This is a genomic window from Sporomusa termitida (assembly GCF_007641255.1).
GTDB classification, from domain to species: Bacteria; Bacillota; Negativicutes; order Sporomusales; family Sporomusaceae; genus Sporomusa; species Sporomusa termitida.
Window position 1 is genome coordinate 2,823,404 of the sequence record NZ_CP036259.1, and the last position, 56,606, is coordinate 2,880,009.

General features: G+C 50.1%; 63 protein-coding genes and 2 riboswitches (2 of these 65 running past the window's edge). Of the genes, 6 read left to right on the forward strand and 57 right to left on the reverse strand.

The genetic code is table 11. The annotated features are described in order from the left end of the window. The 12 genes from SPTER_RS13365 to SPTER_RS13420 all read right to left on the reverse strand — a co-directional run. On the reverse strand, window positions 1-571 hold the beginning of the coding sequence (locus tag SPTER_RS13365) for a host specificity factor TipJ family phage tail protein (RefSeq protein WP_144350837.1). 3,401 nt of this gene lie to the left of the window's left edge; only the first 571 of its 3,972 coding nucleotides appear in the window; the start codon lies at window positions 569-571; the stop codon falls past the left edge of the window. Next, entirely contained in the window at window positions 568-948 is a 381-nt protein-coding gene (locus tag SPTER_RS13370) for a C40 family peptidase (protein WP_144350838.1), read from the reverse strand. The genes SPTER_RS13365 and SPTER_RS13370 overlap by 4 nt, the downstream gene beginning before the upstream one ends. Beyond that, complete coding sequence (locus SPTER_RS13375) at window positions 932-1,555, reverse strand: phage minor tail protein L (RefSeq protein WP_144350839.1); 624 nt, start codon at window positions 1,553-1,555, stop codon at window positions 932-934. The genes SPTER_RS13370 and SPTER_RS13375 overlap by 17 nt, the downstream gene beginning before the upstream one ends. Before the next feature lie 4 nt (window positions 1,556-1,559). Then, entirely contained in the window at window positions 1,560-1,898 is a 339-nt protein-coding gene (locus tag SPTER_RS13380; protein WP_144350840.1) for a hypothetical protein, read from the reverse strand. After that, window positions 1,899-4,634 carry a hypothetical protein gene (locus tag SPTER_RS13385; RefSeq protein WP_144350841.1) on the reverse strand — a complete coding sequence of 912 codons (2,736 nt, stop codon included), beginning with the start codon at window positions 4,632-4,634 and terminating at the stop codon, window positions 1,899-1,901. A 1-nt stretch (window position 4,635) separates the two neighbouring features. Then, window positions 4,636-4,791 carry a hypothetical protein gene (locus tag SPTER_RS13390; RefSeq protein WP_342787090.1) on the reverse strand — a complete coding sequence of 52 codons (156 nt, stop codon included), beginning with the start codon at window positions 4,789-4,791 and terminating at the stop codon, window positions 4,636-4,638. A gap of 170 nt (window positions 4,792-4,961) precedes the next feature. Next, window positions 4,962-5,228: a hypothetical protein gene (locus SPTER_RS13395; protein WP_144350843.1), complete on the reverse strand. Its 267-nt coding sequence runs from the start codon at window positions 5,226-5,228 to the stop codon at window positions 4,962-4,964. An 11-nt stretch (window positions 5,229-5,239) separates the two neighbouring features. Beyond that, on the reverse strand, window positions 5,240-6,196 hold the full coding sequence (locus SPTER_RS13400) for a phage tail tube protein (protein WP_144350844.1): 957 nt from the start codon (window positions 6,194-6,196) through the stop codon (window positions 5,240-5,242). Between the two features lie 16 nt (window positions 6,197-6,212). Then, window positions 6,213-6,605, reverse strand: a complete 393-nt coding sequence (locus SPTER_RS13405; protein ID WP_144350845.1) for a hypothetical protein — start codon at window positions 6,603-6,605, stop codon at window positions 6,213-6,215. Between the two features lie 86 nt (window positions 6,606-6,691). Next, on the reverse strand, window positions 6,692-7,282 hold the full coding sequence (locus SPTER_RS13410; protein ID WP_144350846.1) for a hypothetical protein: 591 nt from the start codon (window positions 7,280-7,282) through the stop codon (window positions 6,692-6,694). Further along, complete coding sequence (locus tag SPTER_RS13415) at window positions 7,279-7,599, reverse strand: head-tail joining protein (protein WP_144350847.1); 321 nt, start codon at window positions 7,597-7,599, stop codon at window positions 7,279-7,281. The genes SPTER_RS13410 and SPTER_RS13415 overlap by 4 nt, the downstream gene beginning before the upstream one ends. Then, a complete protein-coding gene (locus SPTER_RS13420; protein WP_144350848.1) occupies window positions 7,599-7,886 on the reverse strand; it encodes a hypothetical protein in 288 nt (95 codons plus the stop codon). The genes SPTER_RS13415 and SPTER_RS13420 overlap by 1 nt, the downstream gene beginning before the upstream one ends. 147 nt (window positions 7,887-8,033) lie before the next feature. On the opposite strand from SPTER_RS13420, the gene SPTER_RS13425 reads away from it, so the two are divergent. Continuing rightward, window positions 8,034-8,780: a class I SAM-dependent methyltransferase gene (locus SPTER_RS13425; protein ID WP_144350849.1), complete on the forward strand. Its 747-nt coding sequence runs from the start codon at window positions 8,034-8,036 to the stop codon at window positions 8,778-8,780. Window positions 8,781-8,996: 216 nt separating this feature from the next. Here SPTER_RS13425 and SPTER_RS13430 read toward each other — a convergent pair whose 3' ends face one another. The 7 genes from SPTER_RS13430 to SPTER_RS13460 all read right to left on the reverse strand — a co-directional run bounded on the left by SPTER_RS13430 (window position 8,997) and on the right by SPTER_RS13460 (window position 16,017). After that, entirely contained in the window at window positions 8,997-9,338 is a 342-nt protein-coding gene (locus SPTER_RS13430; protein WP_144350850.1) for a DUF2190 family protein, read from the reverse strand. A 25-nt stretch (window positions 9,339-9,363) separates the two neighbouring features. Beyond that, window positions 9,364-11,661, reverse strand: coding sequence for a phage major capsid protein (locus tag SPTER_RS25080; RefSeq protein WP_144350851.1), 2,298 nt, complete (start codon window positions 11,659-11,661; stop codon window positions 9,364-9,366). After that, window positions 11,639-13,171 carry a phage portal protein gene (locus tag SPTER_RS13440; RefSeq protein ID WP_144350852.1) on the reverse strand — a complete coding sequence of 511 codons (1,533 nt, stop codon included), beginning with the start codon at window positions 13,169-13,171 and terminating at the stop codon, window positions 11,639-11,641. The genes SPTER_RS25080 and SPTER_RS13440 overlap by 23 nt, the downstream gene beginning before the upstream one ends. Then, entirely contained in the window at window positions 13,162-13,401 is a 240-nt protein-coding gene (locus SPTER_RS13445; protein ID WP_144350853.1) for a hypothetical protein, read from the reverse strand. Before SPTER_RS13445 ends, SPTER_RS13440 begins: the two co-directional genes overlap by 10 nt. A gap of 50 nt (window positions 13,402-13,451) precedes the next feature. Further along, entirely contained in the window at window positions 13,452-15,290 is a 1,839-nt protein-coding gene (locus SPTER_RS13450; protein ID WP_211367281.1) for a phage terminase large subunit family protein, read from the reverse strand. Then, the gene (locus SPTER_RS13455; RefSeq protein WP_144350854.1) at window positions 15,217-15,762 is read right to left on the reverse strand and encodes a MerR family transcriptional regulator; all 546 of its coding nucleotides are present in this window, start codon (window positions 15,760-15,762) and stop codon (window positions 15,217-15,219) included. The genes SPTER_RS13450 and SPTER_RS13455 overlap by 74 nt, the downstream gene beginning before the upstream one ends. A gap of 72 nt (window positions 15,763-15,834) precedes the next feature. Then, window positions 15,835-16,017 (reverse strand): hypothetical protein, encoded by a 183-nt coding sequence (locus SPTER_RS13460; protein WP_144350855.1) that lies wholly within the window; start codon window positions 16,015-16,017, stop codon window positions 15,835-15,837. 138 nt (window positions 16,018-16,155) lie between these two features. Here SPTER_RS13460 and SPTER_RS13465 point away from each other — a divergent pair, with 138 nt between their 5' ends. Beyond that, complete coding sequence (locus SPTER_RS13465) at window positions 16,156-16,401, forward strand: hypothetical protein (RefSeq protein WP_144350856.1); 246 nt, start codon at window positions 16,156-16,158, stop codon at window positions 16,399-16,401. A 53-nt stretch (window positions 16,402-16,454) separates the two neighbouring features. On the opposite strand, the gene SPTER_RS13470 is transcribed toward SPTER_RS13465, so the two are convergent. From SPTER_RS13470 to SPTER_RS13555, 20 genes are all read right to left on the reverse strand, one after another. Next, window positions 16,455-16,640, reverse strand: coding sequence for a hypothetical protein (locus SPTER_RS13470; protein ID WP_144350857.1), 186 nt, complete (start codon window positions 16,638-16,640; stop codon window positions 16,455-16,457). A 256-nt stretch (window positions 16,641-16,896) separates the two neighbouring features. Beyond that, window positions 16,897-17,145, reverse strand: a complete 249-nt coding sequence (locus tag SPTER_RS13475; RefSeq protein ID WP_144350858.1) for a hypothetical protein — start codon at window positions 17,143-17,145, stop codon at window positions 16,897-16,899. Between the two features lie 5 nt (window positions 17,146-17,150). After that, entirely contained in the window at window positions 17,151-17,627 is a 477-nt protein-coding gene (locus SPTER_RS13480; protein ID WP_246105302.1) for a gamma-glutamylcyclotransferase family protein, read from the reverse strand. Between the two features lie 58 nt (window positions 17,628-17,685). After that, a complete protein-coding gene (locus SPTER_RS13485; RefSeq protein ID WP_144350859.1) occupies window positions 17,686-18,576 on the reverse strand; it encodes an amidoligase family protein in 891 nt (296 codons plus the stop codon). A 186-nt stretch (window positions 18,577-18,762) separates the two neighbouring features. Next, window positions 18,763-19,596, reverse strand: a complete 834-nt coding sequence (locus SPTER_RS13490) for a hypothetical protein (RefSeq protein WP_144350860.1) — start codon at window positions 19,594-19,596, stop codon at window positions 18,763-18,765. 62 nt (window positions 19,597-19,658) lie between these two features. Further along, window positions 19,659-20,645: a DNA cytosine methyltransferase gene (locus SPTER_RS13495; RefSeq protein ID WP_144350861.1), complete on the reverse strand. Its 987-nt coding sequence runs from the start codon at window positions 20,643-20,645 to the stop codon at window positions 19,659-19,661. Continuing rightward, window positions 20,642-21,919, reverse strand: a complete 1,278-nt coding sequence (locus tag SPTER_RS13500) for a site-specific DNA-methyltransferase (protein WP_144350862.1) — start codon at window positions 21,917-21,919, stop codon at window positions 20,642-20,644. Before SPTER_RS13500 ends, SPTER_RS13495 begins: the two co-directional genes overlap by 4 nt. Before the next feature lie 567 nt (window positions 21,920-22,486). After that, on the reverse strand, window positions 22,487-22,900 hold the full coding sequence (locus SPTER_RS13505; RefSeq protein ID WP_144350863.1) for a hypothetical protein: 414 nt from the start codon (window positions 22,898-22,900) through the stop codon (window positions 22,487-22,489). Then, on the reverse strand, window positions 22,901-23,152 hold the full coding sequence (locus tag SPTER_RS13510) for a DUF3310 domain-containing protein (RefSeq protein WP_170233267.1): 252 nt from the start codon (window positions 23,150-23,152) through the stop codon (window positions 22,901-22,903). It abuts the gene before it with no gap. 155 nt (window positions 23,153-23,307) lie between these two features. Next, a complete protein-coding gene (locus SPTER_RS25675; protein ID WP_281289443.1) occupies window positions 23,308-23,433 on the reverse strand; it encodes a hypothetical protein in 126 nt (41 codons plus the stop codon). Between the two features lie 285 nt (window positions 23,434-23,718). Beyond that, on the reverse strand, window positions 23,719-25,584 hold the full coding sequence (locus tag SPTER_RS13515) for a phage/plasmid primase, P4 family (protein ID WP_246105626.1): 1,866 nt from the start codon (window positions 25,582-25,584) through the stop codon (window positions 23,719-23,721). 2 nt (window positions 25,585-25,586) lie between these two features. After that, window positions 25,587-27,275 carry a hypothetical protein gene (locus SPTER_RS13520; RefSeq protein ID WP_144350866.1) on the reverse strand — a complete coding sequence of 563 codons (1,689 nt, stop codon included), beginning with the start codon at window positions 27,273-27,275 and terminating at the stop codon, window positions 25,587-25,589. Beyond that, complete coding sequence (locus tag SPTER_RS13525; protein WP_144350867.1) at window positions 27,272-27,730, reverse strand: DUF669 domain-containing protein; 459 nt, start codon at window positions 27,728-27,730, stop codon at window positions 27,272-27,274. Before SPTER_RS13525 ends, SPTER_RS13520 begins: the two co-directional genes overlap by 4 nt. A 25-nt stretch (window positions 27,731-27,755) precedes the next feature. Beyond that, a complete protein-coding gene (locus SPTER_RS13530; RefSeq protein ID WP_170233268.1) occupies window positions 27,756-29,363 on the reverse strand; it encodes an AAA family ATPase in 1,608 nt (535 codons plus the stop codon). After that, complete coding sequence (locus tag SPTER_RS13535; protein ID WP_144350869.1) at window positions 29,353-29,640, reverse strand: VRR-NUC domain-containing protein; 288 nt, start codon at window positions 29,638-29,640, stop codon at window positions 29,353-29,355. Before SPTER_RS13535 ends, SPTER_RS13530 begins: the two co-directional genes overlap by 11 nt. Next, window positions 29,637-30,782 (reverse strand): SNF2-related protein, encoded by a 1,146-nt coding sequence (locus SPTER_RS13540; RefSeq protein WP_211367282.1) that lies wholly within the window; start codon window positions 30,780-30,782, stop codon window positions 29,637-29,639. Before SPTER_RS13540 ends, SPTER_RS13535 begins: the two co-directional genes overlap by 4 nt. Window positions 30,783-30,817: 35 nt before the next feature. After that, a complete protein-coding gene (locus SPTER_RS13545; RefSeq protein ID WP_211367283.1) occupies window positions 30,818-31,147 on the reverse strand; it encodes a DUF7768 domain-containing protein in 330 nt (109 codons plus the stop codon). Between the two features lie 5 nt (window positions 31,148-31,152). Further along, window positions 31,153-31,371, reverse strand: a complete 219-nt coding sequence (locus SPTER_RS13550) for an XRE family transcriptional regulator (protein ID WP_144350872.1) — start codon at window positions 31,369-31,371, stop codon at window positions 31,153-31,155. Then, window positions 31,362-31,529 (reverse strand): hypothetical protein, encoded by a 168-nt coding sequence (locus SPTER_RS24775; protein WP_170233269.1) that lies wholly within the window; start codon window positions 31,527-31,529, stop codon window positions 31,362-31,364. Before SPTER_RS24775 ends, SPTER_RS13550 begins: the two co-directional genes overlap by 10 nt. Window positions 31,530-31,642: 113 nt before the next feature. Continuing rightward, window positions 31,643-32,050 carry an RNA polymerase sigma factor gene (locus tag SPTER_RS13555; protein ID WP_144350873.1) on the reverse strand — a complete coding sequence of 136 codons (408 nt, stop codon included), beginning with the start codon at window positions 32,048-32,050 and terminating at the stop codon, window positions 31,643-31,645. Between the two features lie 681 nt (window positions 32,051-32,731). On the opposite strand from SPTER_RS13555, the gene SPTER_RS13560 reads away from it, so the two are divergent. Then, complete coding sequence (locus SPTER_RS13560) at window positions 32,732-33,103, forward strand: helix-turn-helix domain-containing protein (RefSeq protein ID WP_144350874.1); 372 nt, start codon at window positions 32,732-32,734, stop codon at window positions 33,101-33,103. Here the strand turns inward: SPTER_RS13560 and SPTER_RS13565 are convergent. The 6 genes from SPTER_RS13565 to SPTER_RS13585 all read right to left on the reverse strand — a co-directional run bounded on the left by SPTER_RS13565 (window position 33,100) and on the right by SPTER_RS13585 (window position 37,608). Next, window positions 33,100-33,627 carry a hypothetical protein gene (locus tag SPTER_RS13565; protein WP_144350875.1) on the reverse strand — a complete coding sequence of 176 codons (528 nt, stop codon included), beginning with the start codon at window positions 33,625-33,627 and terminating at the stop codon, window positions 33,100-33,102. The two genes, SPTER_RS13560 and SPTER_RS13565, sit on opposite strands and share 4 nt — an antisense overlap. A 319-nt stretch (window positions 33,628-33,946) precedes the next feature. Continuing rightward, complete coding sequence (locus SPTER_RS24780; RefSeq protein WP_170233270.1) at window positions 33,947-34,114, reverse strand: hypothetical protein; 168 nt, start codon at window positions 34,112-34,114, stop codon at window positions 33,947-33,949. 161 nt (window positions 34,115-34,275) lie between these two features. Next, complete coding sequence (locus SPTER_RS13570) at window positions 34,276-35,919, reverse strand: hypothetical protein (RefSeq protein ID WP_144350876.1); 1,644 nt, start codon at window positions 35,917-35,919, stop codon at window positions 34,276-34,278. Between the two features lie 145 nt (window positions 35,920-36,064). Next, window positions 36,065-36,964 (reverse strand): C1 family peptidase, encoded by a 900-nt coding sequence (locus SPTER_RS13575; RefSeq protein ID WP_144350877.1) that lies wholly within the window; start codon window positions 36,962-36,964, stop codon window positions 36,065-36,067. Between the two features lie 18 nt (window positions 36,965-36,982). Then, window positions 36,983-37,264: a hypothetical protein gene (locus tag SPTER_RS13580; RefSeq protein WP_144350878.1), complete on the reverse strand. Its 282-nt coding sequence runs from the start codon at window positions 37,262-37,264 to the stop codon at window positions 36,983-36,985. 137 nt (window positions 37,265-37,401) lie between these two features. Continuing rightward, a complete protein-coding gene (locus tag SPTER_RS13585; protein ID WP_144350879.1) occupies window positions 37,402-37,608 on the reverse strand; it encodes a hypothetical protein in 207 nt (68 codons plus the stop codon). 25 nt (window positions 37,609-37,633) lie between these two features. On the opposite strand from SPTER_RS13585, the gene SPTER_RS24785 reads away from it, so the two are divergent. Then, entirely contained in the window at window positions 37,634-37,792 is a 159-nt protein-coding gene (locus SPTER_RS24785; RefSeq protein WP_170233271.1) for a hypothetical protein, read from the forward strand. 19 nt (window positions 37,793-37,811) lie between these two features. On the opposite strand, the gene SPTER_RS13590 is transcribed toward SPTER_RS24785, so the two are convergent. The 4 genes from SPTER_RS13590 to SPTER_RS13605 form a co-directional block, all read right to left on the reverse strand. Continuing rightward, window positions 37,812-38,429, reverse strand: coding sequence for a hypothetical protein (locus SPTER_RS13590; RefSeq protein WP_144350880.1), 618 nt, complete (start codon window positions 38,427-38,429; stop codon window positions 37,812-37,814). A gap of 245 nt (window positions 38,430-38,674) precedes the next feature. Continuing rightward, window positions 38,675-40,003, reverse strand: a complete 1,329-nt coding sequence (locus SPTER_RS13595) for a hypothetical protein (RefSeq protein ID WP_144350881.1) — start codon at window positions 40,001-40,003, stop codon at window positions 38,675-38,677. 135 nt (window positions 40,004-40,138) lie between these two features. Continuing rightward, complete coding sequence (locus tag SPTER_RS13600; protein WP_144350882.1) at window positions 40,139-45,433, reverse strand: TonB-dependent receptor domain-containing protein; 5,295 nt, start codon at window positions 45,431-45,433, stop codon at window positions 40,139-40,141. A 452-nt stretch (window positions 45,434-45,885) separates the two neighbouring features. Then, window positions 45,886-46,066, reverse strand: a riboswitch (cobalamin riboswitch). Between the two features lie 101 nt (window positions 46,067-46,167). Then, window positions 46,168-46,365: a hypothetical protein gene (locus SPTER_RS13605; protein WP_144350883.1), complete on the reverse strand. Its 198-nt coding sequence runs from the start codon at window positions 46,363-46,365 to the stop codon at window positions 46,168-46,170. A gap of 369 nt (window positions 46,366-46,734) precedes the next feature. On the opposite strand from SPTER_RS13605, the gene SPTER_RS13610 reads away from it, so the two are divergent. Then, window positions 46,735-47,001, forward strand: a complete 267-nt coding sequence (locus SPTER_RS13610; RefSeq protein WP_144350884.1) for a helix-turn-helix domain-containing protein — start codon at window positions 46,735-46,737, stop codon at window positions 46,999-47,001. 146 nt (window positions 47,002-47,147) lie between these two features. Beyond that, window positions 47,148-47,330: riboswitch (cobalamin riboswitch) on the reverse strand. A 291-nt stretch (window positions 47,331-47,621) separates the two neighbouring features. Here SPTER_RS13610 and SPTER_RS13615 read toward each other — a convergent pair. Then, entirely contained in the window at window positions 47,622-48,251 is a 630-nt protein-coding gene (locus SPTER_RS13615; protein WP_144350885.1) for an SWIM zinc finger family protein, read from the reverse strand. A 707-nt stretch (window positions 48,252-48,958) separates the two neighbouring features. Here SPTER_RS13615 and SPTER_RS13620 point away from each other — a divergent pair. Beyond that, complete coding sequence (locus tag SPTER_RS13620; RefSeq protein WP_246105303.1) at window positions 48,959-49,366, forward strand: helix-turn-helix domain-containing protein; 408 nt, start codon at window positions 48,959-48,961, stop codon at window positions 49,364-49,366. A 98-nt stretch (window positions 49,367-49,464) separates the two neighbouring features. Here SPTER_RS13620 and SPTER_RS13625 read toward each other — a convergent pair whose 3' ends face one another. The 7 genes from SPTER_RS13625 to SPTER_RS13650 all read right to left on the reverse strand — a co-directional run. Then, a complete protein-coding gene (locus SPTER_RS13625; protein WP_144350886.1) occupies window positions 49,465-50,742 on the reverse strand; it encodes a Y-family DNA polymerase in 1,278 nt (425 codons plus the stop codon). Window positions 50,743-50,780: 38 nt separating this feature from the next. After that, entirely contained in the window at window positions 50,781-51,002 is a 222-nt protein-coding gene (locus tag SPTER_RS24790; protein WP_170233072.1) for a hypothetical protein, read from the reverse strand. A 116-nt stretch (window positions 51,003-51,118) separates the two neighbouring features. Then, complete coding sequence (locus SPTER_RS13630) at window positions 51,119-52,027, reverse strand: restriction endonuclease (RefSeq protein ID WP_246105627.1); 909 nt, start codon at window positions 52,025-52,027, stop codon at window positions 51,119-51,121. A 230-nt stretch (window positions 52,028-52,257) separates the two neighbouring features. Further along, window positions 52,258-52,446, reverse strand: coding sequence for a hypothetical protein (locus SPTER_RS13635; RefSeq protein ID WP_144350888.1), 189 nt, complete (start codon window positions 52,444-52,446; stop codon window positions 52,258-52,260). Next, window positions 52,419-53,807: a 23S rRNA (uracil(1939)-C(5))-methyltransferase RlmD gene (gene rlmD / locus SPTER_RS13640; protein WP_144350889.1), complete on the reverse strand. Its 1,389-nt coding sequence runs from the start codon at window positions 53,805-53,807 to the stop codon at window positions 52,419-52,421. The genes SPTER_RS13635 and rlmD overlap by 28 nt, the downstream gene beginning before the upstream one ends. A gap of 125 nt (window positions 53,808-53,932) precedes the next feature. After that, the gene (locus SPTER_RS13645) at window positions 53,933-56,362 is read right to left on the reverse strand and encodes a Lon protease family protein (RefSeq protein ID WP_144350890.1); all 2,430 of its coding nucleotides are present in this window, start codon (window positions 56,360-56,362) and stop codon (window positions 53,933-53,935) included. 205 nt (window positions 56,363-56,567) lie between these two features. Then, window positions 56,568-56,606, reverse strand: partial view of a CPBP family intramembrane glutamic endopeptidase gene (locus tag SPTER_RS13650; protein WP_246105304.1) — the final stretch only. Its footprint extends 678 nt past the window's final position; only the last 39 of its 717 coding nucleotides appear in the window; its start codon lies beyond the right edge, outside the window — the gene reads right to left on this strand; its stop codon occupies window positions 56,568-56,570.

A 56,606-nucleotide genomic window follows, 5' to 3' on the forward strand; every position in this document is an offset into this window, starting at 1 on the left:
CCTCGCCGCCCGAGTATAAGAGGTTCAAATATTGGTTGCTTCCATCCGACGTGACATACCGGGCCAGGAGCACCGGCGCAATTCGCACCGTGCCATAGGTTTTCGCCACTGGCGTTCCCGGTTTGGCGGTCGGGCGCGGCCCGCTCCAGCCATAGGTGCTCGACTGCTGCTGCTCTTCCTGTTTCGGCGGCGGCAGGATGGCGCTCGCGATACGGCCGCCGACGTATTGGCCGACGGCGGTAAAGACCGATTTCCAAAAAGGATTGCCACCGAGTTTTCCAAACACGCCGCCAACATAACTCATGAGGGCCACGCTGACAATCGCCCGGAAGAAGTTTGAAATCCCCTTGGCCAGCACCGGGTGGACCACAACGCTGTCGTCGTCGCCAGGAACCAGGGTGTCCCATTCCTCTATTTCCAGTAAGTGTCCATTGACGCTGACGGAAAAGACCGTGTCCGGCCACTCCCGCAGGATAGGGGCAATATGCTCGGCGACAGTCGCCTTCGCCTCTAGCTGCCGTATGTCCCGCTTGTCCGGCGCAATCGGGTTGCGGACAAAAATCAGCTTCATGGCAACCACCCCGGCCGGTAATAGCCTTCAATCCGCTTCTTCCAGAAGATGTGATTGGTCGGAACAACGGTCACTCCGCCCATTTCGTGGGCGTGAATGAATTTCTCGCTGCCAAGGTAAACGCCAACATGATCACAGATCCCGGCAGTGGTAAAAAGCATGAGTGCGGGCACCGGCATCTCGCCACCGCACCGCACCCACTCCCCGCCCTTTTCCGCAATCCCGCTGGCGACTGAAGCGCAAGCGGCGCGATAGTCCGGCAGGCAAACGCCAAACCGGCGAAAGACCTCCACGGCCAGTCCCCAGCAGCAGTAGGAATCCGGCCCCATGGCATCGTCAAGGAAGGGCTTACCCACTAGATCAGATATTGCTGGCATAGAATCCCCCCATTCCCGGACAGCCGCCAAACCGCAGGGAGTTGCCGCGCAGCTTGCAGTCGGCCAGGGTGTGGCGGCAGGCCGGATACTTGGCCAGCGTCGCCGCTGTCACGCCGCATTTGATGCTGCCATACTTCCAGCAGCAAAAATCCGGCAGGTAGCGGTCGGCGAGCGCCCGGAAGTACATCCAAAAGTCCGAGCCGAGGGTAAAGGTGACCCACTCTTCGTCATAGGCCGTTTTTTGGACGGAAAACTGTTCTTCAATTTCCGGTGCCGGAGCAGACAGATGTGCCGCATGAACCAGGCGAATGATGACGGTGCAATCGGTCAGGCCGTTGTATTCCTCCAGGTAGGCTTGCACGGCTCCGGAAACATTGGAGACCTGAATGGTAAAAGTCGACATGGCCTTCATGTCCTGGGTAGTGTCCGAGAACAGCATGGGAATGGGTTCCCAGGCAATGCCGTTCCAGGTCACAACCTCGTTGTTTTTCGCCATGCAAGCCTTCTCACCGTTTGGTAACTGAAGCTCTACCAGCACAATCCACGGCAGGTCAGTGGACAGCTTGTTTTTTTCAATAAGTCCAGCACTCGAAAATGCTAACGGCATATTCTCACGCCTCCATAATCGCTATTTCCACATGCCAATAGCCCGGCGACACCATACTGGCCTTGGGCACAGCGGTAAACTGCATGTTCGTTTGCCGGCCGGTTATCGGGTCGGTCCAGACAAAAATATGGGCGTAATTGGCCTGGACGAACGCCTTAAATTGCAGATAGTTCGCATGCGGCATGGCCGGCCAGGTATAGGCGCCGCCCATTTGCGTCCGGGTATAACGAGGACGGGAGATGGTGTATCCCCCGTCCGTTGGCGAAGCGATTTTATTGTCCGGGTAAATATCATCAGCGGGGTAAGCCGGTGGACAGATAGTGGGAAACGTTGGATAGCTCATCTAACCCCTCCCGAAAAAGAAGTCCCGCGAACCGGCCACGTTGTTCTGGACGCCGTCAATCACCATCTGCACCAGCGTTGACTGGGTCGCCGGGTCATATGACGCCTGCTGGGAAACCTGTACTTGCTGGCCGGTCTTGTTGATGACCGTGACGTTGACTTTGGGAATAACCGGGGCAGCCGCGCTCTGGTTCAAGAGGGCCTGGGTTTGATTAGCGGTGTAAATATGGGCCGGGTTGCCGAAATAGGCAAGCTCCGGGCCTTCCTCCCCGACAAGGGACCAGCCGCCGGGATTATAACCCCCTGCGGCGAATGTCTGGATCGGGCTGACTTCTGCACTGCTTGGGATAGAACTTAACTGTTTTGTTGAACCTGCTGCAGAAGCCGAAGGCGTACCTGCCGTTGGCACTCCCAATATCTGTCCAAATAACTGCTGCAGCGGCCCCATGATATATTTATCCGCCCACATTTTCAGGAACATATTTTCAATGCTCTCAACCATATCTTTAAAGAAATTTTCCAGCGCTTTAGTTGCGCTTTGCCCTTCCAAGGCCATTTTGCTCAGATTGTCCTGGGCGCTGGCATAGACTTGGTCCCAGCTCTGTTCGACGGTCTGGGCGTAATTGATCTGCCGGTTTTGGATATTGCGAAAGGCAGCGGAAAACGCCGTGTCGTAGTTCATGGCGTCTAATTCATACTGCTGATTCATGGCATCGTTCAGGCTTTTTTGCAGGGCCAGCCGCTGTTCGGCATTCAGGCTTGTTTCCTTCAGTTTTTGCTGCAGATAGGCGATTTCAGCAGCCAAATCCTTCTGCCGGAGGGCATCGACCTCTTGCCGGGTTTTTCCTTCCAGATTAATCAGCAAGGTATTATAGGTAAGTGCGTCTCGATATTCCTTTAGCTTCGCGTCAATTTGGTTGGTATCGCGTTTCTGAGCCGCGAAGTTCTGCTGCCCCTTGGCCCACTCATCCACCGCCGTCTTGGCTCCCTGGTCGTTGTTATCAACCGCGATAGCCTTCAGACGTGTCTCTTTTTCCTTGGCGATTTTGTCCAGTTCGATTTGATACTCAATATCGGCCTGAGCCGCTCTATCATCTATGAGTTGGGCACCAATCAGGGCAGTCTGATTCTTAATGTCGGTCCATGCCTGCTGCCACGTCTCACGGACCTTGTCGGCAGCCACCTGCTGGTACTGGGCGATTTTATCCGCCAAACCCGAGGTGTCGCCGCCGGCATTGCCGATCTGGGTGACCTGATTTTGCATTTTGGTGACTTCAGCCGTAATCTTGGCCATGCCGCTCTCATAGACGCTGCCGCTGGTGTCCGTGATCCGGCGTTCAAGGTCGGCGATAAGAAGCCTGGCCTGGGCATTCGCGCGTTCGAGCTTTTCGGCTTCTCGTTCGGCGGTTCTGGCTGCGGCGCTGGTGTCAATATAGGGGGGAGCCAAGATTGTCGAAGGCTCTTTTAACTTTTCCAGGTCATCCAGGAGTTTCTGCGTACTGTATTTAGCCGGATCAAGCTCGAATTTTTTCTGTTCTTCGAGTTCGGCGTCCGAGAGCGGTTGCAAGCGCGTCCCCTTAAAGGTCATGCCTAAAAGGTTGGGAGGCGTTTCCGATTCGACTTCCTTGTAATAGTGTCCTTTAATCTTTCGCACAACCGCTTTGGGGTCATAGCTCGCCACTTTGTTCTGCAGGCTAAAATAATCCATGGCTGCTTTAATTGCAAGGCCAATGGCCGCAATCGCAACGCCCCACGGCCCCAATAAGGACGCGCCGAACGCGGGAGCAAACGCGGCGATGGCTTTGGCCCCGATTAGATACGCGCCAAATTCGCCGGTGGCAATCAGCGTGAGGCCAATCGCTCTTTGTATTTCTGGCGACAAGGTACGATAGCCATCGCCAATGGCCTTTAAGGTACTTACCTTGTCCCGCAAAACCGGCAACATGGAATTGCCGATTTGAACGGCAAGACCTGTGCCAATACTCATGGCGTGTTTCATTTCCAGGGTAAGCTTGTGCCATCCTTCCGCTGTCTCGTCATTTAGGATAAAGCCGCTCTCCCTGGCCGCTTCCGTAACGGCCTCCAATTGTTCTTTGGACAAGTTAAGCATTTCGGCAAGCCGGGAACTCGACCCGCCAAATAGTTGCATAGCGACGCGGTTCTTATCGGCTCCGTCAGCCATATTCCGCATTTTATCGGCGACCAGTGTGAAGACGTCACCCACATTTTTGTTGTTTATCTGGTCAAATGATAGCCCGATACGCGAAAACATGTCATTGGATCGCTTGCCTTCAGCAGCGGCTTTTTGCATTTCGTCCCTGGAGGCCGATATCGCTTTGCCGAATTTAGCAAAATACCCGGCTGCCTCTTCCGTCCCCACACCGGCGTATTTACCAATAGCCAACAGTTTACTGGCATCTTCCGCCGTGCCGCCGATGGCTCTGCGGAGGTTGTACACTGCTTCTGACCAGCTTTGGGCGGCTGCCACAATAGACGATCCAATACCGATCATGCCTAAATTGGCAATTAAGCCTTTGATGCTGCCGATGGAACTGATCAGGTTGTCCTTAAGACCAATCACCGCCGTCTGGGCTTTGGCAATGTCTTTGGTCGACTTATCCATGGCGGCGCTGACGCTGTCGCCCATCCGCCCTGAGTTGTCGCCGATGGTTTTAAACACATTGGAGGCGGAATCCATTGCCTGGATTATGATTTGTACAATGTTGCTTGCTGCCATGTTACCGCCCCTTTCCGCCGGAAGTTTCCAAAGCCTTTTTTATGACCAAGATTTCCAGCGCCCGGAGCTTGGTCATCACTCCCGGCGTCAAGTTGATTTCATATAACCGAGCCAGTTGCTGAACCGCCCCATAGTCCAGTCCCACGGGACCGCTCATTCCCATCCGCCACTGGGTAGACACCAGACTCCAGAGGGTCCAGGACGGCCGGTTGACTTCGCATACCGCCGGCTGCCGTCCCTCGCAGGTATCGCAATCGGTGTTTTTCTTTAATAATGCGCAGTCCTTGCAGTAATCAGCGCGTCCGTCAGCATGCCACTGCCAGACGCTTACGAGTTTTTTACATCGTCAGTCAGGGCATAGGTCAACCGGTAGGTTTTATCTGCCAGGGCAATGAAGTCGGCATAGGGTACATCGTCATATTCCGGGCCGTCAATGCGGTATACTTCCTTGCTGATAAACTCGACGATCCGGTCATTCAGTTCGGCAATGGTCGCGCCATCCGGGCGAAACTGCGGGTCGGCCCCGGCGGCTTTCAGTGCTTTTCTTTCCCGGCGGTTTAAGCTGCGCGCCGCAGGCAAAGTAATTTTAGACATAAACATCCTCCTTAATAGGTTGGTTCTGCATTTACCAACGTGGCAACAATAGACACGCCGTTTGCGTTGGTGTTGTAGAACGCCCGGAACGGCAGGGAAATGGACACACCCTTGGGGCCGTCGATGCCGGGCGAAGTCCGTTCGTAGATGATCTCCGGCAGCAAAATGTTCAGGCTGCTCCCGCTCAGGGGATTGCTGAGATTGAGTTCAATGGACGAGGTCGCCCCGGCAATCGCTTTGTTCAGGAGCGCCATCGAATCAAAAATGGCCGATACCGTGCCGGTGACGGCCAGCATGCCCTCAGGCAGCGAGCCGCGAAAACCGCCGCCGCCCAGTGTATAGATACTGCCGTCAAGGCCGGTATCAACGGTTAGTTCCACTTTGGTCACATTGGCTAGTAGTTGTCCGTCGTCTAAGATTGTCGCCATGAACGCTCCAAATTTGGTCATCGGCCTCACGGCGGGTTCTACTAAAAAAGACGTCGTTGCCAGCGTCTCTTTGCCTCCCATAATATCAATTGTCGCCTGCAGGTCCTGGTTGCTGACCTCAAAGGCCATACTGAACTTGGACACTTTGCAGCCGTTATAGAGAAAATACTGCCCGAGATCAGGGAACTGCTGTTCCAGAGACATGCTTGGCTGTGTAAAGCCCGGCGTAAAGGTGTGCGTGTAAGGCACAGTACTACTGTCAGTTGTATCCGGGCTGCCAAATAACCCTTTCAGCCAGTACCCAACGTTGATTTCATCAATGGGAACCACGACCGGCCCCTGGACGTCGATATTGCCGAGGCCGGGCGGAGCCACGTCGCGGATGCCGCGAATGGTATTATCCTCAATCAGTGTTTGTTTGGCCACGATTTTGGAACTGGTGATCGGCAGGATAAAGCCGCTGGGGCTGACCGGCGTAACGCCATAGGCCGTTTCATAGGCCAAAGCCAGCCGCCCTCGATAGCCTTGGGCCTGAACCATATTTCATCACCCCTCTCTAATAGCTGATTTGTGTCCCCATCCGTACCGGAACCTGGATGGTAATGTCCATCCGGCCAGGGAACTGGGGGAAAAAGTCGTTTGATTCAAAGGAATACTCCACATGCGACACCGGGTAGGACGGGTTAATTTCGGCGATGGTCGCTAGAAGGAGCTGCCCCAGCTCGTCAGCCTCATACAAGCCGGTATTTTCGATGATCCCGTCCTGTTTGGCGACATGGGACTGGATAATGGACCAGCCGATGCTGCCGGTATAGCGGCATTCCGTCTCACCCCCGCCCTCCACTTTGCCTCCTGGAAATACAATCACCAGCGGGCAATTCGTATCCGCAGGCGGCTTTTTGCCGTCAATCCCGATATATAAAGACAGCGGTTTACTATACTTCTGCATGCAAAAAGCGGAAATGGCGGCGCTACCAGCGATAGCGTCACGCCATTTCCGAATAAAAACGGTAATGGGTATTGTCGAAAACATGGTTATCTCACCCGGTATTTCTTTGTTTTCTTGCGTGCCGGCGGCGATCCGGCTTTAGCATACTCCAGGATTTTATCCTCGATATACGCCGCTGCCTTGGGGGCCAAAATGGCCTGCATCGGCCCGAAGGTGCGCCGCGCGGCAACATTGATCTCTGACTTGCCTGAAAGCGATATGCCGGCGGCCCAGAAATAGCGGCGCATCTTATCGGTGACCGCCTTCGAATACCCTTGCTCAATTTTTTCTCCGAGCCTTACAGCAGAACCCGACAGCCAGCCGACACGAACAATCTCTTTGCATGCATCGTACTCATACTCATAGGCCACCGCATTAACGAGTTTTCCCAGTGGGCCGTAACGTTTGTTGGGACGGTTCCCGAACACGGCTTCCAGCCTGGCCCGCATATCCGGCGGCATAAATTCGGCGTACTCCCGGCCGCCGGGCGCACCTTTTCTGATCCCAGCCTTAATCTGCTGTTGTGAATACCAGCCAAAGGATTTTAAGGCTTTTCTCATCCAATCGGGCTTGGTCGTTGCCATATATTCCAGCCACGGGGTCGCCCCGTCGATCAGCAGCAAATCGACATTCATCATGACCAAGGGCTCGCATTACAAATCATTTGCAACAGGTGCATGGCACCGTCGGATTCCAGGACATGTGTAACTTCCCAGGTAGCCGAATGATAGACAACCTGATCGCCGGTTTCGGGACCGGACACATCACTGGCCGCGATTTGGAGCGTCGCCACAGCGGAACGTCCCTTCTGCTCAAAGGTGTTGCCGCGCATGGCTGAGTCGCCCAGGGCGACAACCGCCGGAATTTGCCTGCCGTTATAGAGGATGAGTTCTGCAAAAGCGTCCAAATCCAAAAAGATGGCGTTGTCCCTGGCGATTTGTTCTTTAATCGACATTACCCCACCCTCACTTTGTAGCCGGAGCCGACTGTGCCGCTCAGGATCACATGGTCAAATTCCGGGAATTCATCGTCAATCGCTTCACCGGCCTCCAAGGTGTCGGTCAGGTCCGGGTTGCCGTCGATGATGAAGGTTAAGGCTTCGGTGCCGGTATTGTAGGCCACGAACCGCGTCATGGCCTGTGAGAAAACCAGCGTATCCTCTAGCGTGCCGGTGATGGCTGCCTTGATCAGCTTCTTTAGCGGTGTCCGGCTGGCCAGCACACTGGCTTCATAAACCGCCATAATTGCCTCCTTATAAAAGAGTAAAGGGCCAGTGCGGCCCTTTCAGAGTGTCAAAAAAGTCAGAGTGAATGATATAATATAAACAGTTACGGTTCGCATCGGATAATGCGCAAGTACGGGAATTTTATATTGGGGGAGGGTGCCGGCATGGACAAGAATTCTGTTTATAAAACGAACAGCTTCTATTGGGATACAAAAGGAAATGATTTTTTAGAAGCAATCGTACTTCCTTTATACGGAACATTTGTCTCAGAGGAAAAATGCCAACTTTTTGGTGATGTCTCAGGAAAAAAGATGTTAGAAATAGGCTGTGGAAACGGTCAATCCTTGCAATATCAGGGGGATCGCAAAGCATTTGAACTATGGGGTATGGATATATCAGAAAAACAAATCGAAAAAGCAAAGCAACATTTGACAGCGTGCGGTCTTTCAGCAAAATTGATCTGTTCTCCCATGGAAGAAGAATGCGACATACCCACGGATTATTTTGACTTTGTATATTCAATTTACGCCATAGGCTGGACAACCGACCTTGATGGTACTTTTTGCCGGATCGCTTCTTACCTAAAAAAAGACGGCATATTTATTTTCAGTTGGTCTCATCCCATACACAAATGTGTTGTTGTAGAAAATAATATGCTTGCTTTTAATAAATGTTATTTCGATGAATCTTGGTATTCGCTATCTCTTGATCTTTGTCAAGGTACGTTAATATTATCGGACCGTAAACTATCAACCTATGTGAATGCGTTGGCAAAAGCGGGATTTGTCATTGAGCAAATGATTGAGCAATCTGATGATGAAATTATGCAATCTTGGGACGCTAACAGCAATTTTGCCCAAAAAGCAAAGATGCTTCCTGTAACTTTTGTAATCAAAGCAAGAAAACTATAAGAGTACAGTATAAGCATTTTCCACGCATTATACCTCCCGAAAAGCAGCAATCATCAAAAAATGGTGACAAAGCATTTATGGGAGCCACACATTGACGCTGCCGAGGATTTTCGGCATAGTGTGGCTGGCCCACTGTACGCGAATAAAAGTCGGCTTTTCACGAATGAAAACCCGGTTTTTTTGATCTCTGAAAGGGCCTGTCCGGCCCTTTTTATGTTAGAAATGGAGCTTTACATACCCGTTGCCGGTGCCGGCACTTTTGGCCTGAACGGCATAACCGGCGTAGACGGTGTCGGTCGCGTTATTGGTGAGCCTTTGATTGGCCGGGTCCCAGTATAACTTATCGCCTTGTCCATATGCGACAGCCGGGTCGGCCGGTCCCAGGAAAACGCCGCGCACGACAACCGGGCCGGTCGCGCCCGGCGCAATTCCGTCGCCGGTGGCAACGCCGAATGCCCCCGCCAGGGGCACCGGATCGCCGGGACGGATGGGGTTTGCGGTGGTGTTGGTGAAATCAATAATATCGCCTTGCTGGGTAAAAACAAATTGCGGAGTCATGTACGCATTACCTCACTTTTTCTATTTATTTGCCGGGATTCAGGTAAAGTCCGCGCCAATCTAAGGCTTTGACGCCGTACTCGATGCGGATTTTAAAGGTAATACCGTCCACGTTGAAACCGTTCTGCTGCTCGATATACGGCGTATCCTGCCCGTTCAGGAAGGCTACCTCAATGGTGTCGGTAACCGCCGGATCGGCAGCCAGATACCAGGCCGAGTTATTGGCCACATCGAGGAGCGGGTCGGTAACCAGGGTCACAATGTCCTGCAGCACGTTGACCGCCCCGGCATTCGGCGCTGTGGGATCGGCGGCGGATTGCACCAGTTGCTTGGCGCCGAACATCAAGGCCACCGGCGTTAAGAGGAATTTGGGACGGATGTTTAAGGGAGTGGCCGTTTTCAAACCGGTCTGCAGCATCATTCCCTGAATAGCGGCTTGCAGTGAATCTTTAGAAGGTGCCTTTTTCATAGTTGTTGCCACATTGTTGTGAACCGGGTCAAAAATGGGTGTATTGTCGTATCCCATTTTGGGGTTGGCCGTCAGCGTCTGATACACATCCTGATTGATAGTCATCCGGGCAGCGCCGGCCCAGCGGGCCGGAAAATCCACCAGGGCGTGCATGTCGTCGTTTAAAATATCCTCGCGGGTAATCGAAAACAGGTTACCGCGCTTGGAGAGTTGAATCCATTCACCCGCGTCCGTCAAGGTGATGAGTTTGTATTCCGCCCCTTTGCTGACATTATCGAGCAGGGGAACTTCGGATAATTGCGCCCGCAGCGCCGGTTTGTAATCATTGAGTACGCCATGCTTGGTCCAGGCCGGATAGGTGACCGCCGCCATCTGGTAGGCGTTCTGCATGGCCTTATCGGCTACGTTTTGCAGAATGTAGGAAAACGCCGAGGACTGCACCATTTCCCGGACCAGTAAATCACGGTCGAAGGAATTAAAGCGCTTGCCGCTGGTCCGTTCATAAACAATCCGTCCCAGATCCACCATATTCACACTACGGAGCGCTTCAAACCCCCGCACCGGTTTAGCAAGCTTCAGGCCCGACCGCCACGCCAAGGCATCCACTGCCGCTGCCCGGAATTTATCTTCATCATCTGCGACAAACTGAATTTCAGGTGTCTGAACCACAGGCGCGGCTTTGCGTTTGGAAATGTCCGCCATGATGGCCTTGCGCGCTTTTTCCACGCTTACCCCCTTATCAATAAAAGCATCTTCTTTTAAACCGGTTTGGCTCCGGAACGAACGGAACATGGCGCGGATTTCCATGACCCGCGCCCGTTCCGCCTTGGCGGCTTTCTTGCGCACTATATTCAAAGCGGCGGGGGAGCGGCCGGCGTTGTTTGTTTTCATACTTCTTATTACCTCCATTTTCGGTTTGCACGCGTCTTCACACGTTTCTTGTTCGGCGCAATTTAGGCAGCAAGTAAAGCTGCCATCCACCGGGCATTCCCCTCGGCCACACACACCATCTTCCAAGTAATCGCACTCCGGGTACAGGTCATCCGTATCGTCTGGAGTTTCATCGGCATCCTCTTCATCCAAGTCACTATCGTCGTCCAGGTTCTCATCTTCCTCCCGGTCCTCGTCCTCGTCTCGCTCATCTTCACTATCTTCGTCTTCCTCTTCAGCCCGGTCCCCATCTTCGTCCTGGTACTCGTCTTCATCCCAGTCCTCGTCGGGCCGAGCTAACCCCAGCGCTTTTTTTCGCTTTTTCAGGGCAGCGGCAACTGCCTGTTGAATCAGGTGCTGAATATCGTCCATACTACGCCCAACCCCCACACTAGAATCTGCTGGTACACTCACTATGCTGATCTCAAACGGCTCCCAGTTACGAGCGATTTCGCAGGGGCCTTCATACAGGCCGTCCGCCGAAGTCTCGCCCTCCTTCACCGTCTCCCAGTCTGTCACGCGGTAGCCTACGGAAACGCCTTTCAAGGTGCCGTTTAAGACTTTTTGATAAATCACATCACTGGCCTTATCCGTATCAAACCGGATCGCCGCCGTGCCCTTCATGGCTTTGCTGTCAATTACCGGGTTTAACACTTTTCCGATGGGCTGCGCGGGGTCATGATTAAATAAAGCAACGCCGATGTCTCGCAAACGAGTTAAATCAGCGTGGTCTTTGGCATGCCCCAGTATTTCGTTGTAATCCTCCCCGTCCCACCAGTAACGCTGTACCGGCTGGGAGCTGGAGAAGGATACCGGCACAATCCGGTTCTTGGTGTCGATACTGGCCGGTTCAATCGCCGCCGTCTCGCGGTAAAACGTCTTGCCCAGCCTGCTCCGTTTCTTATTCCCTGTCCTGTTCGCCATTGTCTTCCTCCTTCTCGGTCTTTTCAGTGACCTTCACTACGCCGGTGGCGGCGTCGATGTTAATCCCCTTTTCTTTGAGCAGTATCCGCTCCCGCGCCTGCTGCTCGATAATATCCTTGTAGTCCTTACCCTGTTCGGCACAGAGCTGTTCCAGCGTCGTCAGCCCCATGGCATACTCTAATTTACTGGCCTGCACATCTTTCAAGGGATCGACCCAATCCCAGCCCGGTGGCAGCCATTTATGTTTCAGGTACTTTCGCTGGTTCGTAAAGAAGTCCGGGATCTTTAGGCGGCCGCACAGTACCGCCGCTGTAATGACTTCTTTGTAGACATCTCGGTTAAAATGATTGATCAGCCACTGCTGCACCGGCTGGTACGTCCGGCGATCCTCCAGGGCGCTGTGCCGGGCGGACGAATAGTTCACCTGCGACACGTCCCGGCTGGTCGCCTCATAGGAAAGGCCCTGGCCGGCCGACGAAATGCGGTAATTCGTTTGAACGAAGTCGCGGGTGTTGCTGTTGATCCCGGACGGGCTGGCCACGTCCATTTTTTCGCCGGGAAGCAGGTACTCAATGATGCCGGGCTCAAGGTAATTTCGACGGTGCTTTTGGTGATCCTGTGGCATCTGGCCAAGCCGGCCGGCAACGCCTTGGGGGGTAGTTTCGACATACGCAGCAAAACAGGCGGATATCCGCGCCTTGACCCGCTCGGCTTCCAGGTAATCGCCGATGTCCTGAATGGCCTCAATGCTGGATGCCAACAGCGACATGCCGCGCACCTGGGTAACTCGCTGTTTGGTAAACAGGTGCAGCACCTGATCAGCCGGAATTCTAAGCGACTGGAGGTTGTAAGAATAATGGTCCAACGTCGACTGCTGGAACCAGTAGGCCACCGGGCGCAGCATGGCATCCACCTCCACGCCCGAATAAATTCGGTTGCCGGTTTCGCTGTTTTCAAATAAGGTCGTGTCAAAGACATCCGCCTCGATCAGTTGCAGTCGAAACGGGATGAAGGGGGCGTTCGGGTCATAGATTTTGACCACGGCGATATCCCCGTCGACGGTAATGCGCCTGAGATTCATCCTTTGCATTTCCGTAAAGGTGAGTTGGCCTGTTACATCACAATTTTCCTGTTCACACCATTCGTCCCACACCTCTTCCAGTTGTTGATTTAAGGCGTCATCGCTAGTTTTAGCCTGGACGTTAATGCCAAGGCCGATAACGTTTCGCTCAAACGGATTGATGATGGATTTGGCAATATCGTTGTTGCGCTCCAAATCACGAGCAATCAAAAGAATCCGCTGGCGATAGGGCTTGTCTACTAACTCGGCACTGCCCCAGGCCGCATTGGCCCGGTTGGTGAAGCGGCCCAGCATGCCGACGTCGTAGTTCCGGCGCATATCCTGCTGCTTCTGCTTAATTTCCAGAGCCTCACGATACGCTTGCCGCTCAAATGCGGCTTTCGGGGAAATCCAGCCTACGAGCCGGTCAATTGATTGTCCTAACCCCAAGGAGGAATCCCCCCTTTGCGTAGTGGCCAGGCTGCATAGGCGCGAGTTGTCCCGCCAGCCGACAGCCCTTCGTAGAAAACCTCTTCCTGCAGACTTTTACGCATAACCCGGAGTTTTTCTAAATCCGTTTTGCGGTATTTTCGGCCATTAATTTGCATTTCCTCAGCGCCGGTGATCAAGGCCGTGATCGCCGCTTCCACCTGTTTCAAAAGCTCCTGGACAATGCTCATTGTTTGCTCACCTCCCTCTAATGAATAAAGGCAACCGCATGGCCGCCCGCTTACCGTTTAATCCAATTGCTCGTATTTCCCAGCCACTTGTTGCCGTTTGCGGGTTGTGCCGGCAAGGGCTGGATCATCACCGGCTTTTTTTGCAAATACCTTGCTCCGCAAATCTCTGCCGCCAGAGCGCAGTTTACTTCCACGTCGAGAAGATGGTTCTGGGCATGGGTGCTGACCTTGGACCATTCGAAGGTGATGACGCCCGCTTTGCTTTTTTTCTCAATCCGTTGTTCGGACACGATGTGATCGGCATACAGCCGGTCAATGTCCTCCGGCACCATCCAGGCACCGGGCATATTGACCTCATGGGCCAGCCGGCCGGCGATAAAATCCTTAAACTGGTTGGGGTCAAAGATGTACAGGATAAGGCCCAAGGCTATGTCCTTTTCAATCTTCGTCTGCACATACCGCGACCGGAGCGGCCGGGAGGACCCCTTGGTCGGCACGCAAATATCCTGATTGTAAGCACAGAAGCGATACACCTCATCGGTGTTGTACCCCGAGTCAATACCAGCTTTGGCAATGTAGGCAACCTCTCCGGTTTCGTTTGTCGGATAGGGACGTCTAAGTATGGTTTCGATGTCTGCCCAGGTTTCGGTTCTCCCGTAGTCCACCAGCCACGAGGTCAGATCAGGCCCCCACGCCCTTACCCCCCACCAAAAATGGTTGAGTTGCACATCGACGCCGGCCACAAGAAGTTGGGCGTCTTGGTGGACTCTGCCTTTCGGATAGGCGGCGCGTTTTGCCAGGATCAGATCGGAGTTGTATCGTTTGGCTTCGGTTTTCCATGGTTCGGCCAACCAGGAATTGACGAAGTTTTGGAGAAGAAAAGGGAATGCTTTGGATTTTAGAAACTCGGCGGCGATGTCACCAAAGGTGAGCCAGGGCGAATAGATGCTGGAAAGGTGGAAGGCCACCCGGCGGGAAACGCGCCCCGTGGTGTTGTCGGATATCCAGCGGCCGCCGCGCAGCATGTCCTGCTTGTGATGATCCCTGATGATTTCCTGGCAATGCTCGCACACGTACCACGCTTTTTCTCTGGCTTCCGCCGGGTCTTTTACCTCTTTCGGCCAGCGGACGTTGCTCATCTTCAAAATCTGATGTTTACCGCAATGCGGACAAGGCACATAAAAATAGCGCCGTTCGTCGGCGCTCTCGAAGGCTTGCCAGATGGCCCCCGTCTGAAAGGTCGGGGTGGAAATCAGGACAATGGTTTTGTTGTGGAAGGTCTTGGTTCGCTCCCGCGCCAGGCTAATCGGGTCGGCTTCCTTGCCGGCATTCGCCGGATATTTGTCCACCTCATCAAGGAGCAGGTATCGGATGGGCCTTGATGACAGCGACGCCGGCGAGTTGGCCCCGGACAGGGCCAGATACATGCCGTCAAACTGCAGTTCCAGTGTTTTGCTGTCTTTGCCACTATAGCACGCAGCTGTCTCCGGGATTAAAGTGACCATGGGCTGGATGCGGTTGCTGCTGGCGAACTCGGCCAAATCCAGCGTCGGATAGACCAGCAGCGTCGGGATGTTTAATAACGCTTCTGTACCACCGATCTGGGAAGCCTTGCAAAAAATGATTTCTTCCACATCCGGGTTGGTGAAGGCATCCATGATTTCCCGCAGGTACGGCGTGCGGCTGGTCTGCCACTTGCCCGGCACGGCGGATGTTTTCTCGTCTAATATTCTGTATTTATCCGACCACTCGGTTACGGTTAGGAGGTCAGGCGGTTTCAGTATGGCAATGGCATCGTTCAGCCACGCCGGCCACTCAAGGGGAGTTCTTTTTCTTTGACCGGCGCGGCGGAGTGTAGACTCCGTCAATGCTGATTTGTTCGAGCCCATCGGTTATTACCTCATTGACCAGCTTCTCTATCCGCCTCGCGGTTACCGCATCCACATGCGAGGCCACCTCCACCGATACCCGCCGGCCCAGCGTCAGGAGCGAGCGCTTCAGGACAACGAAAAACCGCTGCAGGGTATCGGTGATTTCTTCCGCACTGACATATTTGCCCTTTAGCTCCCCGAGCTTGATGGCGGCCGAGGCGGCGGCCAGTTTCTTTAAATCGGTGTCCGCTTTTAGTTTTTGCTCTTTAAGCGCAACGGCGTCCGCCTGCCCCTCGGTTCGGATGCCGCCGCCCACCAGCCCCCGCCAGCGAAGAATATCTCGGAGGCACCACCAGCCGTGCTCTTCTTTCGGACAGCCGTCCCGGACCCAATAGGTCAGGGTGGATTTGTCAACGCCCAGTAATTCGCATACGTCTGAGGTGGAAATGCATTTTTTGCCGCCAATTACGCGGCCCCACTCGTCTGCCATTTTGGTCGCTCCCCCCCTTTCCGCCCATAAAAAAAGAAGCCTTTTATGGCTTCTTCGCGTACCTTCCTTCTATTATATAATTGCTATCCGGCCCGCTGCGATTTCTTCCTCGATCTCGCTTTCAGTATACATTACAATCTCGGTATCCCGAGGGTCTTCGGAGGCCAGTACGCAAGCGTCATGCCATTTGCCAACCACCTTATAGTTCTCTTTCCAGCCTTTCAGTGTAAGAAGGGTTCCTTTAGCGTATTTCATCGTTTTAACCTCCTGTTCTTTTCTTGTGTTCATGTTACCTCAAAAAGCACAGTTAATCAACTCATTTCTTCTATTTTCATCGATTATCTCCTTTTTTCTCGCTATTACTTTTTTTATTTATTAGGAGGTCATCGTCCCATGAAAGCAACAGTCTATAAAGGCACTTTCCTAAGCCACGCCCTTCCTATCATTGCTTTTGATCGCATCTCTATCGCCGCCTTTGAGGGGATACTTTCCGTAGCCAGTTTTGGCACTGCCGAGAATTTCCGCATTACGGCGTATATTGTAGAACCCAGCCAAGCCTACCTTACTGCTGAGGAATGGCGTAATCTCGTTTTGAAAGTGCAAGCCTCCCCCGATAAGCTGGTGGACATTGTATTCTAGTATCCGAACACGAAAAAAGGAAGCCGTGTTTGGCTTCCTGTAGTCTTTATTCGCTATTTTTTTATTGTAAGCCAGCCTTCTTCAAGCCCTTCCTCGATCTCATCCTCTGTAAACAGAACCTCATCGTTTTCATCATCTTGATATGCCAGTACATAACTGCCGTTTACGATATTGAGCCTGTCGACTACCCTATACAATTCACCGTTCGATTCGAAAATGGTTCCTTTGGGGTATTTCATCTTACACTCTCCAACTTTTATAAAAATTTTCCTGGAGGCGTTCCATGCGGATTCTTTGTATCAGGAGAACGTCTTTTTCTGTTACTTGCCTGGACGGCACAAATATATTTAATTTTTGAAGCTCTTTAGAAACCAGCTTGCGGGGGTATCCAAGAAGCATGTTCCGTCTCTCCTCCCTGTTCTTTCGTTGTGTTCATGTTAGCTCTGAAAGCGCAGGAAATCAAGCGTTATCTTTCCTTTTTTAGACTTTATCTCACTATTGCTCCATATTTCTCGCTATACCTGCCTCCATCAGACCTTCCAGCAATCGTCGACTTTTCTCTTCTATTGTCCGGGCGTTAATATCAATGCCGAAACCGGCAAATTTGAACACGTTACCAGCCACATAGGCGATATATTCCTCGATGTAAGGCAATGTATCCCGGTGAAAGCACTCATTCCACATTTCAGCGACAACCGTTTCCGGCGATCCACTATATACTTTGTTATCTATCATTACTTGCATTGTTATCACCACCTAAAATTATAATTCGGCTTGTATCGCTCTTGTTCCGGGAAAGCCGATTCCTTGATTGCCCGATGGAGAATGCCGATATCAAAACCCGCTTCCTGGTAGCCTTTCCGAATAATGTAGTAATATCGGTTGCCTGGCGTACCAAGCGGAAACCCCTCGTTCATCACGTACACCATCGCCTTGACCCGCTCGCCCTTAAATGGTACTGTCACGATTTCCTTGCGATAGAGGCGTGGAAAGCCTTCATAGCGGTCCAGCGCCACCTCGTCGGCTGGCTCAATCCCCCAGAGCAGCACCGGCACTATACCGGCGGCGTCTGGTTCAATGTTCATCACTGCATTGCCTTCCATACCCCGAAAGCTTGCTCTGTATCCCCTGAGCTTCGCCGGTCCCAATACCTGCGCGGTTGGGCACCGCATCGCCATCTGTTCAATATTCAAATTGCTTCCGTAAGCCAAATAGATTTTTTTCAAACTATATTCCTCCACTCTTTTATTGAGGCGGGCGGCAAAGCCGCCCTGCCTTATTTTCTTATGACGCCGCGTATCTCCAGGCGCTATTGCCTTCCAGCTTTTCTAAAAGGTGCTGTCTGGCCGTTTTGAACTCGTCGCCGATCAGGCCAAGGCGCAGGAGCCAGGTCCTGAAGGTGAACTTTTCGTTCGTAGTGGCCGTTTTTCTGGCTGACGCTCCCCTTTGTGCGATTGCCTGGTGGCTGATCGCCAGGCAAAGCTGGATGTATGCCTTTATTTTCCCGGCGTGAGTGGTGGAATTAAAAAGCCTGAATTCCACCGTCCCTTTCGTAAAGACTGAGTGGAAATTCAGGCCATGATATCTGCTTTTATGATAATGAATGTTGGTTCCGCCACTATAGGGTTTATACCAAAGTTTTTTTAATGCTTCCATGGTCGCAGGCTTAGTGCGATTGATGTCTTCTACCAAGCTGCCATTCACCTTTTGGCAATATTTTCTCATCCGTTCAAGGTCAACATGGAGGGCTTTGTACAGCATGTCCTCCTTGCTTGCCATCAGGTTGAGCAGGTTGCGCAGCGTTTTGGCGTTATGGTTGGCGGCGTCGACATGGATGTGAATGCCGCAGGAGGAGTTCACAAAGGCCCCACCCTTCCGAAGTCTCCTGACCAATTCCTGGATGGTTTCGATATCCTCATATCGGCATTTCGGCGAAACCACCTCGACTTGACGTTCATCGTCGTTGGCGAACATCCGTACCCCGTTTACTTTTTTCTGGGCCGTAATACTACCGTCTCTAACCACCAGCCAGGTGCGGCCTTGGTTATCGGGAACCTTATATGTTCCATACGAGTTATTACTGCTTGTACCAAAATAGGCGGCGATGGTTGTTGCTGCTTGGTATCTGGTAATTCCGGTAAGCTCAATTTCGATGCCAAAGTACTGGTTTTTCATACTGCTAACCTCCTGTGCTTTTGGTCACTGTCATGTTACCTCCAAAAGCACATGAAATCAAGCAAATTATTTGATTTTTTGCATATTATATCTTATTTCCTCATTGTTCCTCACGTTTACGTCTATTAACACGCTTTTTCTTTCAAATCCCATTTGAAACCCCGAACAATACGTATCTTACGTGTATCAGACGGTGTCGGCAGGCGCATCGCTACCTGTGGACAAACGCGCCTTTCGTCTTTTTATCGCCTCATGCACCTGTTTTTCCGTACGGAAAGAGCCGTTGCCATCCAACCGGCCAAGGAATAGCTTCCGGCTGGCACTGTACTCCTGACCAATAAAACCGAGCCGGAGCAGCCAAACCCGGAATGTGTATTTCTCATTGTCTGTTTCCTTTTCATTTGGCGTAGCATGTCGCTGCATCATAGCCATGGCATTTACTGCAAAGGCAAATTGAATATAGGCGGCGATGGCCTCTGGATTCAGCGTTGCAGCAAACCAGCGTAAGGTGATCGTATCCTGAGTAATCGCAAGACCCGGCGAGACTTCGCTACCTGCCACTTCCAAAAAATCCTCAATCGTTTTGAGACGAACGGCGTTAATTTTCTTCACTATCTCAGGGATCATAAAGGGTTGGCCAGTGCCCATCGCTTTAGCAATCAGCCGTTCCTTGGCTGATAGGATATTGACAAGGTTCTGCAGCGACCTCCCCCAGTGGCCATCAATCGAGAGCGTTACTGCCGCTCTCCCTGCCGCTTCTATCCCATTCTCTTCAAGGACTTTCAAGACTGCGAACACTTCGGCCACATTGTCTAGTTTCACTCCTTCGGTAACAACTGCGCCAGCCTTGTCAACAAGCCACTCGCGTCCGCTGCCGTTAGGCTCGGTGATTAGATACCCAAATCCCCGCGTGCCTTGGTAAACCGCCTGTGTGCCAAAATGGGCGGCAATCAGAGCGGCTACCTCCTTTCGCCCGCGACCAGTCACCTGCATATGAAACTTAAAATCGTGCTTTTCCATATAAGCCCTCCCTTGTTCGTTTCGTCAGTGCACATGTTACCATGAACACGCGGGAAAGCAAGTTAATTCTGCATCGAGGGAAGGGTTTTCGCCAGAGCATAGACCACATTAACCGTTACCGCGTTTCCGGCTTGCTTGCGAAGTTGGGCTTCCTGATTTACAGCCCTTGCTTTTTCGAACAGCTCATCCGAAAACCCCTGCAGTCGCCAGCACTCCTTGGGCGTAAGCCGCCTGATCCGAAAGGCAGGGTCCTTTATGGCTATGCCGTGCGTGTCCTGCCCGGTAAGGGTAAACATCGGCTCGCCCGGATTTTTAAACAGTCGCCCGTTTTGGCGCTTCCCCATCCGGTTAAGCCCGATAACCGGCCGAACCAAATACAGGCCGGTTCCTTTATCGAGGCCGCCGCTAGCATTGGTTACAGTCGCGCTGGCCCCGTTTGGGTCGTAAACCCGGTATCCTTGCATTCCGCCAACAATTTGTTTAAGAGCACGGCCGTTCGTTCCGGCGACAGGTAGTATTTCTCTTCGACCTCGACTTCTAAGATTTGCGATAATGAACACCCTTTCTCTTGATTGGGGGACTCCGAAGTCTTTAGAATTGAGAACCTGCCAGATTGCATCATACCCCGCCTCGTCCAGTTCAGCGAGAACCTCGGTAAAGTCCCATCCCTCATGGATATGAAGCAGGTTCTTAACGTTTTCAATGAGAAGGTATGTGGGTTTATCTTCTTCGTTTTTGCCTTTGACAAGGTTAATAATCGTGTAATAGATTCCACTTCGCTCGCCAGCGAGACCTTTTCGTCGCCCATTGGCGCAGCTAACGTCCTGGCAGGGGAAGCCAAAGCACCAGATGTCTGCTTGCGGGATATCTTCCGGTTTGAGTTTTGTAATGTCACCGCTATACCACTCTCCTTCGGTATTATACATCGCCTGGTAAGACCGCACAGCATACTTGTCGCACTCCGAGTAGCCGATGCATTTATGGCCGGCAAGTTCAAGCCCCAGACGGAAGCCGCCAATGCCAGAACAAAGATCAATAAAGGTCATCATGACGCCATCTCTCCGGCGACATCCATATATGCCTTTTTCTCCCCGTTCCTTAACAGGAACACTCTTTTATAACTGTCAGTGAAGGCAATGTAGCGACTGACAATCACGTCAGCGTATACCGGGTCAATTTCCGAGGTATAGCAAACGCGCCCAGTCTGTTCGGCGGCAATAAGCGTAGAGCCGGAACCGCCAAAGAGGTCAAGGACGATATCCCCGGCCTTGCTGCTGTTTTGAATGGCATTGACCGGAATGGCCACCGGCTTCATCGTCGGATGGTCGGAGCTCCGGCTGGGCCGATCAAACGGCCAAACTGTAGTTTGCTTGCGGTCGCTGTTCCAAACATGGGCCGCGCCCGGCCGCCATCCATACAAAATGGGTTCGTGCTGCCAGTGATAGTCCTGGCGGCCAAGCACCATGCTGTTTTTTATCCAGACGAGGCACTGCTTCAAAAGCCAACCGGCGTCCACCATCGCCTTGCGAAAGTTCAAACCTTCGGTATCGGCGTGACAAACATAAATGGCACCTCCCGGTTCCACTGCTTCCAGCATGTTTTGATACGCTTTCAAGAGAAACTTGTAAAAATCGCCATCGGCCATGCTATCGTTTTGAATTTTAAGGCTGTCCGCCGTTTTGCCGACGTACGATACGTTATACGGCGGGTCGGTAAAGACCATGTTGCAGAGCTTGCCGTCTACGAGCCGCTGGACATCTTCCGCCTTGGTGGCATCACCACACAGCAGACGGTGCCGGCCAAGCAGCCAGATATCTCCCGGCTTGCTTACCGGATTTTTAATTTTCGCGGCTTCTTCCTCCGCGTCGAAGTCATCCTCGACAGCCTGTTTTTTCGGGGAGTTGGCCTCTTCGTCAGCCAAAGCCACGCGCATTAATTCTTCAATTTCCAAATCATCGTAGCCGGTAATCTCAATGTCCATACCAGTCTCCTGCAGTTCAGCGAGCAAGTCCTGCAGTTTCGGTATGTCCCAGCCGCCGCCGGTCTTGTTGAGCGCGATGTTAAGGGCTTTCTCTTGGTCACGTGGGAGGTCTACCAAGGACACCTCGACAGTTTTGTTTCCTGTCGCCTGGAGTATCTTCAGGCGCTGGTGGCCGCCGACCACCACATAGCCGCGCTTGTTGACGATGATCGGATCAATATAGCCAAAGGTGAGAATGGATTTTTTGAGTTTCTCATATTCCTTGTCGCCCGGTTTTAAGTCAATGCGCGGGTTATAGGGCGCGGCGTTTAATTTTTCGATTGGCAGTTTTACAATCTCCAAGTCTTTACCTCCCAACAAAAAAACGCCCGCATAAACGGACGTTTAAGAATTTCTGTATGTAATGTTAAATAAAAATACCATATTTTTAACTGCCAAACTCTTACAAACCCTCAGTACCACTGAATTTGCGCGTTTGAAAAGTTGAAAAGTTGAACAATTTTTTTTAATTTTTCGCGGGAATTTATCGCGGCATAGCCGACCCCTGCGGCCCCCGCCCCCCTGGAAGGAACCGCCCAATTTATTTCCAGGAAATAGGTGAAAAAAACCATCACCGGATCGGCCGGCCCTGCTTCGGGACAAATGCACCGTGTTTCCTCTCAATGGGCGGGGCGTTGGCTTTCATCGCCTGCCAGCTCGTGATATAGCCGCTGCACTGACCTTGACGCCATTCCACTCGATTTGCCATGCAGACTTCCAAACCGTGGTTCAAGCAGTCTGTCCGGCTACACACTACCGTTGGCATGAGGCTACCTCCATAAAAAGTAAGACCGCCCCAAATGGACGGCCTCACGTATTTCCATGATACAATTATAACCTGTCAAGCCCCCTCAAAAGTCTAATCTTTGTCTAATCTATCAATCCCATTTCTTTCGCCAGCGCCAGTAATATCCCATCTGTCCAGTTATAGAGTGTGGCCCGGCTGCAATTTAACTGCATCGCCATTCCTATATCGGTTAACGGCTGCGGGCGTGTCCAATATTTTAATTCGATCAACCGGAACTTCTCTTCCGGCAGGGCGCTAATGACTGTTTCTATAGCCCGGATGGTCTGCTCAGCCCGCTTGATCCGTTTATTCGTGATCAACTGCATGACCTTCGCTTCGGTCGGCCTGGATGTATCCGTTCCCCGGATACCGCTTTCATCAGCCACCGGCGACTGCAGGATTAAATTGTCTTTGGTTTCCAGGAGATCGGCTTTGGTCTGATGATAGTCCTTGAGTTCGGCTTCAATGTAGGCTTTTAGTTCACGTTTGAGCCGCATTTAGTCTTCTTCCTGTCTCGGATTAATGATTTTACCATTTACCGCCTGCCGGAGCCATTTGCTGTACTGATAGGCTTTGTCGACTTCTTTCTTGGGCTCATCTTTATGCCCAACCCGGAGCAAGTATTTCAGCGCATTGCCGCGCAGATATCCTTGGAATTCCTCCGGGCTGAGATACATTTGCAAAACCTCGATGGGTTCAACCCGAGCGATTTGGTAATGCTTTTGATTAGACGCTAACCATTTACTCAAGGGCTGCATCCTTTTTTGCTGTGACAAATGCTTCCCCCAGCACTTCCGGTTGCAGAAATTGTTTTCTCTGATGTTGCATTGGTATCTTAGGAAGCCGGAGCCGCAATAATCGCATTTAACAAATTTCTTGCTCATCTAGTCCTCCTGTACCGAATTTATTTTTCAATCGTTTGCTTCTTGGCTTTCCCCTTGGCTTTACCGGCAGCTTTCTGCTCTCTTTTCTGCCTCTCGGCCCTTTTAATCCGCCGCTTCCATTCGGAACGAATCGGCAGCATATTCATGGCTTGTCCTCCCATATCTTCATTGGTCACAATTCGGTCACACAAAGGGCACACATCGGGCACGAATGTCACGGGAGGAAAAAGCGGAAAAACCCGCATAATTACTGGATTTTTGAGTACTTCGGTCACAAGTCTCTATATAAGATATATATACTTTATATATTTATATATTTTGATAATTCTTCTTTTATATATATATAAAATAGAGGTGACTACCGTGACCATTAGTGTTCGTAAGGGTTCCATCCGTTACCTATTGGTGACTTTTCGTGCCTTTCGGTGACTTTATGCCTCTTGAATCTTTGCGTAAATCCGAAAGGACTTGCCGTCAACTTTTTTAAAGACTGTTTTAAACAGGTTTTTGCTGCTCAGAATCCGGCCAAAGTTGATATTGCTCACCGGAGACAGCCCATTTTCCCGGCACCAGGAAGAGTATTGCAGATAAACATCCCGCGCAATCTGATTTTCCACCTGATGACTTTCGACAAACAAGAGGACCGGATTGTTGATGCTCTCATACAGCTTCAGTTGCTCAGAAACCTGGGCACTGTTCGTAAACCGCTTATTCTTAAGCAGCCGCTTAAGTCCGTCAACCGCCAGCTTAAGCAAATACTTCATGCCGGTTTCCGTGAGCAGCTTGTCTTTAATAAACGGGTCATAATCCGGATCAGTTACGCTGAATCTGGCGTTGAATGGAATGATAATTAGGCGGCGCATGAAACCGTGGCTCTGGTCGTTGATGCGGGGCATTTCATTCGTGCAAAACACCAGCGTGGCATAGTTATCCAACATGAACGGCGTTTCGCCTTTGTTTTCCACCATGATGCTCTCGCCTGTCACCAATTTCTTAAAAATGCTGGAATTCTCCCGGTAGTTAGAACTGATGTCATCACCGATGTTAGCCAGCTTGCCGAATAGTTGCGCATTGACGAAGCGTTTTTCAAAGTCGGCGGGCTCCAGGGTGGCGATGTTTTCCCGGCCCAGCATGGTCTTGATCATGTCAAGAAAAGTGGATTTTCCGTTTTCGCCCCCAGCGGTCAGAAAGAAGGTTTTCCCGAAGGATTTTTTCCGGTACAGGCAATACCCGATCATTTCCTCAAGCAAGAGTCGCAGGTTCGCATCCTTACAGGTGATCTTGCCGAACACTAAATCGACGGTTCGGTCATACGTGGCGGGGTCGTAATCGTAAGGAATTCTGTTTTTCAGGACAATCTTTGGGGTGTAATCCAGCAGACTGTCGGTTTCGATATCATAAATCTTGCTTTTCAGGCCGACGAAGCGCGCTTCGGCCAGGCTGGCATCGCTGTCGCAGGTCACCTGGATATACCGCAGCACCTCGTTGCGCTGGCTTGATGTTAAGGTCGGAATTTTGTCAAGCATTTTCCGCTCGAAAACTTCCCAGTTGTTCGTATACAGGCCATGCCGGTAAATATGCAGCAAGCCGTTAATCCTCACCACATGCTCGTTGTTCATAAACCAGCGGGCAAAGCCATCGTGCAGAAATTTACCACGCTCGCTGAAGAACGTTTCCGTTGGGAAAGCCTCGTCACGGGTGATGGTGTCTATTTCCCGCTGGGCGAGCGGCGTTTTGAGGATGAATTTGTTAATCAGATTGATCGTCTCGACAATGGACTCTTTGGCCAGACCCGCCGACTGCAATTTCACAATATAATTAAAGAGTTCCTGGTTCCGGCCGTCGCCCTCCCCAAGGCTAAACCAGTTCACCGGGGTGATTTTAACCGGGCGCAGCCAATCGGGCAGCTCGTCAGGCTCCTCGGTCTGGTTCAGCCATTCCCTGGCCGTACCGTTCACAACCAGAGGAACAAGACTGTTCTTTAGGCCCACGCCGACATCGATTTTAATGCCAACCGGGGTGTATGCCTTGACCGACCTGTTTTTCACGCCGCTCGCGGCGGGATTTTTGAAATAGAAATGCAGGCCCCTGGTTGTTTGCAGGACATTGCAGTTCAGTTCCAGGTAATTGACTATTGCATGGACAATCTCGGCCTGCGCCTTGTTGTCCACGTCGATCTGGATCATATCATCGGCCAACACACCGGCGTAATCGCCCCGCTCCGGAGGAAATGGCCGCATCTCCTCCATTTTTTCCAACGGCACCTTGCCCTTGGTTTTTAGATAGCCTTTATACATATTCACTTTGCACCACCTGCTACAAAATCACGGAGACGTTTGCGGGCCACATCGATATACCAGGAAATATCCAGCTTCGGCGGCAAGGGCAGGTGATTGACATTGCCGTTTTCGATAAAGCAGCGCTCAGGAGTATTGGCGATTTTTTCGATGCGCTCCAGGGTTTTCTGTTTAAATACGCCCGCGTCACGCCGGCTGCGGGAGGCGAATACGCGCAAAACGCGCTCGCTGAGGAGTTTATCCCCGTGCATGGCGTACATATATTTGCGCGACACCTTAACGATTTTCTGGAATTCCATCAGGTTCTTACATCTTGTTATGGTCTCTTCCAACGGCGTCCCCTCGGTGAAATATTTGATTAACGCCTTGTTGACGATAGGCAAATCGTTGTCCAGCACGTCAAGCTTCTTGACGTAGGCACCTTTGGACTTATAAGTTTTATCCGCATGGATGACGATGTAGTTGTTCACATCTTTCTGGAAGATGCGTTCAAATGTCTCGAATTCTAAAACCATGCGGGTGCGCGCTTCCCATTCGCCGCAAACAGATTTGATAAAATCCACATCGCCGTTATCGAGTTTTACAATTACGCCGTCCGTGTTGGACTGGATGATTTTACAATGCGGCTCCAATTTTTCAATCAGATCCAACAGTAAAAGCTGGCCGCCGACGCACACGTTATTTGCCTGAAGGGGGTCATACAGGGCGTTGTATTTATCCTTCATTGCCCCATACGTGCTGTTAAGGACAATCTTGTACGGCTGCTGCATGGGGTTTTTTTCTTTTTTCAGCCGGATGCGCTCGTCCCGGATTTGGCGGTACTTATCGGGATCAACGACGTTCCGGCTGAGAAAGTTGTACTCAATCATCAGGGCGGGATAGTAGGAGTTGACATCGATGTTCAGAAACACCCCTTCCCCCTGGTAATTGTCAATGGCCCCATGAATGCCACCCCAGGCGAAAATATGGCGAACACCGGCGACGGGTACTTTCAAGGACTTGTTATAATCCCGGTTCGCCTGATCGCCATACCAGTCGGCGATGTGCCGGTATTTACTGAGGCGCAGGGTGTCCGGCAGGGTGATCTGAAACTCATCATGGTAACTTTGCCGGGTTGCTTCCAGGATGATTGCCGCAAGCTGGGCCTTGGTCTTGCTGATCTGGTTCAGCGGCAGCTTAAAGGCATTGAGGAGCGACAGTTGCGTCTCGAACTCATCGGTCCGGTTCAGAAACACTTCCATGGTTTGCTCCACGTCATGGCGGCAGTACTTTTCGACCTGCCGCAGCTCCGCCTCTGTCAATTTTCGGGCGGTTTTAAAGCTGACGTCGGTTTCCCTAATGTCATTGCCCATATAGCCTTCCAGCTGCTTAAGCCCGTGATAGCTGGTCATAATGTCAAACACATAGAACTGGATTTTGTTAAACACTCCGGAGTATTCCCAGCCTTTGCGGTCTTCGGCGATAATGAACTTCGATACTTCATACGGGTCAAAATCCAGCAATATCCCCTTCAGGATATACTGGTCATAGCTGCGCGAGTTGTAGCCGATCCATATTTCATTTTTGTTCTTTTCGTAAAAGCGGCGAAGTTTATCAGGGTCGTTGATGATGGTATGAAAGGTCTGGGTGTTGGCATCCGCCAACACCACTAACCAGTCATAACGAAAGACTTCGAAGTCAAAAAAAATCATGAGTCGGAGAAAACGTCCTCAATTTTGTAAGTCTTATATCCCTTGTCGTTTTCGCCGTAATCAAGAACATATTCCAATTTTTCCGTTTCAATGGCTTCCGCAACGTCCATCAGCATATCGTTGTACTGCTTAAAATTATCAAAGTCGATTTCCACGCCGGATTCCAGGCTGCGCAGGAAGTCGTTGGCCACATGAATGCCAAAGCCGGTGGTCAACATTTGATAATAGAAAACATACTGGCCCTTGTATTCCCCGGCGATAATTTTCATCCAGCAGGCCAACATCGGTTCATCAGCTTTTTTACTGGCCTTCAGTTCCAGTTTGGTAATTTTGACCTCATATTTGCCTTTTGGCACATCTTTGAATTCCTGCTTGTTTTCCGCTGCCTTCTTTACGTCATCCTTTAAGCCGGCAGTATCAATGTTCTTGTCCCATTTCTCCCAAATATTAGCCATGCTAAGTTTTCTCCCTCACATTCAATTACGCAGATTTTCTGGAACGTCTTTTAGGCTTGTCCCCACCGGCAGGAGCTGCTGCCTCGATTGGCACTTCAACCCCTGTTTTTTCGGGAGCTTCCCCCGCCGGCTCATCGGCAGCCGCCGCTTGAGGCGTTGGTCTAGGCTTAGTGTCTGCCTCCGGCTTGGCTGTCCGGTACAGTTCCATGAATTTGTTATAATCAAGCTCTACCCGGTCGGTGCCGAATTTCAGCCGGCCGCCACCAAACTGGACGCTGTCGGTTTTGAACTTGATAAAGCGGCGGTCGTCTTCCTCGATAATGACCCGGCCGACAATATCGACCATGCCGGCGATTTTGTTTGCGTATTTATCCTGCAGGTTAGGCTTAATCGTGGTGATTTTATCACCGTTGCGTTTCGTGATCTCTGCGACAATTTCATGGCTAAGTAATATGATTCCGTAGCCCGCATTGGTAAGGCGGCGGATATGGGGCAAAAACTCGGTCCGCACCATGTCGTAGCCCTTGCCGTAACCGGCGTCGGCTTCATGGGTAATTCCGAGCTTGTCGTACATGTAAATCCGGCAGTGTTCCAGGAGGTCTTCTACTAGATCAATAACGATGGTCTTAAAGTCGTGCTGGCCGATGCACAGCGTTTCCACGGCGTCCTTAAACATCTGCCAGGCAAACACCGTGTCCTTAATCCGGCCACTCACCTTGATTTCATCCCGGATGATGATCCGAGCACCGTCGACGTATTTGACATTGCCGTCGGTGTTCAAGTGCAGCACGTCCGGGGCCTGATTGGCAAAGGTGGTTTTGCCGCTGAACGGCACGCCGTACAGCCACAGCACTGGGGCAGTCTCCCTGTCCACCGGCACCCGTTCATTTTTGGGAAGTATCAACATATAATCAATTCCTCTCATGCAATATTCCTGGTAATCGCACCAGTCGCACAGCTTTGTGGGGTTCTTCGGATAGTCGGCGGCTTCATGAATGCGCTCAATGTTCTGAAAGAACTGATCTACTTTTTGCGGGTCATACTCAACCTCTGATACCGTTACCCGTAATCCATGCAGCGTCTCGACCAAGCGCCGCCGGAACTGGTATAAATCTTCAGTTATCTTTTGCCTGATCGACGTCTTGGGGATAAAGATATATCCCAGGCGGCTCACTTTTAGGCGATGGACTTTTTCCAGGTAGTACTTATACAGGTGAAGCTGTTCAGATTCCAGATATCGGTCCACGTTGTTCGAATACTTGAAGTCGAAGATATCGACCGTACCACCGCCATTTCTGACAATGAGATCGATATAGCCGACGAAGTCCTCTGTCTTGACTTCAAGCTCGAAGGTGGACGTGTCGTAGTCAATCAGCGCCCGCACTTTCGGCAGCAGGATTTCCAGCTTGATAATTTCGTGGATATGAAGGTCGGTAAGGATGCTAAACTGCTCGGCATACCATTGCACTGCCTCCGGTATGCCCTCCTCAATTCCCATATGCATGGCCTTACCGATCACAAGGGCATTTTCCGCCGACGGGTCTTGGATGGTTTCCAGTCCGTCCAGATAACGGAGCTTGAATTTGTACGGGCACTGGACAAAGCTGCTGACTCTGCTGTGGCTAAATCGCACCGGTAAGCACCTGCCTTTTGAACCCTTCAAATTCCGACGGGCGGAGTATACGGGCATGCCCTCCCGCCTCCTGGATTTTGAAGATGTTGTATTTTTGCAGAACAGTTGCCTTGCCTTTTTCGCTCTTGAGTTCCAGGGCGACAAACCGACCGTTTATGCAGCAGAGTATGTCGGGAATGCCGGCCGTCTGAAAGCCGCCGCCCCATACCTTCACGTGGTAGATTTTTCGGGAGCGTAAAAAAGCTATAACCTTGTCCTGAAACTGTTTTTCCGTCAACCGGCCTCCTCCTTAAACAGCGCGTCGGTAAAGTCCCGGCGCTGCTTTAGCACTTTGAGTATTTTTTCTTCCACCGATTTCTCGGTTAAGGGATAGTAGTAAAAGCAGGTTCTATTCTGGCCGATCCGGTGAATCCGCTTTTTGGATTGCTCGAAAAGTTCGGAGCTTAGGGGCAGCGTGAAATAGATGATGATGTTGCTGCGTTGTAAATTGTGGCCCATTGCTCCGGCCGTGTACTGGACGCAGGTGATACTGTTCGAATAGGTCTCGTAATTTGCCAAATCCGTCCCGGCCCCGTTAATATAGCTGATCGGCCGGTCGGTCAGGGTTTTAATCAGGTCAAACTCGGCGGTAAAGTTGTAGAAGACAATGACCCGGTCATTGTTCGAGTCGAGCAGGTCGCGCATAGCCGACAGCTTGTTTTTATTAAACTGGCCGCAGAGTTGCCGCTGGTAAAGCAACTTCTTCAGCGGTGTATCGCCGACCAGTTCCGTGCTGTCCAGGGCCAGATACCGGTCCCGTTTAAACTGGCGATACTCCTTGGTCGCCTTGATCTTGGTCACGGTTTCCACTCGTTCCGGCAGGTCAAACACTTCTTCGGTCTTCATGAATACGGCTCCGTACTGGCGCAGCTTGGCTTTCAACCGGTCGACGTTTTTATATCCGACCACTTTAGTTAAAGGAAACCCGCAGACTTCAATTTTTTCGGTAATGATGTAATGCTCATAGAACAGCTTTTTCGATATATTCCAGCCAAGCAGACGGCACTGGCTCCACAGTTCTTCATATTTGCCGCCCGTAGGGGTCCCGGATAACAGGATGACATTGGCCGGCTTCAGATGAAGAACATATTTGGTGCGCTTGGCCGTTTCGTTTTTGATCAGGCTGGATTCGTCAAGGATCAGCGTAAAGTCCGCCCAGTTGAGATACTCGCTCCGCCGCCAAGCCAGATCGTAGTTAATCACAGACACCGGAAGTTGTTCATAGTGGGTTTGAAAATGCTCCTTCCAGTCGTTGATCTTGGATTTCTGGCACACGACCAGGACCGGCTTATCCAACTCTTTCGCCTTTTCGCCGGCGACAAAGGTTTTGCCGAGGCCCATGTCTAGATAATAGGCCACCCGGTTTTTGTATCTGGTCACGAAAAGGCTCTTTTCCTGATGGGGATATAGCTTGATCATGGTTCCGCGTGAAAGGTACTCTTTTCGCAGCGTTCATCAAAGTAAACAATGGGAATGTTTCGTTCTTCCGCCACTTCAATCTCAGAACGCATGCCTTCGGTAATCCTCTTGCCGAACACCCAGAGTTCGTCTGAGCGCTTCAGGAGTTCAATGCCAAGGGCCATTCCCAGGCGCCGCTCCTGGGGTATGGTGTCGTCCAGAAATGCGGTGAATATGGCGTGCGGCGCCAGCGGCAATTCCCCTCGCTGGATGATGAACCGGCAGTAGCCGTGCGCCCGCCGGATATTGGTTTCTATGTCTCCACGTAAGGGAGAGCAAACGTACACAAATTTCAACCTTCCACCTGCCTTTCAGAGAGTGTTAAGGTTGCAATGGTTTCATCGGGAAAGGCCCGGATTAGACCGGCCAGCAGTTTCTTCCCTGCGGTTCGCCGGCCGGCCAACGCATTCGACAGTGCGCCCCGGCTGATGCCGATTTGCCGGGCAAGCCGGGATCGGTTCAGTTTGTAATCGTCAAGGAGCTGCTGGACTTTGTCACTGTTCAATCGCACTGCTGCTGCCCCTCGCGAAGGAGCGGCTGGAACAGCTTGTCTACCAGGTCTAGTGCTCTTCTTTTCGCCGCTTTACTGTCTAGCTTTGAAATCGTAATGGACTTGAGCTTACTGTCCTTGGGAATTTTAATCTGAACACCATCAATCCAAATTTCCACCGTTTCACCTCTTTCGTGTGTTTTGAGGCCATAAATCGCCTCTACCTTATAGCCACGAAAATGGCGAAAATCAGGGGCCTAATTCAAAAGTTTTTTCTTGTAAATTTTGGATATTACTCAACAATCGTGATCAGTATTTTTCTAAGCCGCTTGTAAATCCGGTTCAGCCGCTCATGAACGCTCTGCGGGGCAACGCCTTCTTCATGCGCAATTTCCGAGATTGATTTTCCATCAAAATAAATTTTTTGAACCAATTTGCGTTGCTGAGGCAGTAGCTTGCCGAGCGCCTGGCGTAGCGCTTCCCTTGTTTCTCGCATTTCGATGGTGTCAGTAAGTTCCTCACTGGTAGCTGCCAGTTGAACGCCTAACTCTCCCAAAGCATCAATCGAATGATGCCGGCGGGTTTCCCGACGGTCGCTGTTTTTGGCTTCCTTGTCAATTCCAGTCAGCGCTTTGCCGATGGTCTCCGACACTTCAATCTCCACGCTCTCTCCTGTCAGAAATTCATACTTGATTTTCATTGGTCGCTTCACTCCTTTTTAGGCATAAAAAAAATAGCCGGATGAAGCTAATAAAAATTAGCTTCATCCGGCTATTTGGTAACTCGAAACGGTTCTAAACCGTTTGGTTCCGTTGCTCGGTATTTATGTTATTTTAGTTATTTGCTTTCTCCATAAAAGTAAAAAAGGGGCTGTCGCACCAAGGGTTCCCTTCACTATATATTGTGATTATTATTTAAGATAAACACAATATATAGCGTAATTTTCCCTTTGTGCGACAGCCCCTTTTAGGTAGTTTAAAACAACTCCACTGGCTCGATATTCCCTACACTATGCGATTTGGATCTGGGGACGCTTACCTAATTTTGATAGGTGCAACGTTGTAATTTGCTTGCATTGCACACACTTTATTGCGATTAGACCGATAGAATTCCCTTCAATATCAAACAGGCGTCGGCCACAGATTGGGCATTTCACTTGTTTTGGCAAAAAAATCCTCCTAATTTTTAATTTGGTAAAACACTCCATTTCTTCTTAAAAAACTAAAACCGCAGTAACATATGATGTTTACCTCACATCGAATTATAATGTTTACCGTTATAATTAGTCAATTGGTAATATGTTCTTTACCGTAACAGTTATAAATATTGTATACTAATATATGTTAGTCATTTTGATTAAAAAAAAGGAGGCTTTGATTGATTGAAATTTTTAGGTCATAAACTTAGACAAATCCGTAAATTGAAACGTCTTACCATGGAAGAACTTGAAGCACTAACAGGCGTCAGGCAAAGTAAAATTTCACGCTATGAGACTGGCAAAGAGTTTCCGAATACTAAAACTGCCACAAAGTTTGCTGAAGCCTTGAATGTTGATCTATGCTATTTCTACCTGGAAAATGTCGTGCTGCGTTCCGGGCAAACGTCTACATCAGAACCTATCCCCCCTAACGAAAAAACTCCTTATATTGTGCTGGGGGAGCGGGCCGAAAAGATGGGCTTTCCTCTTAGTATGCTGGAGGCAATTATAAATTCATGGGAAAAACTTGAAAAAGAAAAGCAGGAAAAAAATTAGTTTTTCCCCGCTTCTTTTTGAATTGCCTTAACTAAAGCGTCCACATCTACTTTTTCGGGCAATTCTTCACTGCCTGTGTAATATATGTCAAATCGATCCAGGTTGCTTAGCACATCTTTCATAAGTCCATATAAAGTAAGTTCTGTTATATGATTTAGATCACAAACAATCGAATTGTATTTAGGCATCCAAATCCACTTATTTTTACCGACCGGCCGAAAGAATACCTGAAACGGAATCCCTGCCTCACCGATCTCCTGAATTGTATTTGGAGTTGCATTATCTATGGCATACAAAATTTGATCTTCAGTCGGCGTATTGAATTGATAGGAAGTACAGTTTTCAAAGAATATGTCAAAATGGTCCATTGTCCAAACTAAACTTTGTGTTATTGCATTACCAAGAAATTCGAGGAGCAGGTTTTTGTCGCAGATAATATCCCCTTGAAACAACTTTTGCCATTTGAACACGCCGCACACATCCCGAAAATATAAACGAAAAGAGTCTTGTGGAATCTCAATCATAAAGTTACCCTCCTTCATATGATTTAAAAGTGTAATCAAATAAGTTACTGATTGATCTCTTACAGTACTCATGTTTTCGCACTCATATCGTTTATATTCACAAAAATCATTCCCGATGGTTTGAATCTTTCAATTTCAGACTAATATCTCCCGGCAATGGGTCCTCTTCGATGACAGGTGCGTTATCTAAGCAAATTATTATAATGACCAAGCTGATTAACGCAACCGCCAGGTAAATCTTTAGAAATAAAATCATATATTCTGCTCCCTGCCAGATCAGATTAAGTGCCCTAGTTTATTTCACCTTTTACAACCATGGTTACAATGGTGTCGGTAACGGCGGCGTCATCAAATTGATCGTTGGCCAGTACGGGGCAATTTTCTTCCCGGTTGCTTCCGGGTTGATCGCCAGTACCCTGTCATTTAGCCAATATTCATTTTTAATCGTCGCACTTTTTAGCTTGTCCAGCAAGGAAAGCCATATCAATCGCCAAATACAACAAACTATTGTATTCGAAAATAGCGGAAGTCATCCCGGTACCGCGCCGCCTCCACGCTGAACAGCATGTAATCGCCAGATCGCCAGCCCAGCCTGTCCCCACCGTTCTGTTGTCAGGCAGCACTACGTTTTCATATAGATACCTCCTTTCAGGTAACGGCGGCTCCCTTTAGGGCCAATATACATTCCCGGTATAGCGCTTGCAGCAGATGCTTATCGTTACTATTACCTAGATATGCCACTTTTTTATTGTATTTGTCGGCATAACGCATTGTTCTGTAAAATAAGCTATGGCCTAAAAACCGCCAGTTGATCACAATCACATCGGCGGCATCCAGTACCGACAAGTCAAACTTTACCTCTTTTGAGGATATACAAATAAAGTTTGGATACTTTTGCTTTACTCTTTGCTGCCAGTCCGTCCGTCCGCCAAGAACGACGACTTTAAGCAGCGCTATTTGGGCCAATATCCCGGGACTAAGGTCAGAGTCTTGTTCGTTCTGCTGTTGTTCCGCATCTAAAAGCCCCCTGAGCGCCTGGTTAGCCTCCCGTTCTGCACCCAGTTTTTCCTGCAGATGGGCTATCTCTTTTTTGGCCGCGCTTTCGCTTTTCTCCAACTTCAGTTGCAGCTCGTTCAAGGCGTTTTGCTTCTGCGCCAGCAAGTCTTCCAGCATCGGGTTTTGGTTTGTTTTTGCCAGCAAGGCTTCCAGTTCGCAATTTTTTTGCCCGGCCTGGGCCAGTTGTTCTTTTAGCCTGGCCAGTTCCAACGGGCGGAATACGGCCTTGTCGACCAGCCGGCTTTGTTCCAGTGCAAAGGTTCTCAGTTTTTCATATTGGACAGCACAGGCGCGGACCAACAATATTTGCTTGAAGTATTCGAGAGAGCTTTGTTTGAGCTCATCGGTAACTTCCGTTTCGGCCGGCAGGCCGGCGACCAGCAAGTCGATGGCCCTCTTTAGCTCTTGGCGGCTAACGCTCACATGCTTCATCGCGCTGACCGGCAAGTCGCCGAAATTTTCCTGTTTAAACAGCGATGTTTGGGCATTTTGCTTGTATTCCTGGGTATAAAAGTACTCATTTAAGCTGGTTGGGATGCCTTTTAGTTTTTGACTGATGAACTGCCATAGCGCACCGGCCAGTTTTTTTTGCGGCTCCATAAGGATTAGCGGTTTCCGTTTCGGCTTCTTGTTCATCCGTTCCTGTTCGTTCAGATGGGCCTCCAAGTGCTGCTGAAAGTAATAGCCTTTCTCTGTGATGGTTTTTTCAAAAAGATTAGTCAGAAACCAAAATACAGGAAAATCTCCGTCCAGGGCATATTTTGTCGTTGCTTTCTGTTTTCGGGAATGAGGTTGCCCCACCGGCGGCCAAGCAGGTAAATTACGCAGTTCACACTGCGTCGGTGCTGCTGCTTTTGCCATTAATTTCTGCCAAAACGATTCAAACCGGACTTCCGGGCCGCTTGCCTTGACATAGGTATAAATCCGCCACCAGCACTTTTTCAGCATTTGCTCTAAAGCCGTCAGCGCGGGTTTATCGGCTTGACCGGCATCATGTTCGTTCAAAGCAGTGAAAATAAAATCAGTGGCTTTTTGACAGTACAGTTCCGTCAAGATGTCGCTTTCCCGGTAATAGCGGTTGTAAACTTGCACTTTAGGCGAAGAAGCACGTTCAATGTGTATTCCGCGGTCCGCGTAGACGGCGTCCAGTTCACTCCTGGCCGCTGCCTTCTGCGCGATCCCTTTGGCCATAAACGGCACTAAGTCAAGAGATATTTTCCCCTCTTCTTGTTTCATTGTTCTACTCTCTCTATCTGTATTTTTTCAGGCTTTGACCAGCACGAGCTGCGCCGGGTCAAGCCCTCTTTAACGGCGTGTTTTTCCAGTATCCCTTCCAGTATTAATGCTGCCTTGGCCTGTTCAAAAAACACTAGCTTCTCGCCTACATACCAAAATGATCTGTGGCAATCCATTCCATGTTTAATAGTGACCAGAAATCGGTCGCCAGCTTATTGAGTACATATTCATACGGCAGCCAGCCGTAGCCGGCGTCGCCCCAGGTGCTGCCCCAGGAGTTGCGGATTAAAAGCGCCCCGGTGGTTTCCCGGTCATATCGGGTGTTTTTAATTTTTAATGTATCGTCATAACCAAAGGTCGCTACTGCGTGGCTCCAACTGGCCTTTTCATCCGGGCCGGGACCGGGAATATTGCCGGGAACATCGGTATCGGTAAACGAAGCGAAGCCGTAAAAGCCGAACATGGAAGGCACACCGGCCGCCAGATACTTTTTTACGCTGCGCAAGACATCGGCCGGGACCGTATTGTTGCCGGCGGGATCGTGGCAGAAATACTGCAACGCCTCGTAATTGTCCGCCACTGCGTAGACGAACGAAGTCGGCTCATTATTAAAATCAGGGTCCTTGTCGGTATAGGGCCAGTACTTTTCCGGCGGCACGCCGCACAACGCCAAAGCACCCATGGTATCCCGGATGTAGGCCCCTTGATCGCCGGTCACGCTCTGGAGGTTGCGGGCATTTTTATAAATGAATAGCCGCGAGGCAGTAAAATGTTTCCCAAAGGCCCGGTTCTGAAAGTACTCAATAATGGCCGCCGCCGCATGGGCGGTGCAGGCCCCCAGTTTGCCCTGTTCCGGGACGGGTGTGCTGCACCACTGGCGCAAATCCATTTTGTCCGGCAGTGGCGTGTCATCCTCAATTTCCAGGCGTTTGATGGTTTCCTGCAGGTTGGGATGGCATTCAGTATAGTCGCGCAGATCAGGCAGGGGCGGCAACCAACCCGTCCCCACTTCTCTGTTGTCAGGCAAAATAACATGTGTATTCATGACAATCCTCCTTCTCCTTTACAGTTGCTGTTCCAGGTCAGCGATTTCCTCTTCCTGTTGCTTGATGCGCGGAGCCAGGTCGTACAGCACATGTTCCGCACTTTGCTTGACGCGTTGCTCGGCATTTTGGACAGCCGTCTGGTTTATGGGGCTCTCCAGCGTCCCGCCGGCATCCAGGTCTGCCTTCAAGAGCTCGTTCTGTTCAAATAGTTCCAGTAACGCTTGCGCCTCGTCGCTTTTCAGTCGCGCCAGCTCGGCCTTTTTCTGCAGCCAGGTATGTTTTCGCTCATTATCGGTCATATGTACCCTCTCCCTCTATAAAAATTTGTTATCCCGTTATTTCCCTGCTTACGTACCTTGTCTCTGGAGTTGTTTATACAGCGCCAGAAAGGTCTTGATCTCGCCGGCCATTTCTTCTTGCAGCAGCCGGGCCAACACTAATGAGTATTTTCCCGTTTGATCCCGGCTTCCCGTTTGCGGGCGAACCGCACGATCTCGATTTTGGGATTGAGCTTGGCCGAGAATTTAGCCCACACTTCCGGTGGATTCCCAGGTTGCCAGAACCGGCGACCGGGGTTGGCGGCGGCGACAAACGGCGCGCTTGGTAGTGCCCTGACCAGGGCAAGCCGTTTTGTTTTTTGCATGGTCCTTGCTCCTTTCGTTGGCGATATGCAAAGACAGGGTCCTATGAGCAAACAGGCCCGGACAGTTGTCCGGGCCTGTTTGCTGCCTGATTTTTGTGTGACGGCCGGACGGGGCGTTGATTCCCGGCGGAAGCGCCCGCCAGGTCGCGGCAAAAGCCGCTCCCAGCGAATTGCCAAAGCATAGCACGTTGGTAAAAGGAACCTCACTTATGGATTCCTACTTCGGCCGGATTAAGGGATAGCCTATAGCGTAAAGCTATCGCCAAGGGGCGAATATCCTGCAGTTCTACAGGCAGTTGCTGCCAAGCTTGCCTATACGCTATGCCGACCGAATTGCCTAACCCGACGAACAAATAAAACAAGGCCGTGAATTTTTGCCGCACCGCGGCAGTACATAGTTTTTTATCCGCACCGATAACAAAATTTATGTTATCATCGTCAGTAAGCATAAAATCTTTATTCAGGGGGCCGTTGAAATATATCAGTTCCGTATTGGCGCCGGCCTCGGCGATGCTGCTTAAAACCTCAGTCATCGGCCAGGATCGGTTGCGGCTGCGGACCGTACCAAAATACACCCGGCCGTTCTCCATAAATTCAGCGGCGATATGTACGATCTGAGGGCGGTGTTTTGCTACGGCCGCCTGGAGCGCGGCCAGATTGGCCACCGGTTCCTTAATCAGGTTAAAGGGCCGGCATTGTTGCACCGACTGCGTCAATGCAAGAGTTTTTTTCATCTCCTGCAGTCTGGGATTAGGGGAAAACAGCGGCACCAGCATAATCAGCTCCTCCTTGGTTATGGTCGCAGCTTGTACTTGGTTCATAGCCTCCACCTCTTATTGTGCTTTTATTATGTTCTTGCCGCAAATCCTCGCCAATTCTCCGGCAAAATCATAAGAAAAGACTTGGCTTGTGCCAAGTCCCTTAGGACGCCGGCAGAAGCCTTAGTCGTTCTTATGTCCACAGAATTTATTTGTAAATTCTGGCAGACTAATAAATGAATCCGCACCGTTCCGTAAGTGCCTGAGTATAAACGATGCGGATTCAGCTACAATCTTACATTAGCAAACTATTTTTTCTCTTGCGCTGCTGCCGCTTGCACTGCTGCTGCTTTGAATTTCTCAAGCTCTTCAGGCGGTAACATCACTTTGGCATGTTTAGTATGGGAAGCGCCTCTGGCGAAGGCACGCGGAGCTGCGCTAGCAGCCGGAATAACCACGGCGGCGGTATTCAGCTGTCCATAAACCTCATGCGGATCGTCAATACCTAAACCTTGGGGATTAGTAGTAGCATTATAGAGTCCTGCATTTGCACGAAGAGTCAACGCACTGCTTGACAAAGCAACGGAAGTATCAATCGTATAAATTTCTGTTGCCCGCACAAACCACAGTACGATTCCGTCGTAAGCCAACAGCCAAGTAGCGCCGGACGGAACTGTCGCTGAATAGGTGCTTGATGTTCCAAAATTACCTGCTTTTAGACTTGCTTGAGTCGTTCTTACTAATCTATAGGTATAGTTTGAATAGCTACCATCAAAATTGGCTGTCAATACATAGGCATTGGCATCAACCAGCGCAACATCGACATAATCACCGGCAGTAACAGGAGTAACTATGCCAATAGTTTGTGTTACAGCTGGTGGACTAGCATTAAGATCTACCACCTGCAATCGGGAAGTAGCATTGCCGCCAGGCTGTTGTACTCCCCCGAAGCTGGTCACATAGGCAAAGTTGTCCGCAGCAATAGCTATTGAATTGGCGTTGGCATTAAGATCAATAGTTGCAGCCAAATCACCGGTAGCTGCTTCGACAAGCACAAGCTGTGAATTCCCATAATTAGAATAACCTTCAGCATTGATAAACAATGCGGCTAAATAAAGTGTTCCATCAATTTCAACAGCATCCATATCCACGCCATGGCCTTCTTTACCCGCTAGTGGTGTATACGTGAAAAACGGATTGCCGCTGGCCGCATTGAACGTTGTCAGATCAACCTTAATAATGTCTTGGCTGTCATAGCCCATGAGGAACATATCGTTACCGTTCGTGACAATACTATAGGGGTTATTGATATCCCAATTGGTATCTGTCCTAACTACAGGCGTTCCCCATATACCATTAGCAGCCGGATCAAAAATACCGTATAAAGAACTGGTAGGGCTATACGTATAATCTACTACCAACGCTTTGTATTCTGAACCCTTCACAAAATTGAGAACGCGCGCATCATGCCCCTCAAAGTAGTTGCCTCCCGGTAACGTTTTTACCACTCCCGCATGTACGGTTCCGGCACTATCGACCTGACTGATGCAACCGTAAGGGTCTCCCGGTGTAGTATAATCCTTCATTACACCTGCCGCCAATACCGATTCTTGTAACAAGGCTCTTGGTTCTGACATTTGACAAACCACCTTTCCGTTTTATATTTTTTTGACACAGGAGCAACCTGGCATCGGCAGCGCTGCTGCCGAACCGGTTACTGACCGTATCTATTATTGCTGTGCCTGCTATGAAACAAGCACCAACAAACCCCATTAGAAACTATATTCCAGTGTCGCGTAATATATGCGGCCGGCTAAGGGATAATTATTCGTATAGATTGCTTTGCCGTAAGTTTTGGTAACCTCCGGTCCTTTATCAAAAATGTCGTTGATACCAGCCGCCAGTTTCCAATTGTTGTCGAATTTATATTTAGCGCCGATATTAAAGGTGCTGAGACCATCCATCCACCAATTGTCTCGATCCTCCGGATCTTCGCCGTTAGTGGTCTGGCCGATAAACTGCTCGGCCATGTAATTATATTCAATAAAGGTGTTCAATTTATCACCCGGCCACCGGTAATCCAGACGCGCGTTTACGACCCATTCCGGCGTATACGAAATCGAGGTCTTGGCACTGTTGCTCTCGACATCCCTCAAGGACTTGGCCCCTGCATATTCCGGTTTTTGCCAGGTTCCGGCCAAGGTTAGGTTCAAGCGCTGCCATTTCATATTGTGGGTCAGTTCGAGGCCATGGACCTTGGCTTCGTCCATCGGGAAATAGGTGCTGGGCGCATTGGGCACCATCGGCATCCACAGCGCGAATTGATTTTTGGCCCGGCGCTGGAACCAGGTCAGGACGGTATCGGTATCGGCTTGGGCCAGCTCGCCTTGCCAGTTAACGCTGAAGTCAAACTGGCTGCCGCTTTCCCAAGTGCCGCGCGAACCGGCGTCGAATAGTTTGTTGGCGCCGGGATTAGGAATAATGGTCGCGCCGTCGCCAAACAATTCATAGAAATTCGGATGGCGGTTATAGGTGCCCCAACTGGTCTTAACGCTCCAATGGTCGTTGAGCTGTTTTTGCAAGGCGGTGCCGGCCGACCATTGCCATTTTTTATCGGCTTCATTCATCGTCTCCATGTCCACCTTTTCGGCTCGCACGACCGGCGTCAGCTTGAAATCACCGGCCTCATTCAGGGTAATGGTATCCTGCAGACTGAAATGGTACTCCAGGATTTTATATTGATCGATATATTTTCGATTGCCTAAACCAAGATTCAAATTCAGGGTATCCTGTTCGCTGACATTGGCCTTCATGGTTTCACGACTGACGTCGCCGCTGAATTCCAATAAGTGACTGTCGCCCATTTTGTAGGCCGTATTCAGGTTAAAGCCCCATTTTTTCGAATGGTAATGGGCCCACAGTGTCCCCGGATATTGCGGGTCTTCCATACCGACGACAGCGCCGGGTATGGGGGCGTTGGAAACCCCTGCCGCCAGCAAAGCGGCGAGACGTTTATAATAGCCGGTGTTAAAATAATCCTTTTTGTTGTCCAGATAGCTGACCTGCCAGCCCCAATCCAGGTTGCCCGCCGTAGCCCGGCGGCCCAGCAGGAATTCCTTCTGGTCAATATCCTGCGCCCGGTCCCAAAAGCCCTTTTCATAGTTTTCTTTATTGAGATTAATCAAGGTGCTTGGTACGCCCGGGTTATAGCCCTCATTAGGATAAAGATTATTACCGACACTGGCCGGCAGTTCCTCATGGAGTTTTTTCCAGGACACCTTGGCCAGCCACTGCTCGTCCTGCCATTTCACCATGCCGTTGCTGTTTTGGTAGCCGTTGCTTGCCCGCTTAACATCTCCCTCCCAATAGCGGGGGCTATCGTGGGGATACGTATTATGAGCATAAAAATCAAAATCGCCGCCCCAGATATCGCGCTGGAAGGTTGCCAGCAAGCTGCCGCTGCCGACCGGCGCCGTAAACTGGTAATTACCGGTATAGCCGCCGTAGGATTTCACGCCTTGCGACACCATGCCGCCCAATTGATCCGGTTTTTTGGTGACAATGTTGATCACGCCGCCCAGCGGAGCGCCGCCGAACCGGGCCGGCACATAACCGCGGTAGACTTCGATACGCTCGACATTATCCACCGGTATGGCTGAGAGATTAACCGCGCTTTCGCTGTTGAGGTTCATTAACACCCCGTCGACAAAGACCTTAACCTGCGCGCCGGTTGCGCCGCGCACCCGGGCAACCGTATAGTGACCGGCGCCGGTGATGCGCTGCACATAGAGCCCCGGCACCGCTTCCAGCATCGCCGGCAGGTCCTTTTGTTCCCCCTTATAGGTATTGGGATAAATAACCGATACCTGGCCGGGGCTCAACTTCTTTTCCCAGTCAGGCCGGGCCGCCTCGACGGTGACGGGGGCAAAGGCAAATTCACTGGCGGCGCCGGTTGGCAGCGTGACCACAGTTGTGTCTGCTGTCACTGCCGGTGCAGCCTCACTGGCCGAATAGCTTACAGTCGTATTGTCTTGATTTTCAGCATTACCTGCTGTTTCAGGACGATTGGGTTCTGCTACACTTGGCGGTACTTCTGTTGGCGCCGTCACCTGCCGCTCCGGCAGTCGCGGCTCAACCGGCGGCGCCTGTCCCATCACTACGGTCGTTGTCTGGGCCTTGTCAGCGCCAGGCACTGCGGCCGCACTGCCGCTGTCAGCGGCGGCCCCGCTGCCGGTCACGCCTTTGCCGCCGCCAAAGCCGCCCCAGGCAAAGTCCAGCTTGCCGTCAATGCGCCAGTCACTGCCGATATCGCTGCCGGTCGTTTTTACAAAATCAAGATTTAAATTGCCGTCCGGTGAAATCTTCATCGTGCCGCCGACATTAAATTCCCACCAGGTATCCTTGCCGCCGGCAGCGGCGATAGATCGGTTTTGATAGCCATACACGGCATGAATATCCTGTTCGCCGGCAAATTCATGGGCCAGATTGACGCCGGCATAGATGGTGCCTTTGTCGTTGATTTCTTTGCCCAAGCGCAGATGCAGCCTGCCGGTGGCATTGTCATACCCTCTTTGATTAATCCGCAAATGATTGCTGAGTTGATACGTGGTTGCGTCAACATGCCCCAGGAAGAAGGAGGCGGCCGGTTCCCACCACCAGTTGTCCGCCAAAGCATTGAGCTTACCGTATTGCAGGCCCATTCCGTAGCCCCAGGTGCGGGACGTACCGTCAACTATGCCGCTGTTACCCGTACCGTCGCCCAGATTGGCAACCATGCTGAATTCATTTTTCAGTTTGCTTGCGGTTACGCCTGCATCAAGATAATGCCCTTTATCGCCAACCCAGGTGCCGTACAATCCGCCGCCGAGGCTGTCTTGCTCCCCGCTGCCGCTTTGCGTAGTCGACTTGCCGTCAATTTTATTGAGATAAAAACCGGTATAAACTCTGCCGTTGTAGAAGGCTTTATTTAAAAGCTTGTCGTAACCGACTTGAACCCCGTTATAGCTTTGGTCAAAGCTGCCGCCATAACGGCTCTTGCCGTCGACTTTGCCGTGATAAGCCTGGGCCCAGACGTTTTCCCGGCCGTCGCCGTCAGCCCCTGCCGCACTGTACAGGTCGGTGCTGCCGCCATAGCGGCCATGCAAATCAGCGGTACGGCGGAACATATTCAGGTAACTGCTGCGCCATAGGTTATTATTGATAATCGAATTGTCGCTGACGGCTTTACCGGTCGTCGACATTTCGCCGGTATCAACAAAGCTATAGCTCTTCAGCCACCAGGCGGTTCCTTTTTTCGCAGCCGCATCCTCAGGATCGGTGAAATAGTTATCGGTCTGCTCAATCACCGGCGTAATCTCATAGGTGCTGAGGACGCCGTCGGCAACAGATGTTTGCGCCGTCACGGTAAAGTTTTCGGCGCCGTTTAAGATGCCTACTAATACCGGCAAATTAACCTGCCCACTATCGTTGCTTCTTAGCACGGCTTCTCCCGCCGGCAGATATCCTAAGCCCGGCACCCAGCCCAACTGCAGGTTTAGATTGGTTTTGCCATATTGCGCGTCGGCCTGCGTAGCCGTTGTAATATAAACGCTGTCGGTATTGCCGGTGCTAAAATACATCGCCGAGTTGAAATCGTTCGGGGTCACAAACCCTCTATCACTAATTTTGCCAGTCCCGCTAGCCGGCGCATGCTGCAGCGCGGCATCCATGCTGTAATTGCCTAAACGAAAGGTGGTGCCTGCCGCTAACGTCGCATTTTCAATAAACAGACTGCGGGCAATCTTGTGTAGAGAGTATCTATTGGGTTCATTGGTGTATTCGCTGAAATCAACTATTTTGCCGATTACATTGTCATACAGAAAATAGCCCTGAATAAGGCCGATCTCACCGTTGCTGATTGCACCAGAATCATTATAATTAATAACATGATTGATCAATGGATCCTCGCCTGAGGTATTCGCATAAGTTAAGTCGATAACAGAATTGCTAACGGTGCTTACATCTTTTACCGTAATCGCCGTTCTTACATCGGCTGGCAGAGGATCTAAGCTTTGACCATTTTGCCAGTCTATCGTGCCGCCGCTGCTGTTAGGAATAAGATTGCCGTCACTGTCCATAACCCAGTTCTTATTAATAGCATAATCCGTATCCAGAACCGAGCCGCTTGCCCCATAGAGCACCCGGTCCAGCGGCCGCCAGCTATTGTCGCTGGACTCGCCGACTTTTACTTCATTATAGGCGTAAGTTTTCTGTCCCGGCGTTAGGTTGGCAACAGTTTGCGTAAATTGAAACAAGCTGGAGGTGTCTTCCAGTTTTAATGCACTCTCTCCCACTACCTCGTAGTCAGGTAGCGTAGCAATAATCGTATTCACATCTGGCATAGTCATCCCCTGCATTTTGGCTAATTCGGCGTCCGTAAGCTTAACTAGGTAGTATTCATATTGCGGCGCATATTCCTTTACAAAATCCGCCAGTTGCTGTTCTTTGTCACTGCCGTCAGGAAGAGCCATAATATCCGCCAAACGCTGCTGGGTAGCAATATCTAACAGGTTCTTCTCATTAGCATTAATTACATTGGTAACGCCAGTACCTACGAAACCTTTTGTAAGCCAGTTGGATCCGCTTACCCCCGTGACGACCGACCAACAATACAACTTTCCGTTTATTTTGACCGCCAAGGCATTATACTGCATATTTTGCGGATTGTTGCCGGCATCCGCCAGGGGAGTTATGGCCCTGAACAAATTTCTTGCCCCTGTCAGTCCAAAAAGATTATAATTGGTGCCATTATAGGTATAATTCAATTGCGAACTGTTAATCTGTAGCGGATAATAGCTAGTAGCCTCATTCGCCGGCTGATAACCGCCACTCAGAAAAGCATCCCTGCTCCCGGTTCCCGGATCTATATATTGGTAATCAGCCGTAGTGTTGTTCGCCCAAGCGACCGCCGGCAAGGCCATTACCCCCAGCGCCAGTGTACAGGCGACACAAGCCACCCGGCTTTTCGCGCCACAGCGATCGCGAACTGATTTCGCCCGGCCGTTATTTTTCGCCAGTTCGGATACCACCTGCCAACAGGAGCGGGTCCGGTTCCAAACGACTTTATAGATATGATTTAAAATTTTTTATCATTCCTTTTCTTTCCATCCCTAACCATCCCTGGATACCGGATGTTACCCCGCCAGCAAGCTGCCTGTCCATAAGATAAGGATGTTTCTTACTTTATCTATTTGTTAGCTATTGTTTTACTTTGGTTATGACGTCGGCCATGATATCCGTACCGCCGTAAACTACGGTGGCGGCATCCAGAACCGCTGTTAGGCCCCCCTTCGGCAACATGCCAATCAATATGTTGTATTCGCGGACAGAGCTTGTACGCTGATAAATCCTTAAAATATGGGCCGAAAAGCCAACGAATAATACCGAATAAAAAAACTCCCTTGTTGGGAGTGCTTACGCTAACCAGCCGGAATCCGGTCTTGGTTTTTCGTAATCTCCTCCCTGTCACTCGCAGGTAAAATGGCGATTGCTGGATAAGGCAGTTCTCCTGACTCCGGTTCATAGCGCCCCACGCCTTCCCAAAGCTTTCACTCCAGTGGCATTGTGCGAGATTGCTCCCCGTTACAGTGGCGGGACCGTGTTGGCTTTGCACCAAACTTCCCTATTAAGCCCCGAAGGGCACCTATCCCAACGTTATTGTATTGTTTCTTTCTGTTAATCGTATATGTTCTTTCAGGCCAATATTACTCTTTGTCCATCAACGAAATTTCCGCGTGTCCGGCTCAATAGGCTATATTGCTTATTACTCGCGGGGTCCTTGCCTCTTACATTTGATGCCAAACGACAGATACGTTTCCAGCACTGCGATAATGACATCTTCTTGTGCATCGCCTGTATCGTCCTCCAAAGCTTCGCGCACAATGTGTTTGATCTGCTCGGCATGATAGCCGCAATCCAAAAGCTTCTGAGTTAATTGATTAATCTGTTCCTGTTTTGTCAATCTAATCTACCCCAATACTGCCGGACATTGGTTATTCTTTTTTCCACCTGCTGCACCGCAGGCTTGAGTCTTCTTTCCCTCCTTTTCGGTAACGATTTGTCTCGGTTTAATCCCTAAGTATCATTGCATTAGTCTGATTCCCCTTCACTCTCCTTTCACCAAGCAACTTCCATTTTACTTGGTTGGTGCAGGCGCATATGTTCATAAATAGTGCTGAACAAAAATCTTATTTTTCTATCAATTCACGCCGCACCATTTACCAATCACTATATAGTATAGCTTTGTTTCATTATATTTGCAATATATAACAATATTTTTGAAACTTTCTTCAATCCTGCTACATCTATAATAAATATGAGGTGAACTTGTGTGCAGGATAACTTTTTAGATAAATACCGGGAAATCGGCCGGCGAATTGCTTTTTATCGTACAAAGCGCGGGCTGTCGCAAGATGCATTAGGCGAAAAGATTAACTATAGCAAAAGCTATATATCCAAGATCGAAGCATCAAATTCAGATGTTACTTATTCATTGGATATTTTATTTGCGATAGCGGCAGGATTGCAACTTGACCCGGTCATTTTCTTTTTACCGATTAATGAAGAGAACTTTGATAAACATAGGACAGATAATTAAGTGATTTAGCAACTTTCAGCTATTCCAGCTTTGTCCAACATTTGCAAAACAAAAGAAGCCTCCCTGTGATCATAGCATCCAGAGAGGCTTCTTGTTATCAATAAAAAATTGCATCGCAATCCCCTCCCCGGTCCGTCGCAGGTCAAGTGGTGATTGTTGTACAGGCAGTTCTCCTGGCTCTGGCTCATCGCTCCTCCAAACCTTCCCAGAACACTCATGTTCCAGTGGTATATCTTGGACTCGCTCCCCATTACAGTGGCGGGACCGCGCCGGTCTTGAACCGGCTTTTCTGTTAGGCCCCGAAGGGCACCTGTACCAAAATGATTTATATTCTACTTACTTGGAATTACCTTTGAGCTTTCTTTGATTTAAATATAGCACTAGTGGATAATTCTGTCAATAAACGTTTGAATGTATACTTTCAATATAAGGGGGCAGTTATTCTGTATATCCCCCACCGTCAAAATTCCGGACGTTTTCTAACCATATTTAAGAACAATAAGCAATTTCTCACCATATAAATATAAATAGTAAAAACTGTCGAGGTGCTATCCTGGTACATTTTCTCTAAAGATCACGCTGTAGTTGTAGAGGATCAGTCTTGTATTGTCTAAGCTTTCCTATTTAATTTTAATTACAAACATTGTTCCTTCGCTTGAAACCTGATATCGTGGCGCTTCATCGAGAGGTTTTTCAAGAATGCCTAATTCGACTGCTAATCGATAAATGTGCTTACAGGGATATTTCCTCTCATTGAAATCGGGGCAAGTACATTCCTTAAGATTGACGTTATAACCATTAATTACGGCCGTTTGCTCGTTCACAAGTAGACTCTTAACTGTCATACCAGCTTCAAAGGTTCTCTTATACCTTTCTTTTTGCGTCCAATCTTTATGAATTCCTGGATGCCAATTACCCCAGCCATTTGTTGAAGGATAGGATGCTAAAATGGTCATGCTCTTATCATAGTCATTGGCAGCAGCATGAAGTTCTGTATAACCTAATTGATGTGCCAAACTATACATGTGTTTACACGGTAGTTTGCGTTTTACAAAATCGTTACAAGTACACTTGCCGAGGGTAGTCGTATACGGCTTTTTTCCAGACCCGGCAAATATACCAGTTAATGTTTTATCATCAAGTTCAAGTGGCTGGTTTTTCGGTTCGGCAGCAGAAAATTGACGCTTAATTTGGTCTGGCTGCTGATGTAAGTCTGCTGGCCATTGCGACCATTTTGCTATATTATCCATACTCGTTACCCTCCTTTTACTGTTCAGGTTTCGAGTCCTTTTACGTAAATCCTCCCTGTAACGGGCGCCTCCTTCAAAGGTAATTATTGGTATCTAATAATCTACACCGTGTTACTTATTTGAGTAATGCAGCTAGAAAATAGCCCCATTACCATACTTCAGAAAAATCGTCAGGCACAGATTAGCCTGATACCTATTTCCCCCGCATCTTTCAATAATTCATTCTTGGCAAGCCCATAAAAATAAGCTATAATTGAGCCGGTGGAAATCGAAAAGTCGCCGTGATCCGGATGTGTTAGGCCACTTCCGGACACGCGCAGGTGTCCAAAGCACCTACACGTAACAGCATTTTGTCCACGACGACATGTTTATTATACAATGTTTCCTGGCCTTTTAACAAGGAGAGGGTATGTGGGTAATAGCAGGATCGTATTGGGGTAAGAGGCTGCGCGACTGCATGCAGCAATTAATGAAGCACAACTGAGGTTATAAGGCAGCTTAAACACAGCAGCTTGGTCATTTGACCAAGGCGCGCGGTACGCCATCTTTCCTCATACACGAAAAAGATAACTTAGCAAGAGCGCATGTGTAGGTCTATTAAACGGCCTGCTCATGCGCTCTTTCTGATTTCCCCCGACACGCAACCGTTCAGCGGGTTTCACGGATGTGAAACACTGCCCCGGTTGTTAGGAAGGGGATATATAAAGATGGTCAAAAAACCAAAGAACAAGCTTCAGAACGGCTCCCCGAACGCTTACCCTGTGGAGACCGACAAAAGCGCCAAAGAGGTATCCGCAACTAACGAAACTCCGCCTAAAAGGCAGAAAATGCGCCCGGATTATGGGGAAAAGTACCAAGAAATCGGCAAACGGATTGCGTATTATCGTCGGCAGCGGGGACTCTCTCAGGAGCATCTGGCGGAAAAGCTTAAGTGTTCACTAAGTGATATCAAGCTGATTGAAGGAGAGTATGGCGGCGAGGCTGGCCGCGAATGGCCTAAATCGCTGAAACGCGTAGGTTTTTTATTTGAAGTTGCCGAAGCTCTGGAGCTTGGTGTGCCGGCATTTTTTCTGCCGCCGAACGAGGAAACGTTCGCGAAGCACAGGACGGATTAATAAGGAAACGACATCATTGTGCATTGATAAGACTTACGGCCCCCGGAAATCCGGGGGCCGTTTTTTATGCCCTATGTTGCCATTAACCCAGCATTACATCATTCACTTTTTCCTTTATGTCCGCCCACATAATCCGCCCGTTCCAGGAAGGTTCCGCCAGCCATCGACCCAGCATAAAAAATCGCTTTTTTGCCAAATCGCTGCCGCAGATCATCTACTACTCTATCCATGGCATGTTTCTTTTCTTCGCCTGCAAAAAATAGTTCCAACTGCTCCTGGCCTTGTGACACGATTTTCCCAGCGGTAATATTTACTGATCGTACCGGCTCGCCCTGCCACCGCTTAATAAACTCCTGGCGTGCCGCTTCACTAATGATGTCTGTTGAGTTCTCCGGGCGAACCAGCTTAATCCGTGCAGTAAAGCCCAAGTGTAATTCTCTATCCGAGTACCCTATTCCCAGATGTACCTCGCGGCATTTCTCTTGGTGCTTACGTAGCCTGGCGCATACATCTCCCACCATTTCCTTAATGATCATTAGAATTTCTGCTTTTACATCGTAATCCCGCATCAATATCTGGTTTTTACTATAGGATTTACTTTTCGGCCGTTCCTTCTGGCTAATGATGCTGGCATCCAAGCCCCAGGCGTGGTAATATAACTGCAACCCCATTACGCCTAGCGTTTTCTGCAACCGCACTGGATTGGCGTGAGCCAGCCCCTCAATCGTATAAATACCCATTCGCTTGAGTTTCTCATCGTAGCCTCTGGATATGCCCCAAAACGCAGTCAGCGGCTGTATTTTCCATACCGTTTCCGGCACCATCTCATACGTCCATTTGGCAATCCACGGCGGACGCTTTTTCGCTTCATTATCCAGTGCCAGTTTTGCCAACAGCGGATTATCGCCAATGCCTACCGCCACAATAAGCCCCAGCTCATCCTTCACCATCTTTAAGATGGCTTCCGCCATCGCCTCTGCGGGTCCAAACAAATTGTGCGATGCGGTAACATCCAATATGGACTCATCAATGCTATAAACGTGTAGATCTTCATCTGCTACGAAGCGGCGGAATATATTTTGTATGGCCTGGTTCACCTTGATATATAACGCCATATTGGGTTCTACTACCATAATCGGCGAACGTTTGGGTATTTCAAAGAGCCGGTTTCCGGTCTTGATATTATATTCTGATTTAACCCTCGGGCTGCTGGCCAGTACGACCGCACCGGCTCTCCTTACATCCGACACTACAGCAATATAGGCTTCCAGCGGGTCAAGCCCCCGCCGAACCGCCTCTACGGACGCAAAGAATGATTTTGCGTCGACGCACAATACGCTCCGGCGGGGAAAACGAGAAAAATCAACGAGCCCCATCGCCTTTGACTTCTTTCTCTTTCATCTGCTCGTTGTGCTCAGACAGAAGCATTCCCGCCCACTTGACCATACATCGGTCGACGTAAAATATCCGAGCCATCTGCTGGTAAATAGGGATACTTAGTAAATTTATAGTATGTTCGCTCACCACTATCCACCTCCATATACATAATACCAGAACGTGTGTTCTTATGTAAACGTTGTTGGTCTTGGTAATTTTTGCTAACTTGAATAGAAATAACGCCGGCTATGATGGTCATCAAAACCACCCTAACCGGCGTTTCCTTTCACACTTAAAAATGCCAATTGTTTTTGACCCCTTCACGCATTCCATACATAGTGATCCTTTGCCTCGTCATAAGGCCACCCAGGCAATCTACTCTTCCAGAAAATAATCCGAATCAATCCGTTTAACTTCATATACTGTCTCTGTCGTCACGCCGACACCATACTCGATCATTAACTGCGTCAATTGAATTCCGTCCATAAGAACGATCCTAGTGCCTGCTTTTATCGCAGCCTCACGTGCTGCCGGGGTAAAAGTCGAAGTAGTAATAAATATTCCCTTATGTGCCGCCTTTAGTTGTAATGCGCCAATAAATCCATGTATCTCGGGGCTTCCTATAGAACCTTTCCAACGCTTGGCTTGAACGTAGATTAAATCCAAGCCTAATCGATCTTCTTTAATGATGCCGTCAATTCCCCCATCGCCGGATTTTCCCACCACCTGAGCTGCATCTTCTCGGGAGCCGCCATAACCCATTTTTAACAATAAATCGAGCACCAAATGTTCAAAGAAAGCCGGGGAGCAATCGAGAATTTGCTGCAAGAGTTCTTCAGCCAAGGCACTTCTAAGTTCTTGGTAATAACTATGGATCATTTCACTCGGTGTTTTGTCGACATCATTGGCCCCCACTATTTCTAAGGAATCCCCAGTCTTTACTGGATAGTGTGGTTTGAACTGTTTAAATTCGTTGAACTGAGCCAGTAAACGGTTGTTGATGCGGCCAGGGTTCTGCTGCAGTATCTTCCGCCCACGGTCTGTGATTTGAAACTGGCCCACTGCTTTCGCTTCAATCAGCATCGCCTTCTTCAAATATGTCCGCGCCCAACTCAATCGATTATAGAATATGGACTGCAGACCTGAAGGCAGTTGCCTATTTCGTTCTTCCTCGGTCAATTGCAAGTCATCCGCCAATACTTGTCGCAGCTCTTTAAGGGAATGTACTTGCCCATCTGCTAATCGTTTCAAAAAGGGCAGCATAATATCTTCATAGGTTGGCATGACCAAAGGAAATACCTCCTTAATAGGTATTGCGATAGCATTCGTCTTAATAGAAAACAACTATTTATTCGTCACATTACATGGTATCCCCTGTTGTTTTCTCCGGTTTAACCTTTGGTAATATTATGAATTTGGTAGCAATGATCAAGTTTTATCTTGCATAGTCTGACGAAGTAATGAGGGTAATTTCATAGGCTGATATAAAAAAAGAGCCTACAAACCCTTATACGTCAAGGTTCATAGGCTCTTTCCAGTTTCATCCCTTTAAGGCGAATTTGATAATGATTAACATAGAAAACACCAAGCAGATAAGCCTGATGTTTTCTATCTACGTCTGAGGAAACATATACCATTATTTCCCACAGCCCTTGAACCCAGGCACCGCCTGGCTTCAAGGGCTGTGTTTTCTTTTCAGCCAAATGCAACACTCCACGTGAAAAGTCATCGGGAACAAGTCAACAGGCTGAATCTCCCTGGTCTCATACCCCAATCCGTCCAAAACTGCCAGATCACGGGCCAACGAAGCCGGATTGCAGGATACATAGACAATGCGGCTGGGCTCCATGCGCGCAAAAGTCTCCAGCACCTGCTGCTCACAGCCGGCGCGAGGCGGGTCGACAACAATGACGTCAGGCCGCACGCCTTCTGTAAACAGGCGCGGCATCACGTCAACCGTATCGCCAACAATAAACTCCACATTATTCACCTGATTGTTCACGGCATTCCGGCGGGCATCCAGGATGGCCGGTTCGACGATTTCAATTCCATATACCCGGGCGGCCTGACGGGCGAGAAACAGGGTAATGGTGCCGGTGCCGCAGTAGGCGTCAATCACGGTTTCCGTACCGGTCAAGCCGGCGTATCTGACGGCCTGCTCATACAGCACTTCCGCCTGGGCGGTGTTAACCTGAAAAAATGACCTGGCGGAAATAGCAAAGCGAAACTCGCCCAGCTTATCGGTAATCGTAGCCCGGCCCCAGAGGGTAGCCGTTTTCTGGCCCATGATGACATTGGTGCGCTGGCAATTGACATTCTGGACAATGCTGCCAAGGCCTGTCAGCCTGCTGCGCAGCCGTTCAACAATCTCTTTGCTGTGCGGCAGGCGGTCTGTGGCCGTTACCAGTACAACCATAACCTCACCGGTAGCTGTGCCTACCCGTCCCAGCACATGGCGGATAATGCCCCGGCCGGTATGCTCATCATAGGGTTCAATGCCAAGTTCGCCAATAACTTCCCGCACTACCCCAGCAATATCGTTATTGGCCTGATGCTGGATCAGGCAATTATCTGTATCAATAATATTGTGGCTGCCCTGGGCATAACAGCCTACCACCAGCCTACCGTTCTGCTGTCCCACCGGCAACTGCATTTTATTGCGGTAATGCCAGGGCGTGTCCGCCCCCAGGGTCGGATGAACGATCACTCCGGTCAGCTTGCCAATCCGGGTTACCGCATCCACCACCTGCTGCCGTTTGCGCTGTAATTGCTCTTCATAGCTGACATGCTGCAGCTGGCAGCCGCCGCATTGGTTGTAGATGGTACAGGCGGGAGGAACCCGGTGCGGTGACGGGGTATGAACAGTTACCAGACGGCCGGTCGCATAGGTCTTTTTGACAGTCGCAATCACGGCGGTCACACTTTCCCCCGGCAGGGCGTGCGGCACAAAGACGGTGAAGCCCTGGTAACGGCCAACCCCCTCCCCGCTATGGCCAAGCCCGGTAATCTCAATTGTATAACTTTGTCCTTTTGCCAGAGGGATCGCTGAAATTTTATCTGCCACAATGTCACCTTTTCTTCCTATTTAAATAGAGGGCGGAGATTTCCGCCCTCTGTGCTCAATCTTTTTTAGCCTGTAAAATGACTAATTTCCGGCTGGATAAAAGGCAGCAGCGGCTTTCACGCTCACTAGCGCTCGGCGGCAGCCGTGTGTTCTTTATCCTCTGCAGCCTTCCCCAGCTTGATCAGGGTTTCGGTGTATTCTTTCAGTTTCCGGCTGACACGGGCGTTGATTGTGCCGGCCGGATAGGTGCCGTCCGGGCCGGCCTCACCGGCGGGGATGCCGGTCAGGATCTCAATGCCCTGATCAATCGTTGCGACCGGATAGATATGGAACCGCCCCTGCCGTACAGCCTCGACGACCTCGTCATTTAAGGCCAGGTTGCTGGCATTCTGATGGGGAATCATCACCCCCTGCTGGCCTGTCAGACCTTTTAGCTTGCAAACCGCGAAAAAGCCTTCAATCTTTTCCGTCGCGCCGCCGATGGGCTGAATCTCACCTTTTTGATTGACTGAACCGGTTACAGCAATATACTGCTTAATCGGTGCGTCAGCCACACTGGACAGGATGGCATACAGTTCCGTGCTTGAGGCACTGTCACCGTCGACACCGTCATATAATTGCTCGAAGGTCAGGCTGGCAGTCAGGGTCAGCGGATATTGCTGGGCATACTTTTGTCCAAGATAGCCGCTGAGGATCAGCACGCCTTTGGTATGGCTTGTCCCGCTGGTTTTGGTCTCCCGCTCAATATTGATGATCCCGCTTTTGCCCAGATAGGTATTGGCGGTTATGCGGGAGGGTTTGCCAAACATATACTCACCGACCGACAGTACGGCCAACCCGTTGACCTGCCCTGTTTTTTCGCCGTCGGTGTCAATTAACAGCTGCCCTTCGGCGAACATCTCCTGCAGACGTTCTTCATATTTATTAGCCCGGTACCGTTTCTCTTCAATCGCTTTTCTTATATGGCCGGCAGTGACGATCCCACTGTTATCCAGTGTGGCCCAGACATCGGCTTCACACAGGATCTCAACAATATCATTAAACCTGGTTGTCAGCTTATTTTGTGATCCGGTCAGGCGGGAACTGTATTCCACAATCCGGGCAACGGCGGAGCGGTCGAAATGCTTAAGTTTCTCCCGGCAGACAGTTGAACTGATAAAACCGGCCAGTTTCTGAATATTGACAGGATTGTTCTCCATGATCACGTCAAAGTCGGCATGGGCCTTGAACAATTTGCGAAAATCCTCGTCATAGTTGTACAGCAGCTGATAAATATAGGGGTTGCCAATCAATACGACCTTGACGTTAATCGGGATGGGCTCCGGTTTCAGCGAGGCCATGGCCAGCACACCATATTGCTCGCCCAGGTTCTCAATTTGCAGCTTCTTGGTCTTAAGCACCCGTTTTAAGGCATCCCAGGCGCCAACATTTGTCAATACATCCCGGGCATTCAGGATTAAGTAACCGCCATTGGCTTTATGCAAAGCCCCGGGCTTAATCATTGTGTAGTCGGTGCTGACAACACCCATCCGGGTTTCGTATTCCGCCCGCCCCACCAGGTTATAGTAGGTGGGATTGATCTCAACGACAACCGGCGCCCCCTGCGGCTCCCGGTGTTCTACCAGCAGATTGACATTGTATTTATCCTTCGCATCCTGGGCCGGCCGCTTAAAAATAGCCAGAGGGTTATTATCCTCTTCCGGCTGGGGCTTAAATTCATTGATGTTTTTAGAAACATCCTGCCTGATTGCTTCCAGATAATCAACAACCGTTTTGTGGCCGTCATACTTTTCCTTAAGCTCGTCAATCAGATGGCCGGCAACAAACAGGCCGACTTTGCTGTCCAGCTGTTTCAGGTCTTCCCGGGTCCCCCGCTCCAGCAGTTGAATCCGGCGTACGACCTCCATGCCTTTTTCGTGGACAGCAAACAAATTCTTCTCAATGGCTTCCCGCTGTTCCTTCTCCAATTTCTGAAAATCCTCCGGTGCCAGCGCCTTGCCGTCCACCATCGGCAGGCCGACAAAGCCGGTTGAACTCCATTGCGGGGAAATGCCCTGCGATTCGGCATACTGGGTAAACTCTTCCACCATCACCGAGCGCTGTTCCTGATACTGCTTTAACAAACCGGCTTTAGCCTGCTCATAGTCTTCGCTGCTAAATACTTTCGGAATATCGGTTTTCAGATTCTCAATAAGCTCCTGCATATCTTGCTTGAAAACCTGGCCGATGCCGGCCGGCAGTGCCAGGGCAATCGGCTGGCCGGGGCTTTCCAGATTATTCACATAACACCAGTCGTAGGGAAGCTCCTGTTGGCTGGCCACTTTCTTAACTGCCGATTCGGCATACGTAATCTTACCGGTGCCGACTAACCCGGAGATAAAAATATTATAGCCGGGGTTTTTGGTAAACAAACCAAACTCAACGGCTTTTACCGCCCGTTCCTGTCCAATCATGACCTCCAGCGGTGATACGGTCTCGGTTGTCGTAAAGTCAAACACGCTGTCATCACAGTTAAAGCGGAGTTTTTCGACCGGCAATTCCTGACTTATAGCCATGAAAATAAGTCCTCCCTTTGTTTTCATTAACCCAGGCATTGGCACCGCAGACCCGCTTAGTGATACTTACTGCTGAACGCGGCCCTACAGATTGTTCGGACTTCCATTGGCAGGCGAAGCAACATACATTGGCAGCACTGCGAAAAAATTGTTGTATGCAAAATTTACCACATAATATCTTCTAGCGGCTGCCGGCAAAATCCTGCTACAGGAGCGACATACCCATATACATCATGACTATTTT

Excerpts from the sequence above, each read along its gene's own strand:
- SPTER_RS13415 (WP_144350847.1), bottom strand. The coding sequence starts at position 7,599 with ATGTCGATTAAAGAACAAATCGCCAGGGACAACGCCATCTTTTTGGAT.
- SPTER_RS13460 (WP_144350855.1), bottom strand. The coding sequence starts at position 16,017 with ATGAAATACGCTAAAGGAACCCTTCTTACACTGAAAGGCTGGAAAGAG.
- SPTER_RS13450 (WP_211367281.1), bottom strand. The coding sequence starts at position 15,290 with ATGGGCTCGAACAAATCAGCATTGACGGAGTCTACACTCCGCCGCGCC.
- SPTER_RS13370 (WP_144350838.1), bottom strand. The coding sequence starts at position 948 with ATGCCAGCAATATCTGATCTAGTGGGTAAGCCCTTCCTTGACGATGCC.
- SPTER_RS13420 (WP_144350848.1), bottom strand. The coding sequence starts at position 7,886 with ATGGCGGTTTATGAAGCCAGTGTGCTGGCCAGCCGGACACCGCTAAAG.
- SPTER_RS13465 (WP_144350856.1), top strand. The coding sequence starts at position 16,156 with ATGAAAGCAACAGTCTATAAAGGCACTTTCCTAAGCCACGCCCTTCCT.
- SPTER_RS25675 (WP_281289443.1), bottom strand. The coding sequence starts at position 23,433 with ATGAATATGCTGCCGATTCGTTCCGAATGGAAGCGGCGGATTAAAAGG.
- SPTER_RS13400 (WP_144350844.1), bottom strand. The coding sequence starts at position 6,196 with ATGGTTCAGGCCCAAGGCTATCGAGGGCGGCTGGCTTTGGCCTATGAA.
- SPTER_RS24785 (WP_170233271.1), top strand. The coding sequence starts at position 37,634 with ATGCAAAGACAGGGTCCTATGAGCAAACAGGCCCGGACAGTTGTCCGG.
- SPTER_RS13390 (WP_342787090.1), bottom strand. The coding sequence starts at position 4,791 with ATGAGCGGTCCCGTGGGACTGGACTATGGGGCGGTTCAGCAACTGGCT.
- SPTER_RS13395 (WP_144350843.1), bottom strand. The coding sequence starts at position 5,228 with ATGTCTAAAATTACTTTGCCTGCGGCGCGCAGCTTAAACCGCCGGGAA.
- SPTER_RS13590 (WP_144350880.1), bottom strand. The coding sequence starts at position 38,429 with ATGAACCAAGTACAAGCTGCGACCATAACCAAGGAGGAGCTGATTATG.
- SPTER_RS13490 (WP_144350860.1), bottom strand. The coding sequence starts at position 19,596 with ATGGAAAAGCACGATTTTAAGTTTCATATGCAGGTGACTGGTCGCGGG.
- SPTER_RS13525 (WP_144350867.1), bottom strand. The coding sequence starts at position 27,730 with ATGGCTAATATTTGGGAGAAATGGGACAAGAACATTGATACTGCCGGC.
- SPTER_RS13495 (WP_144350861.1), bottom strand. The coding sequence starts at position 20,645 with ATGATGACCTTTATTGATCTTTGTTCTGGCATTGGCGGCTTCCGTCTG.
- SPTER_RS13425 (WP_144350849.1), top strand. The coding sequence starts at position 8,034 with ATGGACAAGAATTCTGTTTATAAAACGAACAGCTTCTATTGGGATACA.
- SPTER_RS13445 (WP_144350853.1), bottom strand. The coding sequence starts at position 13,401 with ATGAGCATTGTCCAGGAGCTTTTGAAACAGGTGGAAGCGGCGATCACG.
- SPTER_RS13455 (WP_144350854.1), bottom strand. The coding sequence starts at position 15,762 with ATGGCAGACGAGTGGGGCCGCGTAATTGGCGGCAAAAAATGCATTTCC.
- SPTER_RS13645 (WP_144350890.1), bottom strand. The coding sequence starts at position 56,362 with ATGGCTATAAGTCAGGAATTGCCGGTCGAAAAACTCCGCTTTAACTGT.
- SPTER_RS25080 (WP_144350851.1), bottom strand. The coding sequence starts at position 11,661 with ATGGCGAACAGGACAGGGAATAAGAAACGGAGCAGGCTGGGCAAGACG.
- SPTER_RS13475 (WP_144350858.1), bottom strand. The coding sequence starts at position 17,145 with ATGCAAGTAATGATAGATAACAAAGTATATAGTGGATCGCCGGAAACG.
- SPTER_RS24790 (WP_170233072.1), bottom strand. The coding sequence starts at position 51,002 with ATGACCATCATAGCCGGCGTTATTTCTATTCAAGTTAGCAAAAATTAC.
- SPTER_RS13515 (WP_246105626.1), bottom strand. The coding sequence starts at position 25,584 with ATGTATAAAGGCTATCTAAAAACCAAGGGCAAGGTGCCGTTGGAAAAA.
- SPTER_RS13575 (WP_144350877.1), bottom strand. The coding sequence starts at position 36,964 with ATGAATACACATGTTATTTTGCCTGACAACAGAGAAGTGGGGACGGGT.
- SPTER_RS13380 (WP_144350840.1), bottom strand. The coding sequence starts at position 1,898 with ATGAGCTATCCAACGTTTCCCACTATCTGTCCACCGGCTTACCCCGCT.
- SPTER_RS13570 (WP_144350876.1), bottom strand. The coding sequence starts at position 35,919 with ATGAAACAAGAAGAGGGGAAAATATCTCTTGACTTAGTGCCGTTTATG.
- SPTER_RS13615 (WP_144350885.1), bottom strand. The coding sequence starts at position 48,251 with ATGGATAATATAGCAAAATGGTCGCAATGGCCAGCAGACTTACATCAG.
- SPTER_RS13620 (WP_246105303.1), top strand. The coding sequence starts at position 48,959 with ATGGTCAAAAAACCAAAGAACAAGCTTCAGAACGGCTCCCCGAACGCT.
- SPTER_RS13585 (WP_144350879.1), bottom strand. The coding sequence starts at position 37,608 with ATGCAAAAAACAAAACGGCTTGCCCTGGTCAGGGCACTACCAAGCGCG.
- SPTER_RS13520 (WP_144350866.1), bottom strand. The coding sequence starts at position 27,275 with ATGATTTTTTTTGACTTCGAAGTCTTTCGTTATGACTGGTTAGTGGTG.
- SPTER_RS13375 (WP_144350839.1), bottom strand. The coding sequence starts at position 1,555 with ATGCCGTTAGCATTTTCGAGTGCTGGACTTATTGAAAAAAACAAGCTG.
- SPTER_RS13405 (WP_144350845.1), bottom strand. The coding sequence starts at position 6,605 with ATGCAGAAGTATAGTAAACCGCTGTCTTTATATATCGGGATTGACGGC.
- SPTER_RS13385 (WP_144350841.1), bottom strand. The coding sequence starts at position 4,634 with ATGGCAGCAAGCAACATTGTACAAATCATAATCCAGGCAATGGATTCC.
- SPTER_RS13565 (WP_144350875.1), bottom strand. The coding sequence starts at position 33,627 with ATGATTGAGATTCCACAAGACTCTTTTCGTTTATATTTTCGGGATGTG.
- SPTER_RS13580 (WP_144350878.1), bottom strand. The coding sequence starts at position 37,264 with ATGACCGATAATGAGCGAAAACATACCTGGCTGCAGAAAAAGGCCGAG.
- SPTER_RS13470 (WP_144350857.1), bottom strand. The coding sequence starts at position 16,640 with ATGAAATACCCCAAAGGAACCATTTTCGAATCGAACGGTGAATTGTAT.
- SPTER_RS13410 (WP_144350846.1), bottom strand. The coding sequence starts at position 7,282 with ATGATGAATGTCGATTTGCTGCTGATCGACGGGGCGACCCCGTGGCTG.
- SPTER_RS13505 (WP_144350863.1), bottom strand. The coding sequence starts at position 22,900 with ATGCGGCTCAAACGTGAACTAAAAGCCTACATTGAAGCCGAACTCAAG.
- SPTER_RS13430 (WP_144350850.1), bottom strand. The coding sequence starts at position 9,338 with ATGACTCCGCAATTTGTTTTTACCCAGCAAGGCGATATTATTGATTTC.
- SPTER_RS13555 (WP_144350873.1), bottom strand. The coding sequence starts at position 32,050 with ATGAAAATCAAGTATGAATTTCTGACAGGAGAGAGCGTGGAGATTGAA.
- SPTER_RS13485 (WP_144350859.1), bottom strand. The coding sequence starts at position 18,576 with ATGAAAAACCAGTACTTTGGCATCGAAATTGAGCTTACCGGAATTACC.
- SPTER_RS13625 (WP_144350886.1), bottom strand. The coding sequence starts at position 50,742 with ATGGGGCTCGTTGATTTTTCTCGTTTTCCCCGCCGGAGCGTATTGTGC.
- SPTER_RS13595 (WP_144350881.1), bottom strand. The coding sequence starts at position 40,003 with ATGTCAGAACCAAGAGCCTTGTTACAAGAATCGGTATTGGCGGCAGGT.
- SPTER_RS13630 (WP_246105627.1), bottom strand. The coding sequence starts at position 52,027 with ATGCCAACCTATGAAGATATTATGCTGCCCTTTTTGAAACGATTAGCA.